General features: G+C 49.1%; 50 protein-coding genes (1 of these 50 running past the window's edge). 18 read left to right on the top strand and 32 right to left on the bottom strand.

Annotated elements, in window-relative coordinates; genetic code table 11:
* Positions 1-2,861, bottom strand: partial view of a bifunctional proline dehydrogenase/L-glutamate gamma-semialdehyde dehydrogenase PutA gene (gene putA, locus C6Y40_RS17670; protein WP_105935723.1) — the 5' portion only. The gene continues 940 nt to the left of window position 1, outside the view; the window shows 2,861 of its 3,801 coding nt (coding positions 1-2,861); it begins with the start codon at positions 2,859-2,861; the stop codon falls past the left edge of the window.
* 329 nt (positions 2,862-3,190) lie between these two features.
* Between putA and C6Y40_RS17665 the strand changes: the two genes are divergently transcribed.
* From C6Y40_RS17665 to rpoS, 10 genes are all read left to right on the top strand, one after another.
* A complete protein-coding gene (locus C6Y40_RS17665) occupies positions 3,191-4,903 on the top strand; it encodes a TIGR03545 family protein (RefSeq protein ID WP_170308528.1) in 1,713 nt (570 codons plus the stop codon).
* Positions 4,904-4,952: 49 nt separating this feature from the next.
* Positions 4,953-5,243, top strand: coding sequence for a cell division protein FtsB (gene ftsB / locus C6Y40_RS17660; RefSeq protein ID WP_170308527.1), 291 nt, complete (start codon positions 4,953-4,955; stop codon positions 5,241-5,243).
* Positions 5,244-5,283: 40 nt separating this feature from the next.
* Positions 5,284-6,024, top strand: coding sequence for a 2-C-methyl-D-erythritol 4-phosphate cytidylyltransferase (ispD, locus tag C6Y40_RS17655; RefSeq protein WP_105935721.1), 741 nt, complete (start codon positions 5,284-5,286; stop codon positions 6,022-6,024).
* Between the two features lie 9 nt (positions 6,025-6,033).
* The gene (gene ispF / locus C6Y40_RS17650; protein ID WP_105935720.1) at positions 6,034-6,504 is read left to right on the top strand and encodes a 2-C-methyl-D-erythritol 2,4-cyclodiphosphate synthase; all 471 of its coding nucleotides are present in this window, start codon (positions 6,034-6,036) and stop codon (positions 6,502-6,504) included.
* Positions 6,505-6,509: 5 nt separating this feature from the next.
* Entirely contained in the window at positions 6,510-7,568 is a 1,059-nt protein-coding gene (gene truD / locus C6Y40_RS17645) for a tRNA pseudouridine(13) synthase TruD (RefSeq protein WP_105935719.1), read from the top strand.
* A 45-nt stretch (positions 7,569-7,613) separates the two neighbouring features.
* A complete protein-coding gene (surE, locus tag C6Y40_RS17640; protein WP_105935718.1) occupies positions 7,614-8,357 on the top strand; it encodes a 5'/3'-nucleotidase SurE in 744 nt (247 codons plus the stop codon).
* 41 nt (positions 8,358-8,398) lie between these two features.
* Positions 8,399-9,034: a protein-L-isoaspartate(D-aspartate) O-methyltransferase gene (locus tag C6Y40_RS17635; protein ID WP_105935717.1), complete on the top strand. Its 636-nt coding sequence runs from the start codon at positions 8,399-8,401 to the stop codon at positions 9,032-9,034.
* Complete coding sequence (locus tag C6Y40_RS17630) at positions 9,031-9,609, top strand: YqaA family protein (protein ID WP_105935716.1); 579 nt, start codon at positions 9,031-9,033, stop codon at positions 9,607-9,609. The genes C6Y40_RS17635 and C6Y40_RS17630 overlap by 4 nt, the downstream gene beginning before the upstream one ends.
* Positions 9,610-9,701: 92 nt before the next feature.
* Complete coding sequence (locus C6Y40_RS17625) at positions 9,702-10,445, top strand: peptidoglycan DD-metalloendopeptidase family protein (protein ID WP_240622004.1); 744 nt, start codon at positions 9,702-9,704, stop codon at positions 10,443-10,445.
* A 76-nt stretch (positions 10,446-10,521) separates the two neighbouring features.
* A complete protein-coding gene (rpoS, locus tag C6Y40_RS17620; RefSeq protein ID WP_105935715.1) occupies positions 10,522-11,514 on the top strand; it encodes an RNA polymerase sigma factor RpoS in 993 nt (330 codons plus the stop codon).
* 41 nt (positions 11,515-11,555) lie between these two features.
* Here rpoS and folA read toward each other — a convergent pair whose 3' ends face one another.
* The 4 genes from folA to rplU form a co-directional block, all read right to left on the bottom strand.
* Positions 11,556-12,050: a type 3 dihydrofolate reductase gene (gene folA, locus C6Y40_RS17615; protein WP_240622003.1), complete on the bottom strand. Its 495-nt coding sequence runs from the start codon at positions 12,048-12,050 to the stop codon at positions 11,556-11,558.
* A 30-nt stretch (positions 12,051-12,080) separates the two neighbouring features.
* Positions 12,081-13,235 carry an Obg family GTPase CgtA gene (gene cgtA, locus C6Y40_RS17610; protein WP_105935714.1) on the bottom strand — a complete coding sequence of 385 codons (1,155 nt, stop codon included), beginning with the start codon at positions 13,233-13,235 and terminating at the stop codon, positions 12,081-12,083.
* A 163-nt stretch (positions 13,236-13,398) separates the two neighbouring features.
* The gene (gene rpmA, locus C6Y40_RS17605) at positions 13,399-13,656 is read right to left on the bottom strand and encodes a 50S ribosomal protein L27 (RefSeq protein ID WP_105935713.1); all 258 of its coding nucleotides are present in this window, start codon (positions 13,654-13,656) and stop codon (positions 13,399-13,401) included.
* 15 nt (positions 13,657-13,671) lie between these two features.
* Positions 13,672-13,983, bottom strand: a complete 312-nt coding sequence (rplU, locus tag C6Y40_RS17600) for a 50S ribosomal protein L21 (RefSeq protein WP_105935712.1) — start codon at positions 13,981-13,983, stop codon at positions 13,672-13,674.
* Between the two features lie 688 nt (positions 13,984-14,671).
* Here rplU and ispB point away from each other — a divergent pair.
* On the top strand, positions 14,672-15,643 hold the full coding sequence (gene ispB / locus C6Y40_RS17595) for an octaprenyl diphosphate synthase (protein ID WP_105935711.1): 972 nt from the start codon (positions 14,672-14,674) through the stop codon (positions 15,641-15,643).
* Here the strand turns inward: ispB and C6Y40_RS17590 are convergent.
* The 3 genes from C6Y40_RS17590 to C6Y40_RS17580 are packed head-to-tail and all read right to left on the bottom strand — an operon-like array spanning position 15,640 to position 19,747.
* On the bottom strand, positions 15,640-16,350 hold the full coding sequence (locus tag C6Y40_RS17590) for a ZIP family metal transporter (RefSeq protein WP_420836942.1): 711 nt from the start codon (positions 16,348-16,350) through the stop codon (positions 15,640-15,642). The genes ispB and C6Y40_RS17590 overlap by 4 nt on opposite strands.
* 52 nt (positions 16,351-16,402) lie before the next feature.
* Positions 16,403-17,737, bottom strand: coding sequence for a Xaa-Pro dipeptidase (gene pepQ, locus C6Y40_RS17585; protein WP_105935749.1), 1,335 nt, complete (start codon positions 17,735-17,737; stop codon positions 16,403-16,405).
* Positions 17,738-17,794: 57 nt separating this feature from the next.
* Complete coding sequence (locus C6Y40_RS17580) at positions 17,795-19,747, bottom strand: transglycosylase SLT domain-containing protein (RefSeq protein ID WP_105935710.1); 1,953 nt, start codon at positions 19,745-19,747, stop codon at positions 17,795-17,797.
* A 415-nt stretch (positions 19,748-20,162) separates the two neighbouring features.
* Here C6Y40_RS17580 and fadB point away from each other — a divergent pair, with 415 nt between their 5' ends.
* The 3 genes from fadB to C6Y40_RS17565 all read left to right on the top strand — a co-directional run bounded on the left by fadB (position 20,163) and on the right by C6Y40_RS17565 (position 24,072).
* Positions 20,163-22,313 (top strand): fatty acid oxidation complex subunit alpha FadB, encoded by a 2,151-nt coding sequence (gene fadB, locus C6Y40_RS17575; protein WP_105935709.1) that lies wholly within the window; start codon positions 20,163-20,165, stop codon positions 22,311-22,313.
* Between the two features lie 20 nt (positions 22,314-22,333).
* Complete coding sequence (gene fadA / locus C6Y40_RS17570) at positions 22,334-23,497, top strand: acetyl-CoA C-acyltransferase FadA (RefSeq protein WP_105935708.1); 1,164 nt, start codon at positions 22,334-22,336, stop codon at positions 23,495-23,497.
* A gap of 272 nt (positions 23,498-23,769) precedes the next feature.
* The gene (locus tag C6Y40_RS17565; protein WP_146129602.1) at positions 23,770-24,072 is read left to right on the top strand and encodes an MBL fold metallo-hydrolase; all 303 of its coding nucleotides are present in this window, start codon (positions 23,770-23,772) and stop codon (positions 24,070-24,072) included.
* Here C6Y40_RS17565 and gmhB read toward each other — a convergent pair.
* From gmhB to C6Y40_RS17550, 3 genes are all read right to left on the bottom strand, one after another.
* A complete protein-coding gene (gene gmhB, locus C6Y40_RS17560; RefSeq protein WP_240622002.1) occupies positions 24,066-24,623 on the bottom strand; it encodes a D-glycero-beta-D-manno-heptose 1,7-bisphosphate 7-phosphatase in 558 nt (185 codons plus the stop codon). The genes C6Y40_RS17565 and gmhB overlap by 7 nt on opposite strands.
* A gap of 35 nt (positions 24,624-24,658) precedes the next feature.
* Positions 24,659-25,747, bottom strand: coding sequence for a hypothetical protein (locus C6Y40_RS17555; protein ID WP_146129601.1), 1,089 nt, complete (start codon positions 25,745-25,747; stop codon positions 24,659-24,661).
* Between the two features lie 188 nt (positions 25,748-25,935).
* Entirely contained in the window at positions 25,936-27,234 is a 1,299-nt protein-coding gene (locus C6Y40_RS17550) for a beta-galactosidase (protein ID WP_105935705.1), read from the bottom strand.
* Between the two features lie 569 nt (positions 27,235-27,803).
* Between C6Y40_RS17550 and C6Y40_RS17545 the strand changes: the two genes are divergently transcribed.
* Complete coding sequence (locus C6Y40_RS17545; RefSeq protein ID WP_105935704.1) at positions 27,804-28,379, top strand: D-sedoheptulose 7-phosphate isomerase; 576 nt, start codon at positions 27,804-27,806, stop codon at positions 28,377-28,379.
* A gap of 69 nt (positions 28,380-28,448) precedes the next feature.
* Here the strand turns inward: C6Y40_RS17545 and C6Y40_RS17540 are convergent, their stop codons facing one another.
* The 21 genes from C6Y40_RS17540 to C6Y40_RS17440 form a co-directional block, all read right to left on the bottom strand.
* The gene (locus tag C6Y40_RS17540) at positions 28,449-29,804 is read right to left on the bottom strand and encodes a cytochrome-c peroxidase (protein ID WP_105935703.1); all 1,356 of its coding nucleotides are present in this window, start codon (positions 29,802-29,804) and stop codon (positions 28,449-28,451) included.
* Positions 29,805-29,952: 148 nt separating this feature from the next.
* Positions 29,953-33,810 (bottom strand): thrombospondin type 3 repeat-containing protein, encoded by a 3,858-nt coding sequence (locus tag C6Y40_RS17535; protein WP_105935702.1) that lies wholly within the window; start codon positions 33,808-33,810, stop codon positions 29,953-29,955.
* 43 nt (positions 33,811-33,853) lie between these two features.
* On the bottom strand, positions 33,854-36,850 hold the full coding sequence (locus C6Y40_RS17530; protein WP_170308526.1) for a glycosyltransferase family 39 protein: 2,997 nt from the start codon (positions 36,848-36,850) through the stop codon (positions 33,854-33,856).
* Between the two features lie 9 nt (positions 36,851-36,859).
* Entirely contained in the window at positions 36,860-38,197 is a 1,338-nt protein-coding gene (locus tag C6Y40_RS17525) for a tetratricopeptide repeat protein (protein WP_105935700.1), read from the bottom strand.
* A complete protein-coding gene (locus C6Y40_RS17520; RefSeq protein ID WP_105935699.1) occupies positions 38,198-39,685 on the bottom strand; it encodes a flippase in 1,488 nt (495 codons plus the stop codon). It abuts the gene before it with no gap.
* Positions 39,686-39,693: 8 nt separating this feature from the next.
* The gene (locus tag C6Y40_RS17515) at positions 39,694-41,037 is read right to left on the bottom strand and encodes a TolC family protein (RefSeq protein ID WP_170308525.1); all 1,344 of its coding nucleotides are present in this window, start codon (positions 41,035-41,037) and stop codon (positions 39,694-39,696) included.
* Positions 41,027-42,184: an efflux RND transporter periplasmic adaptor subunit gene (locus tag C6Y40_RS17510; protein ID WP_105935697.1), complete on the bottom strand. Its 1,158-nt coding sequence runs from the start codon at positions 42,182-42,184 to the stop codon at positions 41,027-41,029. Before C6Y40_RS17510 ends, C6Y40_RS17515 begins: the two co-directional genes overlap by 11 nt.
* A 12-nt stretch (positions 42,185-42,196) precedes the next feature.
* A complete protein-coding gene (locus tag C6Y40_RS17505) occupies positions 42,197-42,805 on the bottom strand; it encodes a metal-dependent hydrolase (RefSeq protein WP_105935696.1) in 609 nt (202 codons plus the stop codon).
* Positions 42,806-42,815: 10 nt separating this feature from the next.
* Positions 42,816-43,967 (bottom strand): beta-galactosidase, encoded by a 1,152-nt coding sequence (locus C6Y40_RS17500; RefSeq protein WP_105935695.1) that lies wholly within the window; start codon positions 43,965-43,967, stop codon positions 42,816-42,818.
* Positions 43,964-44,707: a nucleotidyltransferase family protein gene (locus tag C6Y40_RS17495; protein ID WP_105935694.1), complete on the bottom strand. Its 744-nt coding sequence runs from the start codon at positions 44,705-44,707 to the stop codon at positions 43,964-43,966. The genes C6Y40_RS17500 and C6Y40_RS17495 overlap by 4 nt, the downstream gene beginning before the upstream one ends.
* Positions 44,708-44,722: 15 nt before the next feature.
* Positions 44,723-45,310: a serine O-acetyltransferase gene (locus C6Y40_RS17490; protein WP_170308524.1), complete on the bottom strand. Its 588-nt coding sequence runs from the start codon at positions 45,308-45,310 to the stop codon at positions 44,723-44,725.
* Positions 45,300-46,691: a glycosyltransferase family 4 protein gene (locus C6Y40_RS17485; protein WP_205664795.1), complete on the bottom strand. Its 1,392-nt coding sequence runs from the start codon at positions 46,689-46,691 to the stop codon at positions 45,300-45,302. Before C6Y40_RS17485 ends, C6Y40_RS17490 begins: the two co-directional genes overlap by 11 nt.
* The gene (locus C6Y40_RS17480; protein WP_105935693.1) at positions 46,684-47,361 is read right to left on the bottom strand and encodes a hypothetical protein; all 678 of its coding nucleotides are present in this window, start codon (positions 47,359-47,361) and stop codon (positions 46,684-46,686) included. The genes C6Y40_RS17485 and C6Y40_RS17480 overlap by 8 nt, the downstream gene beginning before the upstream one ends.
* Positions 47,349-48,197 (bottom strand): sulfotransferase domain-containing protein, encoded by an 849-nt coding sequence (locus C6Y40_RS17475; RefSeq protein WP_105935692.1) that lies wholly within the window; start codon positions 48,195-48,197, stop codon positions 47,349-47,351. The genes C6Y40_RS17480 and C6Y40_RS17475 overlap by 13 nt, the downstream gene beginning before the upstream one ends.
* Positions 48,198-48,746: an LbetaH domain-containing protein gene (locus C6Y40_RS17470; protein WP_105935691.1), complete on the bottom strand. Its 549-nt coding sequence runs from the start codon at positions 48,744-48,746 to the stop codon at positions 48,198-48,200.
* A gap of 39 nt (positions 48,747-48,785) precedes the next feature.
* Positions 48,786-49,367, bottom strand: a complete 582-nt coding sequence (locus tag C6Y40_RS17465; RefSeq protein WP_105935690.1) for a serine O-acetyltransferase — start codon at positions 49,365-49,367, stop codon at positions 48,786-48,788.
* Complete coding sequence (locus C6Y40_RS17460) at positions 49,360-49,608, bottom strand: acyl carrier protein (RefSeq protein WP_105935689.1); 249 nt, start codon at positions 49,606-49,608, stop codon at positions 49,360-49,362. Before C6Y40_RS17460 ends, C6Y40_RS17465 begins: the two co-directional genes overlap by 8 nt.
* Before the next feature lie 12 nt (positions 49,609-49,620).
* Positions 49,621-50,208, bottom strand: a complete 588-nt coding sequence (locus C6Y40_RS17455; RefSeq protein WP_105935688.1) for a chorismate--pyruvate lyase family protein — start codon at positions 50,206-50,208, stop codon at positions 49,621-49,623.
* Between the two features lie 12 nt (positions 50,209-50,220).
* On the bottom strand, positions 50,221-51,654 hold the full coding sequence (locus tag C6Y40_RS17450) for a class I adenylate-forming enzyme family protein (RefSeq protein ID WP_105935687.1): 1,434 nt from the start codon (positions 51,652-51,654) through the stop codon (positions 50,221-50,223).
* Between the two features lie 19 nt (positions 51,655-51,673).
* Positions 51,674-52,453, bottom strand: coding sequence for a glycosyltransferase family 2 protein (locus C6Y40_RS17445; RefSeq protein ID WP_105935686.1), 780 nt, complete (start codon positions 52,451-52,453; stop codon positions 51,674-51,676).
* 15 nt (positions 52,454-52,468) lie between these two features.
* Positions 52,469-53,524: a GHMP family kinase ATP-binding protein gene (locus C6Y40_RS17440; RefSeq protein WP_105935685.1), complete on the bottom strand. Its 1,056-nt coding sequence runs from the start codon at positions 53,522-53,524 to the stop codon at positions 52,469-52,471.
* A 665-nt stretch (positions 53,525-54,189) separates the two neighbouring features.
* Here C6Y40_RS17440 and C6Y40_RS17435 point away from each other — a divergent pair.
* From C6Y40_RS17435 to C6Y40_RS17425, 3 genes are all read left to right on the top strand, one after another.
* Positions 54,190-55,219 (top strand): IS630 family transposase gene (locus tag C6Y40_RS17435; protein WP_420836944.1). Its coding sequence is split into 2 segments (ribosomal slippage): positions 54,190-54,639 and positions 54,641-55,219, totalling 1,029 coding nucleotides; the frame shifts between segments, so codons are not numbered across the junction.
* Positions 55,220-55,348: 129 nt separating this feature from the next.
* Positions 55,349-56,392 (top strand): IS110 family RNA-guided transposase, encoded by a 1,044-nt coding sequence (locus C6Y40_RS17430; protein WP_105935684.1) that lies wholly within the window; start codon positions 55,349-55,351, stop codon positions 56,390-56,392.
* A 253-nt stretch (positions 56,393-56,645) separates the two neighbouring features.
* Positions 56,646-57,663 (top strand): IS630 family transposase gene (locus C6Y40_RS17425; protein WP_105932858.1). Its coding sequence is split into 2 segments (ribosomal slippage): positions 56,646-57,089 and positions 57,091-57,663, totalling 1,017 coding nucleotides; the frame shifts between segments, so codons are not numbered across the junction.
* Positions 57,664-57,671 lie beyond the last annotated feature (8 nt).

Raw genomic sequence — 57,671 nt, 5'->3', positions numbered from 1 at the left:
CGCTCTTCTATACGTGAATGGATACCCATGGTCAGGCCATAACCGGTATCATTAATTTGCTTCAGCACTTTATCGAGCTCTTTACCTTTAAAGCGCACCACGTGTACAACCGGACCAAACACCTCACGTTTTAATACGCTCAGATCACTGATCTCGTAAAGAGTTGGCGGGAAGAAAGTACCGTCTTTAGCGCTTTGAGGCAGCTCTGACTGATACAGCAACTTGCCGTTTTCTTTCATGTATTCGGCATGTTCCTGTAGCGAAGACAGGGCTTTCTGATCAATCACCGGGCCCACATCGGTGCTCAACCACGACGGATCGTCGATGGTCAGCTCTTTCACCGCACCGGTGAGCATTTTGATCAGGTTATCAGCAATGTCTTCCTGAACAAACAAGACCCGCAATGCAGAGCAGCGCTGACCGGCACTCTGGAAGCCGGAATGGATAACATCATCCACCACCTGCTCAGGCAAAGCGGTTGAATCGACAATCATACAGTTCTGACCGCCGGTTTCGGCAATCAGTGGTACCTGTTCACCACCACGCTGGGCCAGTGTCTTGGAAATCAGCGTACCGGTTTGGGTTGAACCGGTAAAAATAACCGCCTTGATACGCTCATCCGGCAGCAGTACGTTACCCACATCCGGGCCTTTGGCGATAACCAGTTGCAGAGCATTGTCCGGTAAGCCCACCGAGCGCATCATCTGCACTGCGCGCAGGGCAATCATGCTGGTTTGCTCAGCAGGTTTGGCCACCACAGTATTACCGGTTGCCAGCGCGGCAACCACCTGACCAAGGAAAATAGCCAGCGGGAAGTTCCACGGGCTGATACAAAGCACCACGCCACGGGGGACCAGACGCTCATCCTGGCTAAGCTCCACAGCTCTGGCAGCGTAATAACGACAGAAATCCACGGCTTCTCGTACTTCGTCGATAGAATCCTGGGTTACCTTGCCGGCCTCGCGAATACAGATCGCAATCAGCTCGTCCATATGCCGTTCCAGGGAATCCGCTACCTGATTCAGCAGCATTGCCCGTTCACTGGCAGAGCGCTGTGACCACTCCTGAAAACCATTTTCTGCGTTATCCAGGGCCTTTTTGATAGCCGCTTCATCGGCATAATGATGATAACCCACAACGTCGTTAAGGTTGGCCGGGTTCTTCACCGGCACCGCACCTTCCGGCACATCCTCTGACTGCACAACGTACTGACGTGCATAACGGCCTACGTTGTACTTGAGAGTATTAACGGTATTCAGATCGGTCAGATCCATGCCTTTGGAATTGACCCGCTCCGGAGCAAACATTTCTGAAGCTTTGTTGATTTGCTTGTTATAGCGGTACGTCAGGCGCTGAGTCAGCTCCACCGGATCCTCAAGCAGCGCCTCTACCGGCTTGCTGTCATCCACAATGGCGTTAACAAACGAAGAGTTGGCGCCGTTTTCCAGTAAGCGTCGAACCAGGTAAGCCAGCAGGTCTTCATGAATACCAACCGGCGCATATACACGACACTGAATTTGTTCTTCAGTAACAACCTGATCGTACAGGGTATCGCCCATACCGTGCAGACACTGAAACTCAAAACCTTGTTTGTCATCACCGGCCAGCTCGACAATCACTGCAGCGGTATAGGCGTTATGAGTAGCAAACTGCGGGTAAATTGTATCCCGGTATTCCAGCAGCTGATTAGCACAGGCATGATAAGACACGTCGGTAGACGATTTACGGGTAAATACCGGAAACGCATCCACACCCGCCGTTTGGGTGAGTTTAATTTCAGTATCCCAGTACGCCCCTTTCACCAGGCGCACCATCATTTTACGGCCTACATCCAAAGTCAGCTCGCGCAACCACTCAATAACATGGATGGCACGTTTCTGATAAGCCTGCACGGCCAGACCAAACCCTTCCCAGCCCTCAAGATCCGGGTCGCGGAATACCTTCTCGATAATATCCAGCGAAGTCTCAAGTCGGTCTGCTTCTTCAGCATCCACCGTGAGGCCAATATCGTATTCCTTGGCCATCATACACAGTGATTTAAGTCTTTCTGGCAGTTCTTCCATCACCCGCTCGTAGTGAGAAAATTCATAGCGTGGATGGATTGCCGATAGTTTTACCGAGATACCTGGCGACTTGCGCGGTCCTTTGCCGGCAGCGGCTTTACCAATCACCTTTATGGCTTTTACATAGGCATCGTAATAACGGTCTGCATCGGCAAAGGTGCGAGCCCCTTCACCAAGCATATCGTAAGAATATACATACCCTTTCTTTTCTTTTTCCTCAGCGCGCTCTACCGCATCTTCGATGCTTTCGCCCATGACAAACTGACGACCCATTACGCGCATGGCAATATTCATGGCCCGGCGGATCACCGGCTCACCGAGGCGACCAAGGGTCTTTTTCAACAGGCCAAACTGCTCACTCTTACGTTTGTCGGCGTAATTGACCATGTTACCGGTAAACAATAAGCCCCAGGATGAAGCGTTAACGAACAGGGATTCACTGTTGCCAAGGTGCGGGGTCCACTGACCTTTAGAAAGTTTGTCGCGGATCAGTTCGTCCTGAGTGTCTTTGTCCGGCACCCGCAATAACGCTTCAGCCAGACACATTAATACCACGCCTTCCGAAGTAGACAGAGAATATTCATTCAGCAGAGCGTCAACGCCACCATGGCCCTCCTGATCACGCCGAATTTTAAGCACCATGCGTCTGGCGCGTTCCCATGCCCGACTGCGGGCACGGGGGTTGACTTCGGCAATCGGCAGGATCTGATCGACCGCGTCAGTTTCGGGGATGCGATAATAATCGCGGATCAACTGTCGGATCGGGCTGGTAGTCGTAAACGTGCTTTTAGTTAACATTGAACCCCTTGTGTACTTTCTGTCGTATAAAAATTAAAATTGTCACCGTTTTTTAACGCGGCAGTTTGAATACAGATCACTGTTTTATTTGTAGAAGCGCTTATTGATGCGCTCTGTTAACAAAGGTTATGTATTCTAACCAAGACGACTGCGCCGGGGTATTCCCCCTGACCTGCCCGTGACGAGAAAGCCGGTGAACTAACGTAAGATTTTGTTGCCACATTAACCGGCCAGTTTTTGCGCGTCAAGGCAGAGCCGGTGCACTGCGTCGCTGTGCGATATCTAACAGCCTGACGGAAATGGCGTGTATCACAGTAAAGGAGCAAGTTATGCAGAGTCGAGCCACTAAGTTTACCGTCTGGATAGCAGGGATAATTCTCACCCCGGTTATCATCTACTGGCTGTTTGCCGACATGCTGATCAAATCAGTGCTGGAAGCCCAGCTAACCCAGGCTCATGGCGCAGAAGTGAACATTGGCGGTTTTGAGCACAGTTTATTTCCAGTGGAAGTTGAAGTGACTGAGATAGGCTTTACCGATCCGGCCCAGCCACAAAACAATCAGCTGGTTGTAGGGCGTCTGGCAGGCGATGTGGAACTGATGCCGTTATTGTCTGACCAACTGATTATGAATCAGGTGGATATACTGGATGTTGCTTTTAATCAGCCCCGTCCTGCGCCGGGCAAAGTACTGCGCCAACCTGAGGGACAAAGCTTCGATGAACTCTTAACCGAAGCGAAGGAAGCTCTGCCAACGGTAGATGAATTGCTGGAACGCTCACCACTGAAAACCACCGCAGCAGTGGAAGAAGCCAGCACCACCTACAACACTTATGCCGCCGAGCTTAAAACTGACTATCAGGCGCTGCCAGACAAATCCCGCCTTGAGTATTACAAAGCCGAAATTCAGAAACTTCGCGACACCGACTTTAAAAATCCGGCAGAAGTAGTGAAAGCCAAAGCGGCATTTGATGAATTAAAGCAACAAATTCGCACCGATAAAGAAAAAATCACCACTTTCAGAGCAAAAGCCAGTGAGGCCAGAACCGCAATGAGCGGCGCTTTGAAAACCTTAAAATCGGCACCACAGCAAGATTACGAATTGCTCAAAGGTGTTTACGCTGGCGACCAGGCCGCCCTGTCACAATTAACCGAAGCGGTATTCGGCGATAAAGCGGCTCAGTATAACCGTTATTTATTCAGCGCTTTTGATTTGCTGGTGCCCTTACTCAAGGGCGGCGAAGCGCCACAAGCAGATGAACAGTACGGTACGCCACTGCAGGTGTTAGTCAGGCAGGCCAACCTATCCGTTAACTGGCAGGATACACTGCTAACCGGTGACTGGAAAAATATCACCAACCAACACTCAGTATTTGGCAACCCTACTACCTTCATATTAAATGCCGCTGCCCAAGGTGCACAAAAGTTTGCCACGCAGGGGCAGTTTTTTATGGATTCTGACGGATTGGATGCGTCGCAGACCTGGCAAATTGCCGGCTTATTATTAGACAGCGTCTCGCTGAGTGATAATCCGCGCCTTGATGCCTCTATCAAACAGGCCTTACTGGCGGCCAGTGGCTCGCTTAAAATCACCGATAATATGCTGGATGGCTCAGGCACTGTGGATCTGACTAAGCTGACCATGGCAGCAACGGGCAGCGACAGCCTGACCAACGCCATTGCCAGCCTGCTCGACAGCCTGCAACAGCTTGATATGACCATGAACATTGGCGGCAGCTTAAGTGCACCAAATTTTGGTTTTTCATCTGACCTCGACCGCCAGCTGGCCAACGCGGCACTTTCCAGCCTCAGCACCTCACAGCAGGATAAACTCAACGAGCTGAACAATAAATTACAGGATATGGTAGGCAGTCAGGATGATAATCTGGCCAGCGAGCTGGGCAATATCTCAACCTGGATGAGTGCCACTCAGGGCGATGAAGCCGCGCTGCAGGAGTTACTTCAGGCGACCTTCAAAAACGCGGTAGAGCAACACAAAGACAAGCTGCTGAACAAACTGTTCGATAAACTGGATGGACGTTGAGCATCCGGCGCGGCATAATAACTTCGACTAATTCGAACAGGTGTTCATTGTGTGGCGAGATCGGGCAATCCTTTTTATTCTGCTGGCGCTGTTAGGCGCGCTGCAGTATCGCCTGTGGTTCGGGAAAAACAGTATTCCTGATTATCTGGCCAAACAACAGGAAGTGCAAAAACAGCATCAGCAAAACGCTAATCTGGTGCAGCGTAATGCGCTGCTAAAGGCTGATATCAGCGACCTCACTATTGGCCTGGAGGCGGTAGAAGAAAGAGCCAGAAACGAGCTTGGCCTGATCAAACGGGGTGAAACCTTTTACCGTATACTGCCCAGCGAAGATGACTAAGTGGCGCAGTTAGCGTTGGTTTCCTTAATCCACTCCAACAATGACCATCAAAAAAACAACAAAGAGAATCAAACCTTTGAGCAAAGCTAATACATCTATTGTTGCCGTGGTACCCGCGGCGGGTATTGGTTCACGGATGCAGGCCGACCGCCCCAAGCAATATCTCACCATTGGCTCGCAAACGATTCTGGAACACACCTTATTAAAACTGGCGGCCCATCCCGCCATATCCAGGGTGGTAGTTGCCCTGAGTCCCATTGATCAATACTTTAGCCAGTTGTCGCTGCAGAATGCGCCATGGCTAACTATAGTAGACGGCGGGGAAAGTCGCGCTGAGTCGGTAAACAACGCACTGGTTGAGTTAGCCGGCAACGAGTGGGCGCTGGTGCATGACGCCGCGCGCCCCTGCGTAAACAGCAGCGACATTAGCCGCTTAATTGAACGTACTGAGGCAGACGACTTTGGCGGCGGCATCCTTGCCACGCCGGTTCGCGACACCATGAAACGGGCCAGCGCAGATGCTGCCAACCCGGTGGTGCTTAAAACGGAAAAGCGGGATAACCTCTGGCATGCGCTGACTCCTCAGTTATTCAGGGCGGACAAGTTGCGTGAAGCGCTGGCGTCAGCGCTCAGGGCTGGTGCCGTAGTGACCGATGAAGCCTCAGCCATGGAATTTGCCGGATACACCGTTGAGTTAATCGACAGCGATCCGGCCAACATAAAGATTACACGCCCGGCAGATTTGCCGCTGGCGCAATTTTATTTACAACAAAGCAGGTAAGTGACACATATGCGGATCGGACACGGTTACGACGTTCACAAATTCGGCGGCGAAGGCCCGATTACTATTGGTGGTGTATCCATTGACTATGAACAGGGTCTGCTCGCCCACTCTGACGGCGATGTACTTATCCATGCCCTCTGCGACGCACTGTTAGGTGCGGCCGCACTGGGCGATATCGGTAAGCACTTCCCGGATACCGACAACGCCTATGCCGGTGCCGATAGTCGCGGATTATTACGTGATGTAATAGCCCGGTTACATAACCTGGGCTATAAGCTGGTCAATGCAGATATGACTATCGTTGCCCAGGCACCCAAAATGGCGCCGCATATCACTACCATGCAGCGCTTACTGGCAGAAGACTGCGCAGTCGACACCGATCAAATCAATGTAAAGGCCACGACCACCGAAAAGCTCGGCTTTGCCGGGCGTAAAGAGGGCATTGCGGCACACGCAGTTGTGCTGATTACTAAGTGAATAGCATGCAATTAAACACGCAACACTGGCAGTACCTCAACGATAAGCCTGTCGCCAGCGGGCTGCTGAAGCAACAGGTTGAAGACTTTAAAGTAACCGAAGAGCTTGGTTATACGCTTTCCGGAGAGGGAGAGCATATCTATATCGAGCTTGAGAAAACCCAGCTCAATACCGCCTTTGTGGCAGAACAGCTGGCCAGTTTCTGCGGTTTGCCACTCCGGCAGGTCACCTATGCTGGCCGCAAAGATAAATATGCCGTTACCCGGCAGTGGTTCGGTTTGCATGTGCCAGGCAAAGCAGAGTTTAACTGGGACGAATTTACCCTCGAAGGCACACGTATTCTTCAGGTAAAGCGCCACAATAAAAAGTTACGCACCGGGCAGTTAAAAGGCAATACCTTTGAAATTACCCTGCGTGACGTAAGCGAGCCGAAAGCGGTCACCGACCGGCTCCATCAGGCTGCCCAACAAGGCGTACCCAATTATTATGGCAGTCAACGCTTTGGCATCCAGCGTATCAGTGAAAGCGGCGAGGTTAACCGTGGCGGCAATTTGCTAATGGCAGAGCGCATGCTAAATGGTGAGGTCATTAAAAATCGCAATAAGCGGTCTATGGCTTTGTCGGCACTGCGCAGCTGGCTGTTTAATGAAATGCTATCGGCCCGCATTGCCGAGGGCCGTCTGAAGGCCATTTTGCCCGGTGATGTTATTAATCTCACCGGTTCTAACAGCATATTTGTTGCCGATGAAGAAACGGAAGTCCTGATCGAGCGATTAGACCGGCAGGATTTATCCACCACTGTCCCCCTGTGGGGTAAGGGCGATATCGGCTCAGCCGGTGCAGCCAAAACAGCTGAGCTGAAAACTGCCGCCGGTTATCCGGAGGTAACCGCGTTTTTGGCCGGCCAGAAACTCAGCATGGAACGCCGCGCTGCGATTATTTGGCCCCAACGGCTTGAATGCAATCAGCAAGGTGATACATTAATCATACGATTTTTCCTGCCCTCAGGCTGTTTTGCTACCACGGTTTTAAGAGAATGTCTGCTTACCACCGAATTAGCCTGATGGAACACATTTCCTGTAGATACAACCGGTATACGTTAACTGCTTATGAAAATACTACTCAGTAATGACGACAGCGTTTTTGCCAAAGGTATTGCCACCATGCATGCCGCGCTGGCAAAACAGCATGATGTCACTGTCATTGCCCCCGACCGCAACTGCAGCGGCGCGAGTAATGCCTTGTCATTGCATCAGCCATTGCGCATTCAGAAAATGGACAGCGGCTTTTTCGCCGTCAACGGTACGCCTTCTGACTGTGTCCATCTGGGCGTTAACAGTTTTCTGGAAGAGGATCCTGAACTGGTGGTCTCGGGCATTAATCATGGCGCGAATCTGGGTGATGACGTTATTTACTCCGGTACTGTAGCCGCCGCCACAGAAGGGCGTTACATGGGGTTGCCAGCCATTGCGGTATCGCTGTGTAACTATGACGGCGGACATTTTGAAACCGCAGCCCGGGTAGTAGTAGAAGTGATTGAAAAATTAATCACCCACCCGCTGCCTGCTAATCAGATCCTGAATATTAACGTGCCTGATCTCCCTTATGAAGAATTAGCAGGTGTGAAGGTTACCCGTCAGGGGCGACGCCATCGCGCCGAGTCCATGGTAAAAGCCAAAGACGCTTTTGGACGGCCAATTTACTGGTACGGACCGGCCGGCGCAGAGCAGGATGCCGGACCGGGAACGGATTTTCACGCTATCGCTCATGGCTATTGTTCTGTCACGCCTTTAAGTGTGGATATGACAGCTCGCGATAGTATTGCAGAAATGGAAAAATGGCTTGAAATGTAAGCCCGATAAGAAAAATAACCCGTAACAAGAATTAATGACACATGAGAACAACAAGAAAAGGCGATGCACTGGCACAATTGTTGTGCGACGAAGGGATTTCGAATCAAAAGGTGCTCAATGCAATAGCCAGTGTTCCCCGCGAACGCTTTTTACCGGATGCATTGCAGCATAAAGCCTATCAGAATACGGCTTTACCCATTGGTCAGGGACAAACCATCTCGCAACCTTATATTGTTGCCAAAATGAGTGAGCTGCTGCTGGCAGCCCCCAATTCCGCCAGTTCAGTACTGGAAATTGGTACCGGCTCAGGTTACCAGACTGCTATTCTGGCGCTGCTGTTCCCCCAGGTATTCTCGGTTGAGCGCATCAAAGCCCTGCAATTTCAGGCTAAACGGCGCATGAATCAACTGGATTTACATAACATAAAAATGAAACACGGCGACGGCTGGCAAGGCTGGAGCAGTAAAGCGCCTTATGATTGTATTATTGTTACTGCAGCTGCCAGCAGCGTGCCCGAAGCTCTTACCGATCAGCTTAATGAAGGCGGCCGGCTGGTGATCCCGGTGGGCGATGATCAACAACAATTGTTGTGCATCGATAAAATTGAGGGCGAGCTGCACAGCACCACAGTGGAAGCGGTTCGTTTTGTGCCCCTGGTGGCCGGAGACCTCCTTTGAAATTATTCCAACCTTGTTACGACCTGGCCTTACGCTGGTCTAAACACCCGGCCGCCAGTCGTTATCTGGCATTGCTGAGTTTTGCCGAATCGGTGATTTTTCCTATTCCGCCTGATGTCATGCTGGCGCCTATGTCACTTTCACAACCCTCCCGGGCCTGGCATTTTGCCCTGATCACCACGCTGGCTTCTATTGTAGGTGGTGTAGCCGGTTACCTGTTGGGCTTTTTTGCTTTCGATACGTTACTCCAGCCATTCATTGAAGCATCGGGATATGCGCATAAACTGGAAACTGCCATTGGCTGGTTCGAAACCTATGGCGTCTGGGTGGTCTTTCTGGCCGGTTTCTCGCCTATTCCCTATAAAGTCTTTACTATCAGTGCCGGTTTCTTACAGATGGCTTTTCTGCCCTTTTTAATCGCCTCAGCGATAGGTCGGGGTGCGAGATTCTTTTTAGTTGCATCACTAATGAAGTGGGGCGGCGCAAGAATGGAAGAGCAATTGCGTAAGTACGTAGAAGTGCTCGGTTGGGCAGTGGTTGGACTGGCGATTGTCGCTTATCTGATGCTACGATGAAATTTAACGGTACTAGCGTAATGCGCGTTGTCATTAGCCTGATTGCCAGCATAACGTTAGTCAGCTGCGCTGGTCCGGAGCGTCCGGCACCGGTGGTAGTGCTCAATAGTCAGCATTATCCTGAAGCCGAGGAAAAGCTAACCAATTATACGGTAAAGGCCGGCGACACACTCTATGCGATTGCCTGGTACACAGGGAATGATTACCGGGATATAGCGAAATGGAATTCGTTGTCTGAACCCTACAACATTTATCCCGGTCAAACACTGAATTTACAGCAACCGCGAAGAGTGTCAAAAAAATCACACACTGTCAATAATGTGACTGGTCAAACCAGCAAGCAAAACCCAAAAATGTCTATTGACCAAAAAGATAGCCAGGCGTATTGTGATTGTAAATCAGATGTTAACAACACAAAAGGAGTTGTGAGTAAACCCAAGATAAATGGTTTCCCACAACGTGTTGAAAGATGGATTTGGCCTGCGCAAGGTCGAATCGAATTATCAAACAGTAACGGTCAGACTACTCAAACAGGGGTCGACATTTACTCAAATCAGGGCAGCGAAGTCGTTGCTGCTGCCTCAGGGAAAGTTGTATACGCTGGTAACGCGCTGCGCGGATACGGGAACCTAATAATAATAAAACATACCGAATCGTTTTTAAGTGCTTACGCCCACAATGACCGGATACTGGTTAGTGAGCGGGAATGGGTTAGCGCGGGTCAGGAAATTGCGAAAATGGGCGATACTGGTACAACAAAAGTAAAGCTCCATTTTGAAATACGCTATCGGGGAAAAGCTGTTGAACCGATGAAATATTTACCAATCAAACAATAACAATAAATAATAATAATAATAATAATTAAGAAATCAGGAGAACGTCGTAAGGTAAAACAACGCAGGAGATACAGTTGTGGGTCAACAAAATATCGCTGTCATCGACGCAACACCCCAAGACGAAGTAGACAACATCGAAGTTAATGAGAATATCAAAGACGACGAGTTGTTAGAAGAAAATGAAAAAACCAAGGCCGAAACCTGGTCAAATCAGGAAGAGGTCTCTAAAACACTGGATGCAACACAGTTATATCTGAGTGAAATTGGCTATTCACCTCTGCTCACCGCAGAAGAGGAAGTACATTTTGCACGCAGAGCACTGAAAGGCTGTGAAGCATCCCGTAAACGAATGATCGTTAGCAACCTCAGGTTGGTAGTGAAAATTGCCCGTCGTTACAATAATAGAGGCCTGGCACTGCTGGATCTTATTGAGGAGGGCAATCTTGGATTGATTCGGGCGGTGGAAAAGTTTGATCCGGAACGAGGATTCAGATTTTCAACTTACGCGACATGGTGGATTCGTCAGACGATTGAACGAGCCATTATGAACCAGACCCGGACTATTCGGTTACCAATTCATGTGGTGAAAGAATTGAACGTTTATCTGCGTGCGGCGCGTGAACTGGCTCAGGAGCTTGATCACGAACCAACGGCAGAAGACATTGCTCTGCATCTCGATAAACCTATTGATGAAGTCAGCAAGATGTTGCGTCTTAACGAACGTATCAGCTCCGTTGATACTCCCATCGGTGGCGAAAACGACAAAGCACTGCTGGATATTCTGGCCGATGATAACGAATCCAGTCCGGAAGACGAACTTCAGGATAGCAATATTAAACAAAATATTGTGTCCTGGTTACAGGAGCTTAACGCCAAGCAACGTGAAGTTCTGGCACGGCGGTTTGGTCTGATGGGTTACGAACCATCTACGCTGGAAGACGTAGGCGCTGAGATTGGCCTGACCCGGGAAAGGGTACGTCAGATTCAGGTAGAAGGCTTGCGTCGTCTCAAAGACATGCTCAGCAGCCAGGGGCTGGATTTAGAAAGCGTCTTTAGTCGCCTGAGTTAAACTGATAAACAAACGCCCCTCAAAGAGGGGCGTTTTTGTGTTTACTGTCTGTCCAGAGTGACAAAGCGGTAAGGATACGGGTTTTTCTCGTCTGGCTCACATGCCTGTTCTTCAACCAGCAACCAGTCGCCGTCGGCCTGATAATCCGGAAAATGGGTATCACCGTCGGTGTCTAAATCTATGAGTGTAAGATACAGGCGGTCGGCTTTGCCAAGCAGGCTGCTGTAAATTTTACCACCACCAATAATCATCACCTCTTCAGGCGCCTGCTGTTGCGCCTGATTAAGAGCATCTTCGATAGAATTAACCACTACAGCATCTGCCAGTTGATAGCTGCTATCAGCAGTGATGACTATGTTCAGCCGTCCCGGTAAGGCTCTGCCAATCGACTCGTAGGTCTTGCGCCCCATAATGACAGGCTTGCCAAGCGTGGTGCGTTTAAAATGGGCCAAATCGGCCGGCATATGCCAGGGCATCTGGTTATCTTTGCCAATCACCCGGTTGTTCGCCGTTGCGGCAATCATCGCTATTTTCATATTTACTGCCACCTTACTGCTAAAGCCGGATTACTTACGGTAGATCACTTCAACGTCGTAGTCGTCGTCATCATCATCGTCCCAGTCGTCATCATCGTCATCCGCTTCAGGCTCCGGGTTATAAGTATCCCACTTAAACTCAACTTCACGCTTTTCCTGCTCATCTTCGAGTTCGTCCGGCAGATTCTCAATAAAGTTCATAATCTCAAGACACAGCGGCTCCAGACCGATGCGCTGGAATGCAGAGATATAAAATACCGGACCGTCCCATTCAAGCTTATCGACAATTTGCTGGCACAATTCTTCGGCTTCTTCCTCGAGTAACAGATCGATTTTATTAAATACCAGCCAGCGCGGTTTGCCGGCCAGCTTAGGGCTGTACTTCTCGAGTTCATTAATGATCGTAATGGCATTTTCAGCCGGATCAGACTGATCGGCAGGCATCAGGTCAACCAGATGCAACAGTACCCGGCAGCGCTCCAGGTGTTTAAGGAAGCGAATACCTAAACCCGCACCCTCGGATGCGCCTTCGATTAACCCAGGAATATCCGCAATAACGAAGCTGCGTTGTGCATCCTGCCTGACTACGCCTAAGTTAGGTACCAGGGTAGTAAAGGGATAATCCGCTACCTTTGGCTTGGCCGCCGATACCGAACGAATAAAGGTGGATTTACCGGCATTCGGTAAGCCTAACAGACCAACGTCAGCCAACAACATCAGTTCCAGCTTAAGGTTGCGAATTTCTCCCGGGGTGCCGTTGGTTTTTTGCCGTGGAGCCCGGTTTGTACTGCTTTTAAAACGAGCATTACCAAGACCATGGAAACCGCCCTGCGCTACTTTTAAACGCTGACCATGACGGGTTAAATCGCCCAGAACTTCCTGCGTATCGGCGTCGGTTGCACGGGTACCGATGGGTACCATCACGGTAAGATCTTCACCGGCCTTCCCCGTACAGTTACCACCCATACCGTTCTGGCCACGCTCCGCGCGGTGGAAACGCTCAAAACGATAATCGATAAGGGTGTTGAGGTTCTCGTCCGCTTGTAAGTACACACTACCGCCGTCGCCACCGTCACCACCGTCCGGGCCACCCTTGGGGACATATTTTTCGCGACGAAATCCAATGGTACCGTTGCCGCCATCACCTGCTTCAACTCGAATTTCAGCTTCATCTACAAATTTCATGTTTACCCCGGACCGAACCCTAAACTTTTAAGTGTAACTCACTTTATCGAAGAGGATAGCCACCAGGGCCGTTTCTTCACTCCGATAATTATAAACTGCTATGTTACCTGCAATAAAAAACCCCGCAAGCGCGGGGTTTTTTGAATCAGTAAACGATTGCGCTTTATTCAGCAACAATGCTCACAAACTTACGGTTGTTAGGTCCTTTAACTTCGAACTTAACTTTACCGTCAGCTAATGCGAACAGGGTGTGATCTTTACCGATACCCATGTTGTTGCCAGCGTGGAAACGAGTGCCGCGCTGTCTAACAATGATGTTACCGGCCAGCACAGACTCACCACCAAAACGCTTAACACCTAAGCGTTTACTTTCTGAGTCGCGACCGTTTTTGGTACTACCACCAGCTTTTTTGTGTGCCATGTGTCTATGCTCCTATTATGCGTTAATACCAGTGATTTTCACTTCAGTGAACCACTGACGGTGACCCGCTTGCTTACGCGAGTGCTTACGACGACGGAACTTAACGATTTTTACTTTATCGCCACGACCGTGTGTAACAACTTCAGCAGTCACTTTACCACCGGCAACATATGGTGTGCCGATTTTAACGTCGTCACCATTGCTAACCATTAATACGTTATCAAACTCTACACTGTCGCCTGGAGCGACTTCGATCTTCTCGAGACGAACGGTTTGACCTTCGGCCACACGGTGTTGTTTACCACCACTTTGGAAAACCGCGTACATAACTTTCTCCGCTCTGCGCCAAATTTATTGCGCTTTCAATTCTAAAACAGGGCGCGAATTGTACGTGAATCAATTTTCGATCACAACCCCATAATGCGAAAAAAGTTTATTTTTCGAGCGAAGTTATCGATCCCCGGCCAGAGCAACCATTTTAACAGGTTTAGCGGCTAACCAAAACGCCTGTTTTTATTGATATTTATCAACAATTTCAAGCTCATGCGGTTGGCATCCGTTACTATACTGTAGATTGTGTTTGTCTTATAGTCGCAGGGATCGCCACATCCCGATCCCAGGATCCCGTGTTGTTTATCCCGGTAGGGCTGTGATACCAATCCGCATAGGAGTTTGCCCACTCAGCAAGACTGGCAGGCTTTCTGGCTAGGCTTGGTTGCACAGGTTTGGTGGTTCCAAATCAAGCAAGCGTAACAACGCCAGAAAGCCTGCCAGCCTTGCCCGAAGGGAGTGGCCAAAACGACTTACATCTGTGTTGCGCCCTCTGGACATAGAATGACTATGCCACAGAGAACGCGTCGTGATCTAAGTCGTTTTGACTCACTCTGAGAGGGTAAACTCCTATGCGGATTGGTATTATTTATGGCGAAATTAATCTAATTCACTGGATAGACGGTAATATTTATGTACAATCTGCTGCCAGTCAGCTTACACGTACCGGACACTACGAGACGCTATGAATATTGATCAAATAAAAGCATTGGCCGAATCCGACATGCAGGCAGTTAACCAACTGATCCAGCAGCAGGTTGATTCGGATGTTGCCCTGATCAATCAACTCGGCTTTTACATAGTTAATAGTGGCGGCAAGCGCCTGCGTCCGTTGTTAACCGTGTTGGCAGCCAGAGCACTGCAAATCGAATCCGGCCAGCACCACACACTGGCCGCAATCATTGAGTTTATCCATACTGCCACGCTGTTACACGATGACGTTGTAGATGAATCAACCATGCGCCGGGGCCGCGAAACGGCCAATGCACTGTTCGGTAACCAGGCCAGCGTACTGGTGGGTGATTTCCTTTACACCCGCAGCTTCCAGATGATGGTGGAGTTGCAAAGTATGCGGGTGATGGAAATACTGTCTGACTCCACTAACCGCATTGCTCAGGGCGAAGTGCAGCAGTTAATGAACTGCAACGACCCGGATACAACTGAAGCCAGCTATTTTGACGTTATCTACGGTAAAACCGCCCGTCTGTTTGAAGCGGCAACCCAGTTAGCGGCGGTAATCACCGGCCAGTCGGATGAGATTGAACAGGCTATGCAGGCCTATGGCCGTCACTTAGGTACTGCTTTCCAACTGGCCGATGATATTCTTGATTACGAATCAGACAGCGATGCCATGGGTAAGAACGCCGGTGACGATCTGGCCGAAGGTAAGCCTACCCTGCCTTTGCTTTACGCCATGTGGCATGCCGGTGATGAAGATGCAGCACTGATCCGCGAGGCCATCGAAAAAGCCAACGGTTTACCGCATTTACAGCGTATTGTAACGGTGATGAACGACACCGGTGCACTGAACTACACCCGTCGGAAAGCCTTTGAAGAGGCTGATATGGCAATATCAGCCCTTAACGTATTGCCAGAAAGTGATTACAAGCAGGCGCTTATTGCTTTGGCGCACATCGCTGTAGACCGTAATAGCTAAAGACTAAATCCGAGCATTCCTATCATAAAGCCGAGGATCCCGCCCAGAGGTGGTGCCCAGCTGTTTTCCATGCGTACCTGAGGCGCGATATCCTGTAGTACTGAATACAGGATACCGCCGGCGGCGAATAACATAATGGCAGAAACAATTACCGTATACTGTGCCAGCAAATAATAGCCTATCAATGCCATGACTGGTCCAAGCAACGCCATAAATAAAAACATCACCAGGATCCGACGGGCGCTATAGTGTCCGGCCGCTTTCAGCTCCCGGTAGGCATTAAACCCTTCTGGAAAGTTCTGCACTGCAACCAACAAGCCCAGTAAAACACTGCCTCCGCCTAATGCGGCGGTAGTGCCAAGGGCGATAGATTCGGGAATAAAATCAGATAACATAGACGCCAGCTGGCTGGCAGGTAAATCATTGCGGGCCAGCCAGATATCCAGCCCCATAAAAGCAAAAGCACCAAGTAAAAAGCTAACACAGGACGCCGTGGTACCGAGGTCTTTCATGCCTTCTGGCACCAGTACCAGCGCCACAGCCGACAACAGAGCCCCCGCCCCCATCGCCAGAATGCTGTGACGCAGCTCTTCATCCAGCCAGGCCGGGAACACGCCTTCAACCTTGGCCAATAAGCCACCGGCGGGCATAGCTAACCCCGCCACCAGTGCAACGATCACTACATATACTACCGACGGGTCTGCCACGCGCTTGCCTCTGTAAAATGTACGTCCAACATGTTATTTCGCGAGCTCTTAGTTAGTTTTTTTGTTCGGCAATCCGTTCGGCAATCCTGGTCATATTTTCGTTGTTGTCACGATGCACGATAATGTTATCTTCAATACGGATACCACCGTAGGGGCGATAAGTACCGACCACATCCCAGTTGATGTATTTGGAAGACTCGCTGCTTTTGAGGTCGGCCAGCAGAGACTCAATAAAATACAAGCCCGGTTCGATAGTAAAGACCTGACGGGCTTCCACCGTGCGGGTACAGCGTAAAAACGGGTGATCGTCAGGCGCAGGCTTGGGTGTGCCGCGATCATCCATTACCAGTCCGCCCACATCATGAACCTGTAACCCCAGGAAGTGGCCAATCCCGTGCGGGAAGAAAGTACGGGTAATGCCCTGTGCCAGACAGTCCTCGGCGGTCATATTGACCAGACCAGCCTGCACCAGCACATTGGCGATCCCTTCATGGGCTGCCAGGTGAATATCAGCATAATCCACACCTGGTTTTAACCGCTCTGCCAGTGACAGGGTGAGCTTATCAAGCTCGCGGATCAGGCCTTTAAACGGATTATCCCCTACCGAGTAAGTACGGGTAATGTCTGCTGCATAGCCATTGTAATTAGCGCCGGCATCAATCAGAAAAGAACGATGCTGGTCTGGTTTGGCTGTGTCGTAGTGCATATAGTGGAGAATCGAACAATGCTCATTGAGCGCAACGATACCAGTATAGGGCACATCATTGTCGCCCTGCTGGGTAGCGGCATTGTAAGCCAGGTTAATATAAAACTCGCTTTCGCCGGCAAAGAAGGCCTGCGCCGCCGCCCGATGACCAGCCACCGCAATACGGTTAGCTTCGCGCATGCAGGCGAGCTCATAGTCAGTTTTATAAGCGCGCTGGTAATGTAAATAATGCAGTGCACGGTCGGGGTTCACATTGTTAAAGCCCAACGCACTGGCTACTTCAATATACTCGCCCACATAGGCAAAGTTGCGTTTGTCATAAGGCAGATGCTTTTCCACCATATCCGCCTGCTTAAGCATGACGACGTCGAAACAGTCAGTCCAGTATTCGTTGGGCTCGGGCGGTACCTTGTGCCAGAAGTCGGTAGGCCGGTAAAAAATCAGCTTAGGCTTATCCAACCCGTTAACTACCAGCCAGCAGTTTGGGTTATCGATAACCGGTAACCAGGCCTTAAACTGTGGATTAACCTTAAAAGGATAATGGTTGTCGTCTAAAAACAATCGCTTGCTTTGACCTGAGTGAATAACCAACCCTTCCAGTCCTTCACGTTCCACGGCTTCGCGAGTACGTTGCTGAAGGGTTTCAATATGCGCTGCATACAGGTCGTGATGCTCTGTCATAGTGCCTCTGTCGTTATCTTTTATGCTTATATTATGGCGCATAACACTACCACGCGCCTAAGGTAAAGTCAGGCTGTCTGCCGAGAGTTTCATGCGACTCAAAGTATCAAACAGATGTGACGGCTGGCCAAGTTGTACCTGGTAGATATAACGGTAAGCCATCACCGCTTTGACATAATGGCGGGTTTCCCGGTAAGGGATGTTTTCAATCCACACATCCAGCGACTGCTCCCCGCTGGTTGGCAACCACTCCATTACCCGTTGCCAGCCAGCATTATAGGATGCCGACACCAGCACCGGATTGTGGTTGAGCTTGTCGTTAAGGTATTTCAGATACTGAATTCCAAATTCCAGGTTTTGCTCAGGCTGAAGCAGAGTGCTATAACCCACCCGCTGCTTACTGATGTAATTCACGGTGCCCGGCATCAGTTGCATCAGGCCCCGGGCACCAGCCGGTGACACGGCATCAACCATAAACGAGCTCTCCCGCCGGGCAATCGCCATAGCCAGCGCCGGGTCAACCTCGTGCTGGGACGCTTGCTGCTGAAACTCTTCGGCAAATGCCATGGGAAAGCGGCGGCGCACATCATTGAAATAACCGGTTTGAGCAAAGCCAATAATCGCCTGATCGTGCCACCCCCAATCACTGGCAAGCAGCGTTACCGCGCGCTTTTCTTCGTTGGTCAGGCGCCGGTTCAGGTAATACCACTCACGCCGGGCTTCCACATAGCGGCCCAGTTTAAATAACTCATAGGCCCGCTGAACTGCCGGCACCGTGCTCATTCTGGCCAGAGTGTAGTCGCTCATTTCAAGGGGCTGATCGGCCAGTTCCGGGGGCTGTTGCAAACGAGCGCTGGCCAGAAAACCATAATAATGGCGTTCTTTGGCCAGTTCACCGTAAAGTTGTTGGGGAACTTGTTCAGCACTAAGCTCTGAGAGTCCACGTGCCCGCCAGTAACGAAAAGCGTCCTGGCGCTGTTCTTCTGCCGGTGCGGTCTGAATCACTTGCAAAGCCTGCTGCCAGTCATTTTGCCGCAGCATATAGGCAAGATGCCAGTGTCTGACGTCTTCTTCGGCATCAGGGACATTTGCCTTCGCCAGCCACTCACTGGCATTATCGTCACCCTCAATCACCAGACTAATAGCAATGGCGCGATAAATTTGTCTGATTTGTGCTTCACTGAATGCGATTTTGCCCTGCCAGTACTGAAAGGCTTTTATTGCTTTAGCTGGCGCCTGCCAAGCCAGCCGGATCAGGCCATAATAAAGTACGGCCTTTTCCTGCTCCGGATACTTACGCGGGAACAAGCTGTATTTCAGTACCGTAGACGATGAGCGACGGGTCTGCCGCCATAAATCCACCAAATAATGATGCGAGGCAGGCAGCCTGCGCTGCAGATAACCCAACAAATTACGATCGCCGCCTCTGACCACTTTCTCGATGCGACCTAACACCCTGTCTGTGGTCATATGGCCAGCCTGTTGCCACTGTTTGAATACCGGATCGCACTCATCCGGACGCGACTGTCCGGACAACCATAGCGTATCGACCTGCTCAAACCAGTAGTCCGGGTTGTCGGACTGCTGTAGCTGATAGTGCAGATAGCGGCAGGTATATATAGTGCCAAGCCCCGGCTGATAGGCTTCAATGAAAGCCGCTTTTCTTTGCTGGTCGCTGAGTAAGTCCAGCCAGCGCTTGCGCAAATGAGTCGCCAGAGGCGTACCTGCATAGCGGGCGAGAAATTCATTCACGGTAGTGTCGGACAGGCTCCCCAGGGTGCGCTCGGCAAGTCGTAGTTTTAAATACGGCACCAGCGGGTAGTTTGCCAGATCCTCAATGTCTTTATGAATAGCGGGAAGTTTTGATACCGGCAGTGTGTTGAGTTGTTTTTCCAGGCTTAAAAATTGTTCGCGTTGCTGTTCACGCAGTTTGCCGTCTTCGGCCACCGCATACGGCGAAGCAAACCAATTCAGTAACGTGATCAGCAGTACTAACCGCAATGCCTGCACAACATCTCCTTTTTTGCCCGGGCTATATCAGAGTCTCGTAGTGTAGAGACTCCGCGTCCGGGATAACAGCGATATTCGATGACTCGCTTTTGTACGAGTTTCAGGGCAAAAAGTAACCAACAGTGCTAACATCAACAACAGCATTGCCGGAATCGCCCGCCCGTATTTCTAATTTAGCAAAATTGGCAACAAATGGCAGCGACACCGAATGGCTATACACAACTATAAATAAATTAAATATGCGTTAAAGGGCTTGAAAACGTTACCTTAGACACCATTGATTCAACATAATTGAAACACCTGTTTGAATTTTTGTTGATATTTTTCTCTGCATTGGAAAGAATCAGGGTTGTAAAGACAACGCGCCTCCCTACAATTTTATTAATTTCACGCATAACGCTGAAAGGAGACAACAATGATCTACGAAGGCCAAAATCTAACGGTATCACTGTTGGATAACGGTTTTGCTGAACTGGTATTTGATGCCAAGGGTTCAGTAAATAAATTCGACCGCCAGACAATCAGTGACCTGGACGAAGCTACCCAGGCCATCGCCGCTAACAGCGACGTAAAAGGTGTGGTAGTTCGCAGCGCCAAGCCGGCTTTTATCGTTGGAGCTGATATCACAGAATTTACCGACATGTTTGCCCAGCCTGAAGAAGAAATTCTGGCCTGGGTTGCCAAAACGTCAAAAGTGTTTGACCGCTTCGAAGATCTGCCGGTCCCCACAGTGGCTGCTGTGAATGGTTTTGCACTGGGTGGCGGTTGTGAGATGGCATTGGCCTGTGATCTTCGCGTTGTGGATACCACGGCTTCTATCGGTCTGCCAGAAGTGAAATTAGGTCTGATGCCAGGCTTTGGTGGTACGGTACGCCTGCCACGTCTCATTGGTTCGGATAACGCCCTTGAGTGGATGACCACGGGCAAAGACAGAAAAGGCCAGCAGGCACTTAATGAAGGCGCCGTTGATGCCGTTGTCGCGCCTGAAAAGCTAGCTGAAGCCGCTCTTAGCATGGTGACGGACGCCGCCGCTGGCAAAATTGACTGGCAGGCTCGCCGGGCCAGCAAAAAAGCGCCACTTAAATTAAACAGCAACGAAGCGATGATGAGCTTCTCTACCGCCCAGGCTTTCGTTGCTGCCAAAGCAGGTAAACACTACCCTGCTCCGCACATGATGGTAGAAACGGTTAAGAATGCTTCTTCACTGGATCGTGATGGTGCGCTGGCGCTGGAAAACCAGGGCTTTGTCAAACTGGCTAAAACCGACGCGGCGAAAGCACAGATTGGCATTTTTATGGCCGACCAGTTGGTGAAAGGCAAAGGTAAGAAGTTAGCCAAATCAGCCAGCAAAGCAGTCAAGATGAATGCGGTACTGGGTGCCGGTATCATGGGTGGCGGCATTGCTTACCAGAGCGCCGTGAAAGGCTTGCCAGTAGTAATGAAAGACATTAACCAGCCTGCTCTGGACCTCGGCCTGTCTGAAGCCGCTAAGATCCTTAACAAGGGCATGCAGCTGGGTAAAGTTACGCCCGAAAAAATGGCTAAAACCCTCAACGCCATTACGCCTTCACTGGAATACAGCGCCATTAAGGACGTTGATCTGGTCATTGAAGCGGTGGTTGAAAATCCGAAGGTTAAGAGCATCGTTCTGAAAGAAACCGAACAGAATGTGGATGACGATACAATCCTGTGTTCAAACACCTCTACTATTTCGATTAACCAACTGGCAGAAAGTCTGGAAAAACCAGAGCGTTTCTGCGGTATGCACTTCTTTAACCCGGTGCACCGCATGCCACTGGTCGAAATCATCCGCGGCGAGAAAACCTCAGACGACACGATTGCTGCGGTAGTGGCTACCACGCTGCAAATGGGCAAAACGCCGATTGTAGTGAATGACTGCCCGGGCTTTTTGGTAAACCGCGTATTATTCCCTTACTTTGCTGGTTTCTCGAAACTGGTACTCGATGGTGCCGACTTTGTTGCCGTTGATAAAGTGATGGAAAAACAGTTTGGCTGGCCAATGGGCCCGGCTTACCTGCTCGACGTGGTAGGAATGGACACGGCAGACCATGCCGCCTCGGTTATGGCAGAAGGTATTCCTGAGCGTATGGCAAAAGTCGAAAATGATCCGGTAACGCTGTTGTTCAAAGAAGAGCGTTTAGGTCAGAAGAATGCCAAAGGCTTCTACAACTTCAGTAAAGATAAGCGTGGTAAGCCGAAGAAAGATGCGGCCCCTGAAGCTTATGAGCTGATTAAGCCTCACCAGGCAGAAGCCAGTGAATTTAGCAGTGAAGAAATCATTGCCCGTCTGATGATCCCGATGGCCAACGAAGCGATTCGTTGTCTTGAGGAAGGCATCGTGGCAAGTGCTGCCGAAGCCGATATGGCCCTGATTTACGGACTTGGCTTCCCGCCGTTCCGTGGTGGTATTTTCCGTTACATCGAAACTATGGGATTAGCGAACTTTGTCGAACTTGCCGACAAATACGCCCATTTAGGTCCGATTTACCAAATTACAGACGGCGTTCGTCAAATGGCCGCTGAAGGTAAATCTTACTTCGCTTAATCACCTTAGGAGACATAATCATGAAAGATGTAGTAGTTATTGACTGTATTCGCACACCCATGGGTCGCTCCAAAGGTGGCGTATTCAGAAACGTTCGTGCCGAGAGTTTATCGGCGCACTTAATGAGTGCCCTGATTGCCAGAAACCCCAACGTGGATCCGGCAGAAATTGAAGACATTATCTGGGGCTGTGTTCAGCAAACCAAAGAGCAGGGCTTTAACGTTGCCCGTAATGCCCAGCTGTTAACCGAGATCCCACGCAGTACTTCTGCGGTAACGGTTAACCGTTTGTGTGGCTCATCCATGCAGGCGCTGCATGATGCTACCAAAGGCATCATGACCGGTCAGGGCGACGTGTACATGATTGGTGGTGTAGAGCACATGGGTCATGTGCCAATGACCTTTAACCTCGACTTCCATCCGGGGCTGGCAAAATATACCGCCAAGGCGTCTGGTAACATGGGCATGACAGCAGAACTGCTGGGCCGTCAGAACGGCATTACCCGTGAGATGCAGGATGCCTTCGCAGCCCGTTCGCACCAGAAAGCGCATCAGGCGCATCTGGAAGGCCGCTGGGCCAGCGAGATTGTGGCCACCGAAGGCCATGATGCCGACGGCGTGTTAAAGATGGTCGACTTTGACGAAGTTATCCGCCCGGAAAGTACACCAGAAACAATGGCTGCGCTGCGTCCGGTATTTGATCCGGTTAACGGTACTGTTACCGCGGGTTCTGCTTCGGCGATTTCAGACGGTGCTTCGGCAATGCTGCTGATGTCGGCTGATCGTGCCAAAGAACTGGGCCTGACACCACGCGCTAAAATTCGCTCAATGGGTGTGGCTGGCTGTGACGCGGCGATCATGGGTTACGGCCCGGTGCCTGCTACCCAAAAAGCCCTCAAGCGTGCGGGCTTAACCATGGACGATATTGAGATTGCTGAGTTTAACGAAGCCTTTGCGGCTCAGGCACTGAGCTGTATTAAGCAACTTGGCTGGCTGGATAAGTACGACGAATGCGTTAACTTAAACGGCGGTGCCATTGCGCTTGGTCACCCTCTGGGTTGCTCTGGTTCACGTATTAGCACCACTTTGATTAACCTGATGGAAGCCAATGACAAGTCTATCGGCCTGGCGACCATGTGTATTGGTTTAGGCCAGGGTATCGCTACCGTATTTGAACGCGTGTAAGACTGTACAACGTTATTGAAAGGGCACCTTAGCGGTGCCCTTTTTTGTTGTAGCCAGAAAATCTGAGCTTTACCGGCATGCCTGGCATAGCAAGCATATTATGACTTGTTTCTGCCAGAGAGGTTTTATCGAAGAAAATTCGTCGTTAGGTATTTGCCACCACGCAACAGGGCATTATTGTTACCTACGGCTCAACTCAGGCGCAACTGGCATACCTTGGTGAGAATAATGGCAAAGGCTCGGTAAGCTACCTTATTCAACCCGCCGGAGTATTGCATGTTGTAGACTGGATAGTGGTGGGTCGCTTACCCTATAAAGATCTGCCCGGTTATGACATACAAGGCATGATCAGCTCCACCAAAGCGGTACTTAATCGCTCTGACTTTGAAGTATTTGTAGGCGGCCATGCCGATATCGGTACCCGTGCGGATATTGAACATTATCAGGCGTACCTGGAAGCGCTTTACAGTGCAGTAAGAGACGGCATGCTGGCCGACAATATTAAGGGCGTGTACCAGTCACTGGTGGATGACTCCTATTTTAACTTTCGGGCCGACCTTGATACGGCTTACTGACCGTTAAAGTACTGCGTTACTGCATCAAACAGGCTGGTACAGCGTTGGTAGCCAGAGGCCACACCATCGCTTTCGTACTCCGAATCCACCAGGTACAAGTGTTGTATTCCGGCACTTTGCCCCGCCTGTATGTCTGACATTTTATCGCCAATCATCACTGAGCTTGTCAGGTCAATCCGATGTTCTGTGGCGGCAGCGTTAACCATACCCGGATTGGGCTTACGGAAATCACAATCTTTTAGATATTCGCCCTGTCCGTGGGTAGCGTGATGGGGGCAATACCGTACATCGGTTATGGCGACCCCATGCTGGGAAAACTGCTCACACATCCATTCAGTCAGTACAGCAAACTGCTCCTCGGTGTAATACCCTCGCCCGATTCCGGCCTGGTTAGTGACAACAATAATGGCGTAACCTTCATCCACTATACGTTTACAGGCCTCAAAAACACCAGATACAAACTCAAAACTCTCGGGCTCACATACATAGCCGTGATCAATATTAATTACGCCATCCCTGTCGAGAAAAAACGCTTTGCGAGGTAACGTCATGTTGATTCCGCTTTTAATCGCCAACTTTCGCCGGCCTAGTTTTCGATGTTTGCCAGATATTCAGCGTTAAGGATATCCGTAAGGGTGTCATTTTGAATATCGCTGGTCCAGAATTCAAAGTTTTTAAACCCGGCACCAACAAAAAATTCCAGCTCATTTCTAAATGCTTGTTCGGACGATATTCCTTCCTCAAACCTTTCCGGTTGGTCAGTGAAGCTGGCAATCGTCTGGCAGATCGCAAAAGAGTTATTCGCAGCTTGCTGTGCCACGGGAAATACCGGATATTCCTTTTCCCTTGGATCTGTTGCCATCCGCGATGCGCACCACCAAATGGCTACACCACAGCGCTCACCTATTGTGTCAAAACAATAGTCGTAAGCAGTTTGCGCCAGGGCCGAACTGTCAAATACGGTATGCACTTCCAGAATAACCGGAGTCGTTGGAAAGTATGTCATGTACATGTCCAATACCGCGTTGTACGCATCACTTAGCTTTGAAAAAGTGTAGCCTGCATCGCTAAAACTTTGCTCGTCCACATACCAGTGCATTTCCACGCCGTTAGTCATCGCCGCATAGGTAACGTAAATACCAGCCAGAGACTCATTACTGTCAAACTGATTGCCCAGTTCACTAATGAGTGCTTGCTTGTAGCTCTGATAAGTTGAGTCCCAGGGTAAACAAGTGACTTCAGGGTCTCCCCTGAACGTATAATTAAATGTCGTGCACTCATCTAATAACCACTGCGGCATTTCTTTGCTATCCACGATCGCCAGACTAACCCGGTCTCCCAGTTCCTCAGCTTCCTGCAGTTCTCGTTCTATCACCGAAAAGTCGTATTCTGCGGGAGCCGGGTTTATATCAGACCATCTTAATCTTATGAGAGTGCCGGAAACATGAGACAAGTCATTAATATGTTCAGAGACAAAAGACCCGGTATTATTGGTATTTAAGCTGCCTGCACTGTTGAAGATCCCCTGTGGTGGGGCCTTAAAATCACCGGCTGGCGGTGGGTTACTCACCGGAGGCAGCGGGGTTGGCGTTGGCGAAGACGTTGTGGAGTTCCCGCCTCCGCAAGCCGTAATAAAGAATAACAAACAGGTCAATAAGCCGGAAAGTCGAAACAAAAGAGATTACCTCGTTAGTTTGCACAGCATAGTCGTTTACAGAGCAGCCCGGTTACTGCCTGCGGGCATTTTGCTTGTGAACCAAAGTATGCTGGTAATCCTTGCCATTCTCAACCGGGAAATGACATTAGCGACAAGCAGATACACAACAGGCCCCTGATGGGGCCTGTATCGTTATTTTAAAATGCTTATTTCAACAGCGGAGCATATTCAGTTTCCAGAATAGTCACCAGACTCTCATCTTTTAAGTCAGCAGACCAAATCTCGAAGTTCTTAAAGCCTTCGCCGATAAAGAAATCCATTTCGTTACGTAAGGCTTCTTCGGGTGTCCAGCCCTGACCTGAATCGAAGCGGTCTGGTTGAGAACTGAAATTACCAATAGTCTGACATACCGCAAATGACAATTCAGTAGCCTGTTGTGCCACATGATAAACCGGATACTCAGCCTGGCGAGGGTCAGTTGCCATCCGTGAAGCACACCACCAGATTGCCACACCACAACGATTTCCCAGCGTATCATAACAATGGTTGAAGGCGTTTTCGGCCAGGTGGGACTCGTCGAATACGGTGTGGATTTCCATCAGAATTGGCGTGGTAGCAAATGCGTCAGCGTACATATCCATGACATCGTTATAGGATTGCTCTAAACGATCCGGGGTATAACCAGCCGCCGTAAACTCGTTTTCATCCACTCTCCAGTGCATCTCGATACCGTTGGACATGGCGGCGTAGCTCATATAAACCCCACGCAGATTCGGATGCGAGTCAAACTGTGCCCCCAAACGACTTACCAGCTCAGCTTTAAATTGCTGATAGTGACTGTCCCATGGCAAACAAGTAGTCTCAGCCTCACCACGGAAGGTGTAATCAAAGGTTTCACACTGATCCTTTACATATTGAGGCATTTCTTTGCTGTCGAGTATGGCCAGACTAATACTGGCATCCAACTCAGCAGCTGCCGCCAGCTCTTTTTCCAGTGGCGTAAAGTCAAACACACCCTCAGATGGATTAATAGTCTTCCAGCTAACTCTTACCAGACTGCCTGTTACATGCTCTTCGCCGTTGATATCATCACGAACAATGGTGGCACGCTGATTAGTTGAACTAATAATCCCAGCGCTGTGAAACAACCCCTGAGGTGCACTCTTAGTCTCTGGCTCAGGTGTTGGTTCTGGTGTAGGCTCAGGAGTTGGTTCTGGTGTAGGCTCAGGAGTTGGTTCTGGCGTAGGCTCAGGAGTTGGTTCTGGCGTAGGCTCTGGCGTCGGTGAAGGTGAAGGCCGTCTAAAGATCGGACGCCAGAATCCACGCGCGGGAGAAATCGCAGCCGTGCTACCAGAGCGAGAAAAGTTAACTTGGTTCGATCCATCGAGGTTATTGGTTTCCATACCTTTGCGGGTGAAGTCATTGTTATTCAGGCTGGCAGCACCTGCAGAGAAAGTTGCAGAGACTACAGCTGTAGCAATAACACTTTTAATAAAACCAGTCATTTCTATTTACCTCAAAAAAACTAAAACACGGTTGCTAAGAACGGGATGCATTAAAGTCTTTTTCGGTTTAAATAAAAATCACCAACACCATACGAGGGTATATAAAATGCGACCTGAAGCGATTATCACGGGTTACGAGCATTCTTTAACGACCACTACCTTACACGATTTAACCTCAAGGTATATCCGCTAACTCTATGACTCAAAGAAGCTTTAGGTTTTATCATGTCGCTCTGGCTAAGCGACAGGGAAAAGGACATATCCCAACCATATTACTTCACGCAATCAGGTATATAAAAAAATAACCAATTGCGTGAAAGAAAGTTTGAAAACGCCGTCACGAAAACGCTGGAAGTCTAAAAAGTACTATAAAACAATAGGATCTAATGAAAAATGATGACTTCACTTTTTCTACCCACAACATTTTTACTATTTTTGCCCACAGGCGCGCATTGTGGCCTAAAAAGAAGTGTTTTTCGCAGGGGTCTATGGCACGATAAATATCTCTCATTAATAACGATACCTTGCGCACTAAACACCGCAGCATCCCTACACGACAGGAGTAACACATGAGCCCGGATATTCAGGATGAAATAAAAGCATCCATTGCCGTTAAGGAAGCCACATTAAAGGATGAACACCTGCTATCTCAACTTAGCGACCTCATCGATGCCTGCCTTTCTTCGCTTCAGCAAGGGGGCAAAATCATTTTCTGTGGTAACGGCGGCAGTTTCGCTGATGCACAGCATTTATCAGCCGAGTTTACCTCTCGCTTCTTGTTTGATAGGGCGCCACTGCCGTCGCTGGCACTGGGTACCAATAACTCAGCGATTAGCGCTATTGGCAACGACTACGGTTATGAGTTTGTTTTTTCCCGTGAATTGCAAAGCATTGCCACCGAAAAGGACGTATTTGTAGGCATTTCCACTAGCGGAAACAGTCCTAATGTTATTGCTGCAGTAGAAGTGGCTAAACAAATGAACGTCAAAACCTATGTGTTAACCGGTCAGACCGGTGGTAAATTAAAAGCTCTCTGCAATTGCCTATGCATTCCATCGCCCGACACAGCGCGTATACAGGAATGCCATATCTTGCTTGGCCATATATTGTGCGGGCAGGTAGAAAAGCGATATTTTAAGGGGTAAGTAACTTCTTTATTGCCAAAAAAAGCACCGAATGGTGCTTTTTTTTTGGGTTTTCAGGCTACTCTGCCATTAATCTAAAACAGGCAGGCCGCTGGGCACTTCAGCTGGTATCATCCCACTCTTTTCAAAACTGTTCCAATCTGTGAGTGCTTTCAGGAACGCCATAATGTCATCAACCTGCTCTGCATTTAGGGCCACTGGCTGTAAATCATTCGCATCAATAATGTCCTGACGTAAAACCAGGTCGTTATAGCTATCAAGATCAGTTAAATCGAACTCCGCATGTTGAGCGACCACAATCTGACTACCATCATAGTTTTCCAATGCTGTTAACGGATCCAGATGATGTTCAATAACACCTCGTAAAGTTGCGTAAGCACCATCATGTCCATATGGCGCTGTTAGCCAGACATTTCGCAACGACGGTGTTTTAAATTTAGCCCAGTCTTCCTCCCTGCCAGTACGTTCTGCACGTCCGCGGTCCTGTAACGGAAACCGGAACTCTGCTCCGGGCCCCACCTGAGGCATAGCAATTCCATGAAACCCATGATCAGTCTGGAATTTGCCACTGTGACAACTCGAACAGCCAGACTCGCCATAAAACAAATTCATACCGCGGACTTGCTGTGCGGTCATCGCATCGGTGTTGCCACGCAGATAGTCATCAAAAGGGCTGTTATCACTTCTGAAGGCGACGGCTTGAAATGCTCCAACAGCATTAGCATAGTGTTGAATCTGCATGTCCTGAGCACTGAGTATTTCGCCCGGGTAGGCGTCCATAAACAGTTGAACATAGGACGGGATGGCTCTTAAACGCTGCATGTAAGCGTCCCAGATTAGCGGAAAGTTTGCCGGACCGGTGCGAGGCCTGACGACAGACGAAACTTCATTATCACCAATTTCTCCCATCATTTCTGCCAGGTTAGCAATTGGAAATAATGACTGGCCGGCAAGCACGTTTTCGATGTTGCGCGGTGTAGCACGATTTGATGGTAGGTCTAACCTACCGTTACTCATTTGATGAATACCATTCCAGTTCATGCGAATGAACTCTTTGGCGCCAAGGTTAAACAGATGTGGCGCATGCCGACCAATGCGGGTAGAAATAGCTTCTGCTCCCTCACCGGTGGTTCGATAGCGACCAAGGCCCCGGCCACCTTCACCAACTCCCAGCGACAGGCCATCGCCACTACCTAGCAGCGGATTGTGACATGTGGCACAGGAAATGTTTCGGTTACCGCTCATGATCTTATCAAAAAACAGCATGTTTCCCAATTTAACTTTAGCCTCGGGAGGCGCGCCATTATCATAATAATCGGTATCGGTTACTGGTTCAGGAAGTTCCTGAGCCTGCGCGCTGGTGAGCGCTGCAGAGATTCCCAGAGACACAGCTATCAGTTTCAGTTTATTGGTATATCTGACCATCAGGTCTTCTCCTTGTTTGCCAACTCAATGCACCGACTGCTGTGCACCCAGAGTATTGCTGGTTTTTGTATTTTTGAAATACAACATGGAGACTTGCCACCTGCCTGAACAGGAAATCAGCAGATTAGTGCTGTCCTACCAAGTAGCTCTACTCCAGAATCTGAATATCCCGAATAAAGGGGTACTCACCGGCCGGGTTAGCGCCGAAATCCCGGCACCATATTCGTAACGTGTATGTCCCTGCAGGCAATTGTGTACCGTTGGCTGTTGTACCATCCCACTCGTAATACACATCCTGCGCCCCTTCAACGCCGTCGTAACCACCGCCGAGCTGGGTTCTGACCAACTCATTTACCGTGGTAAAACCTTCCTGATCATAAATATATATCGTTACTACCGCGCTTTCGGTAATAGAAAAAGCGATACTTCCCGGGGTGCCGTCGGTAAGATTCACATCCGTTATTTCGAGGTTTTGTACTTCTACCGGCACGGTATCAATCAACACATCTACCGAATCGGAAATGGATGCGCCATCGTCACTCTCGGCAAATAAGTTAAAGGTGTAGAGTCCATCCGGGTAATGAATAGGATGGCCTTCACTATCAATATACTCAATGCCATCCCAAATTACCGTACCGGTACGAGAATATCCCCCTTCGGTCAGGATCAGGTTGTTTTCACTGTCAGAGAGCGAGAGTTCCCAGGTGAGCCGCTGGTTAAACTCAACGTCTGCAATACCCACATCCGTTCGACCATCGCCATTTGGCGAGAAGGCTTCCCTGGCAGGTTCAAAATAGTCGATGGCAGGTAAACGTTCTGTTGAGCCTTCTTCATATACCCGAATCTCACCGCTCCTTACAATGGGTTGCCTGTCCGAGGTATAAGCCGTAATCCGATACTGGTATCTGCCATCCTCCACATATTCTCCGGCCTGATTGGTGCCATCCCATTCAAAGTTATGGCTTGCCCCGAGACTGCTGGAGCGGAATATCCCGCCGCCGTTCTCTGTCAGAATATCGATATCGGAAATAAGCGACTCTGAAAATACAGCCCCTACCTGAATGTAGCTGTCCCGGTATTTATCATAAAATTCAGGTAGCTCTGTGGTATCGACCACCAGCGGTAAGCCCTCAGTACCATAGGCCAGGGCAATCTCAAACGAGTCGTAGCGGTTATCATCCCAACCGACAATATAATTGTTATTATCGTCCACAGCGGTATCGACCACCAAAGAGCCATAATCACTGGCAGAAATAACCAGGGGATCACTAAAGGTGACGCCATTGTCTTTTGATACCGAATACACCGTTTCATAGTTCCCGGTGGTTGTATCAGACCAGGCGAGCAGCAAATCGCCAGTGGGCCCTAAGGCCATAGATGCATAAATGGAAATACCGTCATTATTGGACATGTTTTGTGGTGAAGAGAATGTTGCACCACCGTCTTGTGATTTTACCATCCACAGCTCAGCATCCAGCAGTTTGCCACTCACCGGGTTAATGGTTTTTTCCTCATCCCAAATGAGGTAAATCGTATCGCCGTCACTTTGTATGTCTGGTCGCTGTACCGTGTTGTCGGACGAATAGACGGAGCGAGGGGTGGAAAATGTCTCACCATTATCACTGGATGAGCTATAAAACACATCATTGAAGGTCGACCAGGTAAGCTCAATTTTACCTACCCGGCTAATACTAATGGCTGGTTCAACAATGGTATTGACTGCCAGTTGAACCGGGTCTGTAAAGGTTTCTCCATTATCTACCGAGCGGATAATATTTAACTCGGTGGCCGACGACCAGACAACAAATATTGTGCCCTCTTCATCAATGGCAATAGAAGGTTCATTGCTGGGCTTCTCACTATTAGACAGGTTAGTTTCGGGATTAATACCCGTTGCACCATTATTACGGGATTCACTGATGCCAAACTCACCGAGCTCTTCGTTGTAGTCCAGAATTAAATAGTAAATGTCAGAAAATACCTCTTTGGCTTCCTGCCATACTACATGGAGACTACCATCCGGAGCTGCGGCAATATCCGCGCGCTGGCCTAGCCCGATTAGGTCGGTCTGGCTGTTGGAAATCTGCTGGATCGCTTGTTTTTCAAACCCTTCAATTTTTACTGCGGAGTAATAAATCTCGGTACCACTGTTACTGCCGGTGTTATCGTCCCACACCACGTGGTAATAGCCATTATTGTCAAAGGTAATGGCCGGGCGTAAGGTTAGTCCAGGTGTTTCCGATATATTAATAGGATTGAAAAAGGCCACCGACGGAGCAATAAAACCGGTGTCACAGGCATCGCCAACTCCATTTTCATCCTCATCTACTTGCTCCGGGTTTGAGACTGTCGGGCAGTTATCATTTCGATCCACAATACTGTCGTTATCAACATCGCATACATCACCAATACCGTCACCATTACTGTCGGCCTGATCAGGATTGCTGATAAAGGGGCAATTGTCGATATCGGCTGACAGAGAGTCGCCATCGCGATCACAGAAATCCCCCACCCCATCACCGTTACTATCAAGCTGGTCAGGGTTAGCAAAAAACTGGCAGTTATCAAAGTTATCCAGGATACCGTCTTCATCGGAATCCTGACAGGCATCCCCCTGGAAGGTGTCGTCTGAGTTTTCCTGCAACGGGTTGGCAATTGATGGACAGTTGTCTGCAACATCTTCAACGCCGTCTCTGTCTATATCGCACGCATCTCCCACACCATCGGCATTGTCGTCAAGTTGTTCAGGGTTATAGGTGGATGGGCAGTTATCAAATAAACTATTAACACCATCCCCATCATCTTCACACAGGTCACCTAACCCATCACCATTGCTATCCAGCTGTTCCGGGTCATACACCCCCGGGCAAACATCCAACTCGTTTGATATGCCGTCTGAGTCGGTATCACAGACATCGCCGACCCCATCGAGGTTAGTATCAGTTTGATTGGGGTTGCTGAGGATCGGACAGTTATCAATAATATCAATCACGCCATCATCATCGATATCCTGGCAGGCATCGCCGCGGCGATTATTATCAGCATCAGCCTGGCTGGGGTTGGCAACATCCGGGCAATTATCCAAATCGCCATCAATGCCATCCCCGTCCACATCGCAAGCATCCCCAACGCCGTCAAAATTTGAGTCGAATTGGTCGCTGTTAGCGACCGTTGGGCAGTTATCCTGGATGGCAGGCACGCCATCTTCATCATCATCACAGGCGTCGCCTGCGCCATCATTATTGCTATCCGTCTGCTCGGTATTCGCGATCCCTGGACAATTATCGACAGAGTTATCTATCCCATCCTGATCGGCGTCACACATATCACCAACACCATCATTGTTGCTATCAATCTGGTCTGGGTTTTGAATAAAATCACAGTTATCTATCGTGTCTAAAATACCGTCATCATCAGTATCCTGACATGCATCACCACGCCGGTTGTTATCTGTATCCAACTGATCCGGATTGGCGACATCAGCGCAATTGTCAATGAAAGCATCAATCCCGTCACCATCTGCATCACAGGCATCACCAACCCCATCACTGTTACTGTCATACTGGTCTAAGTTGGTTACTGCCGGGCAGTTATCATCAATACTGCGAATGCCATCGCTGTCTTCGTCACAGGCGTCGCCGATAGCATCGCCATTGCCATCGAGTTGTTCCGGATTGAAGGTGGCCGGGCAGTTATCCTCGGTACTTTCAATACCGTCACCATCTGCATCACACGCATCGCCGAGTCCGTCGCCATTCGTGTCCATCTGATCGGTATTGGCTAGCAGCGGGCAATTATCGACCTCGTCGTCGATAGTATCGTTATCATTATCGGTGTCACACTGATTGATAATGCCATCACCATCCTGATCGCCTGCATTTGGATTTACCAGCGCGGAGCAGCGATTCTCTTCAGTATCCTCAACCGAGTTGCCTTCTCCACAGCCGGCAAGAAAGCCGGTGCAAATAACAAGCATGAGCAAAACACTAAACACTTTCACTGACATTTACTCCCTGATATAGCACTGCTGTACTGCCCTGGCATGCTGGTTAACGCTCCCAAAGATACAGTCGGCTGTCGTAGCTCTCGGCGACAACCCGCATATTCTGATTAATGAAATCCAGCGTCTCGGCATCGATAATTCGGGTTAAGCCGTCTACCGGTGCGGCAACAAAAAACACCCGGTCATGTCGACTCAGCACATCCTGAAGTTCCTGTTTAGTTCGCAGCACCGGGTTACCAACAAACTTATCCACGTAATAAGGCCGCTGCTTAACCGTGTCGTACACCACCTTGCGATCGGTAATGGTTTGCACAAAGTAGTCACCTTTATTATCAACATAGTGCTCGGTAAGCAGTGGTATCGAAGTGATTAAAACGTCTGATTTGCGCCAATACTGTGAAAGCGCTAGTGACACTGAGCGACCGTCCATGCCAGCCAGATTGGGACGGTAATCCACCCGCATTGCATCAATATTGCCGCTCATTAACCTATACAGGTGTAGGCCTCCAGCGCCAGCAGGAACCATCAGCACTGCCATGATAAGCACTGCAGTAAGTGCGCCCTGAGCACGAAAAACCCGCCCTCGCACCTGGCCAATCTGACGCTGGATCAGCATTAGCAATTTTACAAAAACCGCGGCAACCGCGAGCAAAAAGACCGGTAGTACAAAGTAAAAATAGTGTGCGTTGTAGTAGCCAAGCAAATTGGTTAATGACAAATAAGCCATCACTACAAACAACACCACAAAACTCAGCTTGCGGTCATAAAACATGAAGATCAGTCCAAGCAGGAAGAACAAGCTAAGCCCGATGTGAGTTTCGGTGAAGAAGAAATTGTTAATGTAATACCAGGGCTCATAAGACGGCTGAGTGAATGTCAGTTTCGGTGTCGCCAGGTCGCTTTTGCCAAACCCAACCATGATAAAGGGTTCCTGCAATAAGGAGCGGCGAATGCCCTGAGCGGCCACCACTAATATAATCAACACCGCCGCAATCCACAGGTTCGGCTGAAAAAACCAGCGCCAGTCCTGCCAGCGAATAACGATTGCCACAAAGGCCATAATGGGCAACACAAGCCCGGAGCCTTCCCAGCTCAGATAACTGAAAGCAAAGGCCAGAGCAGATAAGCAGGCGAGCCTGAGGGAAATCCGGTCACTGGCAAGGAGCCTGTAAAAAGCAATAAGCGCCAGTAGGTTGAAGAACTGAATTTGTGACGGATGGAAGCAGTTCTTACCCCAGTATATCGCCCAGGGCGAAATCGCATAGAGCACGCCGGCGATGAGGCCGGTTAACCGTCCAAACCAGGCCGAGCCACAATAGATAATTAACAGGCAGGTGCTGGTACCAAACAGTACTGCCGGAATGCGCAGGGCAAAGTCGCTGTAACCAAAGGTCTTTACCGAGGCGGCCAGAAAATAGGGCACCAGCTCATAGGTCGCCAGCTCAACTTCCATGCCACCAACCATTAAGTAGGGGTAACCACGTTCCACTACCCCTCTGGCAAATCCTGCAATCGTTGCCTCATCAACCGTAAGCGCCTGTTGGTCTATATTGTGTAGTCGCAATAGCAAGGCTGCCAGCGCCACAACGGCGCTGACAACATAAAAGGCAGTGTTCCCCAGTCTGAATTGATTACCGTGGTTCCATTCGCGAGGCGACCGATTACTAACTGGTTTGATAGTCGTTGCAGCCTGTTCAGCAAGCACCACAATGACCATCAGCATCCACATAATCAGCATCAATTGCAGGGCATTTACCGAAAAGATTTGGCGCGCGTCGAATCGCACATCCTGAGCCATAAACCCCGCGACAACTAAACATAAGATAGCAATAGCATTAGCAAAACATGTGCTGGTGAGCTGTTTTTGCAGACTCACTCCCAATAACTTGAAGAGCGGCACAACCAACAAAATAAACAGCACTACCATACCGCCTTGCAACCAAGGGCCGGCTTGCGCTACCGCAGGTGGAGTAAAGTTATCATTTACGATATACGCATAGGTTAGTGGCACCGCAGGAGCAGCGATTCTTACCTGCGTTAAATTGCTACCCGCACGAATATCTTCCAGTGCAGAATGGCCACTGCCACCACCGCCATGAATTTGCCAATCAGGTGAAATAAACGTTGTGGTTATCTGATAATCATTCTGCCGGATAAGACCACCAGCTACCACCGGATCTACACCATTATTCATCAGGTTGATTTCTATACTGTTTTCACCGGCTTTCAGGCGCGGCAACACCGAGTTAAGGTGTAACTGCGAATCGGAGGGTGAAAAGATTCCGCCACTGATGCCATTGATAATCGCTTCATAAGGTACATCCGATGCTATCGCCAGCCATACCTGCTCTTCAGCCTCCGGCGCATAGTTAAAGGTAGTGAAGAGTGAAACCGACCAATGTTGTGAAGCATCCAGTACATATGAAGGTGGGCTGGGTAGAGCCAGTAATAACTCCGGAGGCGTGGTCACCTGCGCCATACGGTTGTCACCGACAACCTGCACCGAACTGGTCCAGAATGCGTCATCGTACCCTGTGTCGAACCATTTATGCCGGCTGGTAGTTTGCGGATATAACGCCTGGCTTTTCACCATAGCATCAGAAATAAAGGTCTGCCGCTGGCCCAGCGCATCGATAACGGTTAACTCGTATCGCAACGCGACCGTTGCCGGAAATGAAGAACGATGCAGCTCAAAAGCCAGAACATTGCTGCCAGTTTGTAAATGGCGACTCAGATCCAGTACAGCAGTGGCCTGCAAAGAGCGATTTTCCACAGATTTAACAGACTTACCGTTGGCATAAATCTGCAGGTTGTCTGTGCCTGACACTTGCAGTACTGCTCGCTGCGGCGCATTGTCCAGCTCTATGGCATGACGGAAGTAACCGTTAGCGCCAGCTGATTCAGTGCTAATCCACTGGCTTTGTGACCAGTTAAGTAGCGAACGAGGATTCGCAGTATCCACTGACTGCAAATAGCCAAAGATCACTGCACAAACAATCAGGATAATAAGTGTAAGGCTGCTCCACCAATGCTCTGCTTTCATAATCATCCCCTACGTCCCGCTCAGACCTTTGACCGCCCGGTAATTCTTATCGCTATCCAGAGCAATAGACTGCTGATAGGCCTCTCGGGCTTCAGCAGGGCGGCCAAGCTGACTGAGACAATCACCTTTAGATGAGAAAACATCGGCCGACACGGAGCGGTTATGGGTGCGCTGCAACAATAATTCAGCAGTGATGACACAAGCCTCAAACTGGCGGGTCTGCTCGTAAATGCGTAACAAAGCCGTTTGCCCGACGGGGTTGCCATGAATCGCCAGCGAGGATTTAAAGTGACTCTCTGCCAATCCCCAGTCGTTGCGCCACAGGTGCAGTAGTCCCAGGCGATTATAAGCATCCATAGTGATCCGCTGCTCAGTGCGAATGTGCGCATCAACCAATTCTTTCCTGATGCTGAGCTGCTGCTCCCCAGCGTTTAACACCGCGGCACTTGCCGACAGGGCATTGGTATCGATAACTTCAGTAAACCGGCTGGCACTGAAACGCTGTTCAAGTTGATAAGCTTTTGCCAGCGGCGTCGCCGGCCCATAAATAGAAAAATACAGGTAAGAATGTAGCAGTGTAAATCCTGGCGAATAGGTCAGCACCGGATCGAGCGTCACCGCTTCATTGAGAATGCCAATGGCCACCGCAGGTTCGCCGTTATTAATCGCCCGTACGCCCTGGTTAACCTTCAGGTACGCCAGCGACACACTTCCCAGCCCGGCAGCAAAAAAGGTGGTCAGAGCAAAAATCAGCGCCAGTACCAAGGCTATCAGTTTGCGCTGGCTGCTAACAATACAGTAGAGGGACACTGCACAGCCGATAAGGAAACTTAATTTGGCTCCCCAGCCCAGTATTCCGAGTGCCGCCCTGATGCGATCAGTAAAGTGATAAGCATCAAAAGCCAGCGCAGTTTCCACAGAGCGACCAGCATTAGGGATCGCGTTTAATGCCAGTATATGCTGTATATCGCGAAATGCCTGACTCTCAGTGATATAAAGCTGTATACGTTCGCCATCGAGCATGCTTACAGACAAGGCAATACAAAACATCAGCGCGGTTAAGCCAAAGCATATCAATAAACGCAGCGTATACATGCGCATGGCCGTAGTTAAAAAGATCAGCGCTGTCAGCCCCAGCACTACCAGCTTAAACTGGCCGTTTTGGCCTGCTGCCTGCAGGTCGGCTAAACGATATTCTCCGGTCAGAGGCATCACCACCCAGGTACCGCCACTGCCCACCAGCATTAACAATGCTGCCAGTAATAATACAGGGTGTTGTTCGATAAAACGCCAGGGCCTGGTTGCCGTGTGCAATCCGGTTTGCAGGAGACTAAGAGCTCGCATCATCTAGCTCCCCGATGCCGAGTTGTCGGCCAGCCCGGCGCGGCTTTGGCGTTCTGTTAGCAATGCCAAAGCCCGTTTAATGTCTGCCGGTTTAAACACCCTTAACACAAACAACCCGGCAATGTAGCTCACTCCATAAGCCAGCGAAAAAAGCACCTGTTCTGTGACGCCTTGCGGGGGAGAAAGGTAAGCCACCCAACTGATCAATAAACATAACAAAACCGGGCGAGAAAGTTGGGCCAACCAGGCATAGGCCAGTTGCACGCGGGATAAGAAAACGATACACAGCAGGAAGTAACTCAGCTCGCCCAGCAAGGTACCCCATGCTGCGCCGGTGGCGCCCATACGAGGTATTAGCAGCACATCTACCAGAGTGTTAACGGCCAGACAACTCATTGCGGCCAGCAGGTAAAACCGTTGTTTACCCAGTGCCATAAAGACATAGCTAAGCAACATGTTGACAAACAGGCCAATAATGGCAAAAGCAAGGATCCGCAAAGCCGGTATTGCGCTGACATAAGTCGGCCCGTAAAAGAGCTCTATCAGGTTGCCGGCAGAAACAAATACATACCCGCACAAAGGGATGGAAACAATTAAAAAACCGGTCAGGGTTAACGAGAAGAATGCCGGCAGTTTATCCGGCTCGTTGCTGGCCATTCGTGACATAGCCGGAAACAAGGGCAGACAGATAGCAAATGGGATCATGTCGACCACCTGAACCACTTTGTAGGCGGCGCTGAATAAGCCAACGGCACTGGCTGTTGCCAGTACGCCCAGTAATAAAGTGTCGACCTGCAACGTTAACCGGCGGATCACCATGGAAGCCCCGATTGGCACGGCATCTTTTAACAACTGCCAGGCAAAGGCAAAATCACGACCAAAACCAAAGCGAATAAACCGGGTTCTGACCACGACAACAAAATAAACATACTGACAAAGGTTTGCCACTAAATACGCCATGCAAATAGCCAGCAGCGAAGAAGAAAACAACGACAAGTGATAAAACAGGTAGATAAGTGCCAGCAGAATAACCTTGTGCACTACAAAGCTGATGGCGTTGTAACTCATTTGTTCAAAGGCCCGGCACACCGAGGAATAAACCACAGAGTGATAGGTGGCCAGCACCGCCACGCCCATTATGATGGCAGCGCTTTGCTGCCGGGCGGTATCCAGGCTAAACAAGGCTATAAGAGCAACCAGGGTTAAGATCACCATCGACAGTACCCATGCCAGAGACAGCACATTACTCATAATGTATTGCGCCCGGCTGGTATCCCTGGCAACTTCCCGAACGATCAGGTTGGTCAGCCCGAAATCGGCCACCAACTGGCAAACACTGGTAATGGCTAGGATGTAGGAAAACACACCAAACTGCTCTACTCCCAGCAACCGGGCAGCCATCAGCACGATAATAAAACTCAGCAGTCCGCCAACGCCTTCGCTGGCAAAGACCATAATCAGGTTTTTTAAAACGCGCCCGTTGCCTGCCATTACTTATCTCACTCAGACTGACAGATTTGGTTACTGAACAATGACGCCTCAGCATATTGCATCCAGGCCTGATTGTAGGCGGCCAGCAAATTAAGTTGCGCGGTGATTTTGTCATCTTCAGCCTGGACCAGTTCATCAAGCCCTGATAAGCCGTTTTCAACCCTTTCATTCTCACTACTGAGCATTTGTTCACGGCGGGTCAGTTCAAGGCGGGCAACCTCAATCTTACTTTTGGAACTGGCCAGATCGCCGGCGATATTCGCCGCTTGCAGGCGCTTTATCTTGCGCAGGTAATCGAGCTCCGAATCAATCGCGGTAACCGTTTTGCGCAACGCTTTCGACTCGCCGTAGTTACTCGCCACTGCACCCAATGGGTACTCAATCGTCAGACCTATTTCGCTGTAGTCTTTGCGCAGTGCATTACCAAAGTTATCTCCGGTACGTAATTTTACGTAAAGGCCAAGTGAAGGTTTGAGTTTGCCGTACTGGGCATCGAGCTTGTCTTTTTCCAGTGCCAGCTTAGACTCCAGCAGAGTGATATCAGGGTGCGCAGAGACCAGGCGGTCAAGATCATTCATCTGCAGACGCCGCTCGGTAATGGCGGCTAATTCTTTAAAGCTCTGTTGCGGTTGCGCGTTCAATAACTCGACATCGCGTTGTAGCATCAACAGCAGAAACTGATAATTAACTTCCCGCTGGCGAACGGCGTCGTCGAGCTGGTCTTTCAGACTGGCGTAGGCCGCACTGGCGGTGAAGAGGTCGTCGGTAGTACTGACTCCGGCCTCCACCTTAGTCTTCATATCATCCAGTTGCTGCTGACGTTTCACGACCAGGGGCTGCAAAACGTCACGCTGAGCACTGTACATCATAATGTTAAAGTAGTACTGGCTCACCAGGGTAAGTGCCTCACGATGAGCGGTGCTGAGCTGCGATTTGGCAACCGACAGTTGGGACTCCGCCTCGGAGTTTGCCAGAGCTGACTCGCCTAACCACTTGCCGTCTTCGTACAGCCCCCAGTTCATATCCACCTTCCCCTGCCAGGCTTCACCTTTAGAGTAAAAGTTAGGTTGTTCGGGATCCTGAACCGCGCCTTCCTGAACCGCGAAAAAACTGGTGGGCTGCCCTTTAGCCGCATACACATCAAGTCCAACGGTCACTTCCGGCATCCATTTATTGAGATCGGCATTTTCGACCCGTTGTTTAGCCGCATCCAGTTGCAACCGCACGTTAGCCGTCATATCGTGGGCTTTACATGACATATCGATAAGCTGCTCATAACTGTTTACCGGCACCGCACTGTGCGCCTGCAACGACAAACAACTGATAAGTAATAAAAGGTATTTAGCTCGCATTGCCCATCTCCACACGATCTCCATCCTTAAGCGCCTGCTGGCCTACCACTACAATTCTGTCGCGTGGACTCAATCCTGAACGAATACCCACGTACCCTTGCTCATAACCAATAATGGATACTTCTTTAAGGTGTGCCTTTTCGGCTTCGTCGATAACAAAAACAAACCCACTACGACCATTACTACCAAGCAAGGCAATAGCCGGGATCCGCAGGGTGTCAGCAGAGCCTCCCGCCAGTTCAATGGTGGCAATACCGCCCATACCAGGACGTAAAATCAGGTCCGGGTTATCCACCTTAGCGTAAACAGACACCGTGTCGCTGATCCGATCCACTTCATACCCCAGACGCAGGATTTCAGCGGTAATAGTGCGTTCGGGAAATGCATCCAGCGACACACTCACAGGCTGCCCCAGAGACAGTTCTCCAAAGTATCGCTGAGCCACTTTGGCTTCTACATAAATAGGATTGGTCACACTCAGGGTGATTATCGGCATGGTCATGCGCACCTGGGTGTTTTCAAAGGCGGATACAGCTGTTACCACGCCCCCCACAGGCGCTTTGAGTTCTACCTGTGAGTATTCAAACTCAGCTTTCTGCACTTCGTATTGATTATTGATAAGCTTCGACTTGGCCTGTTTTTCGGCCAGAGTGGCTTTGGTGAATTCGTCTTTACCAACCAGATTCTTGGCAAACAGTGATTCCACGCGGGTAAAGTTTCGCTGCGCTTCCTCGTATTCTTCCTCGGCAATCTCGGCCACTGACTTGGCCAGCTCTACTTTGGCTTTGAGCTGATCTTCATAAAAACTCACCAGCACATCGCCTTTCTTAACCAGATCGCCAACCTGCACACGCACCTCACTGACCATGGCATTAGAGCCCGGATAGATGGGTAATTCCTGGTTTTCAACCAGAGTCGCCTGAGTGACCAGCGTGGCTTTTACCGGGGCGGCTTCCACTTCGATGACTTTTACCGGTATGGGTTTGTCGTTTTCTCTGGCATAGCTGGCATTAGTAGTACTAAGGTGTGCAGAAATGATATTTAATGCCCAGTTACCCAGTATTATTAAGGCGACTATCAAAACCACCAGTAAGGTGACAGACAAGCGTTTTTCCATTTTCTGGTTAGAGCTGTTATTTGCTGTCATGATTCATCTCACTCACTTGAATCTGGCCGGTACCAGATTGATTAAAAAGCTGTTTATCTGCTGTCTTAAGGTTGGCGAAAAGTACCAGAGCGCAAGCGCGAAGCCGCCAAAGATAAGTGTTTCCCTGGTCATGACCCACACGTTATGCAGTGACAGTAACTCTGTCATCGATGCGTGGTTAGGGCCGAGGAAAAGGGTTAAGGGAGCATGAATACGCTCCATGTTAAATGGCCACAGGATTACGATACCGAAACTGGGGTTGATGCCAGGGTTGGGGCCGGTAAACCAATCAACAAACACATGACTGAGCAGCGTGGCGGCTACCATGGTTGCCAAAACCCGCCCTTTTCGCTCTTCCACGCCGGTAAACCGCGCCACCAACCAGAATGTCAGGCCGCACAACAGCGCAAACATTATTGAGTGAGTTAACTGCCCATGCAGATAGTGGTGATGCTTACCCAGTAAGGGGCCGACCAGCAAATCCAGATCCGGCGCGTTGGCTAAAAACACGGCCGCAAAAACGGAGCCGATACTGAGCGGACTCACCAGTTTCGGACTTACCAGACGACCTACCAATAAACAATCAATGCCACATAATGCGTGACCAAGTGTACTCGCCATAACTTCTCTTCTAATCCTGTTGTAAGGTGCTACTAAAAGTGGCTATTTCGCCTTGCAGCGCGTTGTTAGCTAAATCTGCACTCCAGACCTCGAAATACCGTGCGCCGAGCTTTTCAGCTGCCTGCATTGCACTTAGCAGACTGCCGTTAAGCAACCGTTCGGGCTGTCTGGTCTGATTGCCTATCATCTGAATATTGCAAAACGAGAATTCACAGGCACTTTCTAAAAGCGGATACAGGGCCTGGTTCCAGCGTTGTGATTTACCACTCCACCACGCCGAAAACAGGCCAAATCGTTTGCCGTACCGAGCTTTTCCAAATTCATAAACCTGGCGTGCGGGCTCCACGGAATCCAGAACCGGATGAATCTCAATATCCAGCGGAGTACTGGGGAATGCATCAGCAAAATAAGTGATCACCTGCTGGATAGCCTTAATGTGTTTTTCCTGGGTATAGCCGGCATCATGCCATGGACCCGATTCCGGCGTTTCCGGGCGCCCCGCAATCCGCTCTTCAGGCAGTTGCATTTCAAAGCCATTCTTGGAGGAATGAGTGATATGCACCAGCGCAACCGTCGGATTACCAGCATAACGTTTACCTAACTCAGCGATCAGCTTGCGCCAGTAAGACAGATAGGTTGCGTCCCAGGGTAAAGGAATGGCTTCCTGGCGATTGCCGCGACCTGAATAACGGGTTTTAAATTCGTAGCTAAATGGCTGGGCCCCCTGTTCGTAAACCCAGGCAGGCGTTCGCGGCCCATTCAGCACGCTGAGCGTTACCTTCTTATTATGCTGACGGGCCTGAGCTATCAACGTATCGATGGCAGAGAAATCGTAACTAGCCGGCGCGGACTGGAGTTGATCCCAACCTACCCGAATCAGATTACCGGCAACGTGTGGCTGCCCCAGTACCCGATCACTCACTGTCGGTCCGGAGCTGACAAAAATGCCTGCAGGAGCCATGGCCGTTGACTCTGCCTTATTGTTAACCTCTGGACTCTTGGGTAAGGGCTGGCCAACGCCGCTTTCACTTCCAGATACTGGTTTTGTCGATTGTGGGTATTGCATGTTATTGCCGTGACAAGCAGTTACCAGCAGCACTAAAACGCTAAGGCACACCGGGATACGACGACAAAGGGTGAAAGGCCACAACCGCAATTTCATGATTGAGTATCCGCAATAGCTGCCGGCCACTCTGGCCGCGTGGGAAAATAATAATCCGGCTGCGAAGCTAACCGCTGATAGTCTTCCGGTATACCCATATCGATAAACGGCCCCGCCGCTGCAACCGTGGCAACACCCTGAGCCAATAGGCCAGGCATGATGGCTTGCTCAAAGGAAAAGCTCTCCGGGCCTTGAAAGCCCGCAAAAATATCGCCCGGCAGACAATACACGCCAGCGTTGATCAGACCGGCCCGGGCAACGGGCTGTTTTTCATGAAAAGCTTCAACACAGCCGTTCTCACGTAATGTGACCTCACCGTAGCGACTAATGTTATTTACCTTTGCTACCACCATGGCCATGTTGTGCTGTGAGGAGGCCTCCAGTAGTTTGGCAAGCGGAAAATCACAGTAACTGTCACCATTGAATATCAGGTAACGTTCGGCCGGGTGGCTGGTAAAACAAAACTTCAGAGCCCCACCGGTTCCAAGAGGTTCTGATTCGACAACCAGCTCAAGGCTTAAATCGGGCAGCAGTGACTTTTGTGTGGCAATAAACTGTTCGAAGTGGGCGGACTTATACCCTACGGATAAAATGAACTCCCGCAGCCCTTTGGCATACAGCGCGTTTAGCATGTAGGCCAGATAGGGTATATGGCGGATAGGCGCTAAGGGTTTAGGCACGTCGCTAACAACACTGCGTAACCTTGTGCCGAGTCCCCCGGCAAGAATGATCACTTTCATATCGCCCCCTGCCGGTTATTCAACATCAAAGTTAAGGTAATCACTGGTGACTCCCCGCGATACTATTTTGGCTGGGATCCCAACCACTGAGCAGTTATCAGGAATCGATGACATCACAACTGAATTGGCTGCGATCACCACATTGTTACCAATTTCAATGTCACCCAGAATCTTAGCGCCGGCCCCCACAAACACATTATTACCAAGTACCGGTTTTCCCCGTTTGTAATAATCGGCGCCAATGCAAACGTTTTGATTAACCGTAAGGTTGGTGCCAGCGCGGCGGGGATCGAGCTCGATGCCGGCAAAGTTATGCAACACCAGGCCCTTATCTATCTCTGACTGAGGGTTAATCCGGCAATCTGTAGCCAGTTTTACCGGTGTGGAAAGAAGCCGGAACAGAGCAAGTAAAAGAAAGCTCAGAACAGGAATATCCAGCTTGCTAATCTGCTGCTCACAGCGATAAACCATCACTGCCAGGGAGCCCCACTGTAGTGTCATCTTTATGTATTTATTAACGAAATTGTCGATGCGCGTGTAGTGGCGACGCTTACGCCGCAAGTCTATTCTTAACGCATCAAACCCCGACAGACTATTCTGCATCGATCACTCTCCGCCGCTCGATAAAGTCGATGCGCAGATGTTGCTTGCGTCGCTCCCCTTTACGGCGTTCCAGAATATCTTCCGGGACGGGCGTTTTTTGCTCCTGGCGTTTATCCCAGAACTTCGGTTGATAACTATCCCTGATGTACTGTTTAAGTAAGGGTTTGCGGGTTTCAAAATCGCGCTCTATCAGCATGTCATAAATAACCGCGATGCCCTTTGCCAGTACTTTCCACTCATAAAGCTCACCCAGAGTTTGCCGGGCCTGTTCTGCCACATATTGCGCTTTATCCTTCTCATCCAGCAGCATAGCAATGGATTTGGCAAACTCTTCAACGTTGTGATCTTCAGCAAGCACGGCAGTTTTCATGTGATGTAATCCCTTTGCCGCACCGGTAAACCCAGCGATAGGAATATTGCCGCACATGTAATTAAGAATTTTAACCGGATGGCCGGGGCAGTCAGTTCTGGGTAGCGTTGCCACGTCAGATAAAGCGAGATAATCGGGCAGTTTTTCTAGCTCAAGCCCTTTTACGATATCCACTACATCTGCAATATCCAATCTCTGTATTTGCGCCTCAATGGTATCTAGGTCTTTTTGATTGGCGATATTCGACGCCAGAATCACTTTAAGTTCCGGATACTGTGGCTTAAGCAGATGAGTGGCATCGAGCAGGTAATCGATGCGCTGAAACTTGTCGAGACTACCCGTGTAAATGACTATTTGTTGCCCCTCGCGATAGCCGTACTTTTCTCGCAGAGCCTGTTTATCCCGGGCAGAGAACATACTGGCATTCACACCGGCGGGTAACACCTGGATTTTATCGGCTCTGACGCCAATTTTAACCAGATAAGCTTTTAAAGAATCTGATACCGCGGTGACATAGTCGCCCATAAAAGGAATGGTTTTATCCAGTAAACCGGCCAGTTTAAGGGCAAACTTTTTAGACCAGATAAAGTCGTAGGTGACCAGTTCGTCGACCATATTATTCACCGCGTTATAGAGCATCGGCCGGCGAGTGACCAGCTTTGCCAGCCAGCCAATCAGTGCGCCCTCGTAGTTGTGCGCGTGAATCACATCAATTTTATATCGCCAAATCATCCAGATAAGGCGGAATACCATTAGCGGATCGTAGATAAATTTTTCCAGCGTGGGGCCAACCGTAACTTTATCCTTGTTGAGGAAGGGGAAGGACACGCGATGGATTTTGGGCCCGACAACCGGGATATTTTCTTTAATCGGATAGGTAAGAATATGTACCTCATGGCCCAGCTCTACCAGTGCTTCCGACATTTCTCTGATAGATGCCGGCGAACCATGGTTAGCGGGAAATGGGCATGCTGCTACCATCACAACTTTATGTTTACGGGATTCATCCATGACTGACTGCTACTTCCTTGTTAACCACAGGATGTGGCTCAACCACTGTGATCGCAGGCATTGCGTTCACACGTTCGTTGAAACCACCGTACATTTTTTCTAGTCCTGCCACGATGGCCGCAGGCTGATCGCGCCAGGAGGATTTGCGGGTTCGTACCTCGAAAGGCTTATCACAATCGAAAAATGCCAGTACCTCATCAATAGAGGTGGCTAGCTCCTCGTATTTGATAAGAATAATCGGGTGTCTGGTCAGCTCAGGGTTCAGCCAGTTATCCAACTGCCGCTCAAGACGAAACTCATCAACTCCACGCTCCAGATAGGCCTGGATAGACATATTTTTCAGATCAGCGGCGGGTGTATCACTGTTGGCATTCATCGCCTTGGCGTGCATAGACTGATAGCCACGACGAAAAACAGAGAGCACACTGTTATAGGGATTGCCAAACACGTAACCAAGCTTGATTTGAGTTTCGTCGTTGTAGACCGCCGGTGAATAAGCATGTTCACGCACGGTTTTATCGGCAATTGAGCCGATATGACGGGCCAACGCCGTTGAGCCCACGCCGCCCATTGAACAAAGGGCGACAGAGGGGCCGCGAAAGATCATTCTGCGTAATGCAGGTACGCGGTTTAGTAGCGATACCACGCCGTCGAGTTTTAACGATTCCATATTTGCGTATCCCTGCCTAGTAGTTGAGCTAATCGGGTTTGCTCCTCAGCATAGTAATCAACTAATTGCTGCCGACTTGCAGAGTCCATCTCTGGTAGCGGTTCTGATTTGGCGTTGATTTTTCTGACCAGCTGCGCCAGTCCAGACCGTTTGAGTCGCTCGGCAAACCCGGTGAGACCGCGCTTCACCATAAAGCGATAGGTTCTGACCAGCACATTCTCGAGTTTTAAGAAACGGTAATTAACCCCCTGATTGCGTTTTTCCTCAACGCCCTCGGGTAAAAAGCTGGTTTCTTTTACACCAATGAATTCAAAGATTTGTTTATAGCAGGCGGCCAAATCGTGTTGCATTTCCTCGAGCACGAGTACCAGAATATTTTCTTTGGGGAAGTGTTCGTAAAAAGGGGCGAGATAGTCGGTGTAATAGCCAAACTTCAACTTTTCCTGGTCGCGGATATATTCCGAAAAGGGGTAATCGCGACTGACGTCCCCCTTGCGAATAAAATGCTGATAATCTGAGTAAGTACGCTCAACCGGATCGCGCACCATGGCGATAATTTTGGCATCGGGGAAGTGCTTGTATATGCGCTCAGCCGCCTGAGGGTGGTACATATAGCTAATGGAAAACTCGCCTTTGATCTTACCCTCTGAGCCGGCGAATAAATCTTTGTACCAGTTAAAATCCTGCTGTTCGTAGAGATCCCCAAAATAGTGAATTTCTTTGGGGTTGCCATCAAACACTTCGGGGTGCTGGATAACATTTTCATACAACCAGGTAGAACCACATTTGCCAGATCCTACGCCAATAAAGTCTACTTTAAACTGTTCCTGAGACATCTAACTCTCCGACTCATCTGGTTTACGTTTTATCCGCGCGGGATTGCCCACCGCCATGGTGTTGTCCGGAATATCCGTTAGCACCAGGCTATTTGCTCTGATCAGCACGTTATCGCCGATCGTTACTTCACCTAGTATTTTGGCGCCGGGTTCGATGCATACATTATTGCCGATGACCGGCAGGTTTTTACTGCCTCGCACATTGCCGACGGTAACGCCCGAGCCCACTACGAAGTTTTCACCAATGGTTTCAGCCAGGATAAACAACCCTCCGGTACCATTGAGTACCAATCCGGGTTGGATTTTGCAGTGTGCCTGAACGCTGATCCCCGTTACGCCCTGAGTGATGAAAAACAGTGGGTAATAAAGTACTTTGCACACCACTTTCAGTGGTTTGATATCAATTTCGTTGGCATAACGTCCAAACCGGTACACACAGGTTGCTAACCATGTGCGACTTAACAGGTGGCCTGCGCCGTTGCCATTCAAACCACCATCGACAGCCCAGATACGCCGCTGCTCAGCATCAACTTTTAATTTTTTAAACATCCCTTTGAACCTTATTTGCGGGTCCGACCGAGTCCTGCGTTAATAGTTGTCGTCTTTACCAGCGAGCTTTTCTGACATCCAGTTAGTCTCACGGGAAATAATCCGTGCCGGGTTTCCCATTACGGTGCAATTGTCCGGCACATCGTTAATCACCACGGAATTTGCACCGATAACCACATTGTTACCAATCGTGACGCTGCCAAGTACCTTGGCGCCGGCAGCTATCAATACATTGTTGCCAATTTTCGGCGGCGCGGGTTGCCCGCGAAGATGACCGATAGTCACTCCCTGAAACACAATGACGTTTTCACCCATTTCCCCTTCGCTAATAAAGATCCCGGAGAAGTTGTGAATAGTGAAACCCTTGCCAATTTTGGCTTTGGACGGGATATAAATACCAAAGGCGGTAACAACCACCGCTTTTGCAAAGAAATAGGGAATTCGTACCAGAAGTCTTAATAAATTTGGACTTACCGTGCGGGTCCAGTTTCCATACCGGTATACAATCGAAGCAATTGTGCCGGGTTCCAGAAATATCCGTATATTCTTGGTAAACCAGCTTTTCTGGCTAAGGAACCAGTCTTGCTTAAACTTCAGGTCAGCCGTAATTAAATCAAACACTTTCGTTCACCAACCCTTCAATGTAACCAGCCAGTGAATTAAGTGTGTCGAATACCTCGGGATCCAGACCGTCTGAATCAATTTCAATATCATAAACCCACTCCAGTTCAACGATCAGCGAGATACGATTGATAGAATCAAGATTGAGCGATTCATCTGCATCAACCTGACTGAAATCCTTTTTCACAACTTTGGTAAGGGTTTCGCGTAACGACTCAATGATTTGCGCTTTACTGCTCATAATTCTTCCTGATTAAATGGCTTTTTTCTGAAATAAGCGGATAGGGAATCGCTCTGTAATTTGAATTGCCGGATTACCGCCAATATTAATGACATAGGTTCTGTAGATAGCCTCCACATACTCTGGCTCGCCATCCTCCTTGATGCTGGCATTAAAAACTTCGCGTCCGAAATCAACAATTTCGCGGTAGGTTTCAAGGCCAATCTCTCGTAACAGCTCGCCAATACCTATCTTTCCACCAAGCATTTGCTGCTTAACTTCTTCATCCAGCAATCCTGTTAGCAGATAAGACGTAGCGTAGGCATAGATATCTGAGGTTTTGGCGCCTTTTAAAATAACGTCCCGCTTCAGGGCATGATCACCTGTTTTGGCATTGATGAAGGGCAGATCCTGGGTAAGCCAGCATTGCTCCTGCATGCGCATCTCTACTTTGATGTTTTCCCAAAAGAAAGCTTCCAGACTTTTGGTTACCGTGCCATCCGTTACTAACAGGGTGCGCAGGAATGGAGGGAGAGCCTCCATGTCCATCGCCGTCTTTTCGCAATTGTGGACAATGCCCCCTTCTATGAAACCGCGACTTCTAAAGTGCTCTTTCAACATAATTGCTTTCCTTTATAAATACTTTCGTAAGATTTTTCCGAGCGGGCTTTTCGGAATTTCATTTCTGAACTCAATGATTTTTGGCCATTTATATTCTGCCAGGTGCGCTTTGCAATGCTCTATTACATCTCTTTCGGAAGCCGCCTCGAGCGGCACGATTACGGCTTTGACCTTTTCCCCGTAGTCACCGTCTTTCTTGCCCAGCACAACCACCTCGCTAACGCCCTCCATAGCGAGAATGGCAGACTCCACCTCAGCCGGATCTACTTTTAAGCCAGCAACGTTAATCATTTTCTTACGGCGGCCCGTTACGTATAAGTCGCCGTTTTCATCAAAGCGTCCAAGGTCACCGGTATAATAACGCCCTTCGCGGAAGGTTTTTGCTGATTGTTCAGGCATACCGACGTACAACTTTGCTGATGCAGCGCTAATCACCACTATTTCACCTTCTTCACCTTGTGGCAGCGTTTTATCCTGTTCATCAACAATCAGAATTTCGACATTGGCCATCGGTTTGCCAACACTATTAGTAGGCGCATTCAGTTTGTTTACTGCTGCCGCACCGGTTTCGGTTGAACCATAAAGCTGTCGGGGCGTTACGCCAAAGGTCGAAGAGAAGGAAGATATAACGTCGGCATCAAGTGGAGCACCAGCTGTGTAGACAATCTTAAGCCGGCTTAAATCCGGTTGCTGACGCAAACGCATGACAGATAACATTTTGACCATAAATGTGGCTGACGGGTAAATGGTAACCTGATGAGTATCGAGCGCTTTAATCACACTCCGGGGATTAAATTCACCAGGAGTAACTACTATTTTTGCGCCACTTAATATTCCCGCTAACAATACGTTACCAAAGCCATGGGTATGATGTAGCGGCACGGTACACAAAATGGTGTCGTTAGGCGTGATTTCGAAGGTTTCGACCTCGGATTTCCACTCAGCAAGTAAAGCCGAGTAAGTTCTCATTACCTGTTTTGACCCGCCCGTAGAGCCAGAAGAAAACATAATCAGGGCTGGTTGATCTGCCTCGCATACAGCTATTGGGGGAACAGATACAGACTCCGTAGGATTAGTATCAACGAAACTGGCAACTAAGCCCAAAGACTCGATTCGCGATTGCTGGTTTTCAGCATCGCCAACTACCACCTGAGCCGCTGACTTATCGATGTACTGAAAAAGCTCTGAATCTGTGTAGTTTACATTGAGCGGTACCAAGGTAGCACCAAGGCGGAACGTTGCCAGTGTTGCAACAAAGAACTCAGCGCTATTCGGGATGAGCGTTGCCACGGCGCTACCAACGGTTACGCCACTCGATGCCAGGGCAGCTGCTAGTTGTTCTGCACGAGCATTGAGCTGGAGATAAGACATAGTTATCTCACCAGCACAAATGGCAACATTGTCGCCGTGAGCGTCAACGATATTTAAAAACTGTTGATAAACCATAATTCAACAACCACCCAATCTAAGAAATCTTTGCGTAGAGCTTAAATAATTCGACAAATGCTCTGATAATTACCAGCGGATTTGCCCCGGTTTGCTCGCCAAGCTGTCTTGGATAATGCGACACCGGCACATTAGTCATACTGAAACCGCGCTTTCTTGCCAGGGCTAATAGTTCGGTATTGACCATCGCGCCACCGGCCTGAAGGTTAATTTCGTTAAAAATATCACGACGGAATAGCTTAAAGGCGCAATCGATATCTTTTACTTTTACACGAAATAACAGACGTACCAAACCACCCCATGCCCAGGCATTTAACTTTCTGTGCAAAGGATCAGCACGATGGGCCCGGTAACCTAGTACCATATCGAAGCTGTCTATGTGCTCCAGCAATAAGGTAATTTCTTCTAAATCAAACTGACCGTCTGAATCCGAGAAAAAGATAAAATCGTTTTCGGCAGCACTAAATCCACTACGTAGCGCCGCACCATAGCCTTTATTCACCTCATGGTGGACTGGCTTAATCCGCTCATCCTTTGCTGCCATATTATCGATGATCTCACCTGTCGCATCATGACCACCGTCGTCCACAGGTATTACCGTTACTTCATGGAAATACTTACTGAATGCCTTAATCGCATTGTTTATCGAATTGGCGATATTCTCTTCTTCGTTATAAGCAGGGAAGATAATTGAGACACTGCTTAACTTTTCCGACAACTCAAAAGCCTTACTAACGGCGACGCTTTCGCTCGTGCTGTTGTCCAGATCCAAAGGGACTGTGGTAGCTTCACTGTTCATAATGGTATCCTTACCCTACACAGCTACGTTTAAACGCTCACGAATGAGCTGTTCTTTTCTTATATTCCGCCAGGATTCAACACCATCCAGTTCAAATTTAAAGCTCTCTACCCTTGCGCCCATGCGTTCGAGAGTTTCTACAACCTGGCGCTTCTTATTGTTTTCACAATAAAACATCATGAATCCACCGCCACCGGCACCACTAACCTTACCGCCTATTGCACCTGCACGTCTGGCGGCCTCGTAAAGTTCGTCAAGATGTTCATTAGTGATGGAGTCAGCCATGCGCTTCTTCTGCTCCCAGGCTTCATGAAGCAACTCACCAAACTCGTTGGTGCGGCCCTTAAGTAAAAGCCTTTTCATATCGTTGGCGTGTTGCTTAATTTGATGCATTGCCGCGATATTGTCAGTCTTCTTAGACTTAACATTACTGATTTGATCTTCGATGATGTTTGATGAGAGACGAGATTTTTGGGTGTACACCAGAATCATGTTGTACTCCAGTTCCCGTACTACCCAAGGGTCCATTTTTAAACGGTTTACCAGTACGCTATCGCCGTCGAACTCCATGAAATTGAAGCCACCAAATGCTGCTGCATACTGGTCTTGCATGCCACCTAATTGCTGTAATTCCTGGCGCTCTATATCGTGAGCGAGCCGGGCAATGTCATAGGGACTCATGACCAGGTTTTCCAGCTCTTTAAACGCGCTAATGATAGATACCATCATCGCTGAAGACGAACCTAAGCCCGACCCCGGAGGAGCATCATTGTGGGTAATAACTTCCATGCCTAACGGCTTACTTACCAGATGCTTATAAACTGATTTAACGAAGCAATCGTTATTGTTATCAGTTTTAAGTGTGGAGCTGCAAAACTCGGTTGTAGTATCGAAGTCATAAGAATTAACAGTGATCGATTCACTGCTATTTAATGCAATGCTCGTATAAGCATACTTATTAATGGTGGCATTAAGTACAAATCCGCCATACATCGACGCGAAAGGGTTAACGTCTGTACCACCGCCTGCAAAACTGATACGCAGGGGAGCCCTTGCTCTAAAAATTTCCATCTTCCGTCTCCAGTGTGCTTCATTGCATCCCGACGCAAAAACTCACTCAGAAATTATTGGAAAAATGATCTGATTGATGAGTTGCAGCGTTTTAAGCAAGAGAGTGGACTTACGTCACTACTACAAAATGACTACTGTAGACGTTTGTTACTCTGAATAGGCTTCTTATTATGTTTATTAAGTTTTAAAATCAGATAGCCTTTATCTGATTAAGGCAAATTGCATACCAGTACAATAAATTTGATGTTTTACCGTAAATACAGCGCTTTAGTCGCAAACTGTAAAAAATCTGAACGGTTCAAATTTATAAATTGCACCATTTATGACCAATAGAGTTCAGTCTAGGGCATTTATTGTTCAGACTCACTCAAGCATTGTCATGATTCTGAAACCGAAAAAATAGCACTTAAGTGCTAGTCTTATTCACGTCTTAAATTCCGTTTTAGATAACTATACGTAGTTTATTGGTTTTATTTTGCTGCGAGCGGTGATCTTATTAGCTCTACGAGTGGTCGATGGGGGTCCCGGTCTTCGCTGAGCGAAACCGTGATGACGGTTCTTTCTTTTATCGGCGCTCTGTACAGTGCGCGTTTTATACCAATCAGCCTTGAAGTGTGATCTAATAAACCACCTTGTTTGGCATAATGTTTTACTCCATGACTCTACTGTCTTCAGACGCTCTGCTCGGGTTATCAAAGAAAGAAAAGAACCCAAATAAACGCGTTCGATTGTTGGCTGTATCGCTATATTTTGACTGTCATAATCGAGCTCAGGTTGCACGACAACTTAAAGTCGCTCGTCGCAGTGTAAATAGTTGGGTGGGTGAGTATTTAGTTCACGGTTTAGCTGGTTTAGAGGATAAACCCCGCTATGGAAAACGCTCAGCTCTATCTGACAAACAAAAGCAGCAGCTGTCTCGATTTATCGATAACAGGTCACAAACAGATAAAGGTGGTCGCCTAACTGGAATGGATATTAGGGAGTATATCCGGGTTGAATTCGGCGTAGATTATCATCTGAGTCATATCTATAAGGTACTTGCTAAGCTTGGATATAGCTGGATAACCAGTCGTTCCAAACATCCTAAACAACAATCAGGCGTCCAGGACGCATATAAAAAAGTTCCCTCTGGAAACGATCCTTAACACCCCAGTCTATGTTCAGCACGATCACATAGATATTTGGTTCCAGGACGAAGCCCGGTTTGGTCAACAGAATACGACAACTCGCTTGTGGGCCAAAACCGGCACAAGACCAAGAGCAGTGCGCCAACAGCAATTTGAATATGCACATTTGTTTGGCGCGGTGTGTCCTGAAACCGGTGAAACCGAAGCATTACTCGCACCTTATGTTAGCAAAGACATAATGCGAAAACACCTGATACAAATATCACAAAGAACGAAACCAGGACGACATGCAATTGTAGTAATGGACGGTGCTGGGTGGCATACCAATGATATTGCAGAGGGTATCCCAAATATGACAATAATGAAGATCCCACCGTACTCACCAGAACTGAATCCGATAGAACAAGTATGGAGCTGGTTAAGACAGCACCATTTGGCAAATCGCTGTTTCAAAGGATATGACGATATTGTTGAAGCATGTAGCCATGCTTGGAACGACTTTATTAGCAATACAAAACGGGTGATAAAAATGTGCTCAAGAGACTGGGCTGTAGTGGGCAAACTTTAATGCGGATTAGTATTAACTCTACGGTTGCACGATGGGGGTCCCGGTCTTCGCCGAGCGAAACCGATGTATGGACTCCTCCCCCCCGAGGGAGGTAGATTATTTCTTGCACAAATAAACAGGAGTCCATACATGTATCAAGATAACGTAATTGCCCTGGATTTAGCAAAGAATGTTATTCAGGTTTGTATTTTAGATAAGCAAAACGAGATTAAGACCAATCGAGAGTTACGCCGTCAGCAGGTGCTTAGCTGGTTAGCCAAGCAAGCCCCTTCTGTTGTTGCCATGGAGGCCTGTGGCAGTGCCCATTACTGGGCGAAGCAGGCGCGGGCACTGGGCCATCAGCCTGTGTTGTTATCAGCCCGCTTCGTGAAAAAGTTTGTTGAGGGTCATAAAACCGATAAAAATGATGCGGTAGCGATTGGTATTGCCGTGCGACAACCTAACGTAAAACCGGTGGCCATAAAAAGTAATGACCAGTTAGCCCTGCAAGCACTCGAGAAGATGCGTCAGCACTACCAGGATATAGCGCTTGCCACCAGTAACATGGTTCGTGCTATCGTGTTTGAGTTCGGCCTTGTGATACCACAAGGAGAGAAAGCCTTCCGGGAGCGTCTCCCCGACATCCTGGAAGATGCTGAGAATGGTTTGCCGATGATGCTTAGGGCGCCACTTCATCAACAATATCAGTTCTGGATAAGTTTAAAGCAACAAGTCAGGGAGGCTGAAAAGCAGCTCCGCGCTCAACTAAAAACACATGAGCAATGTAATGAATTACAGAAGCTCGATGGCGTAGGGCCGGTCAATGCCCTGAACCTCTATCTCGCACTCGGAACCCGTGGTGAAGCCTTTAAGAATGGCCGGGAGGCAGCAGCCTGTATTGGCCTGACACCCAAACAGCACAGCAGCGGGGGGAAAGTCGTGATGCTGGGTATCAGTCAGCGCATTGCCAAAAAGCAACTCAGGGCCAACCTTATTCAGGGCGCCCTGGCGAAAATAAAAATCGTCGCCAAACGAGCGCCACGAAATACCCGCGAAGTCTGGATGAAGCAATTAATTGAACGACGAGGATTACGGCGAGCCGCCGTGGCATTAGCCAATAAAACCGTCAGGATGGCCTGGGCCATGGTGCACTACCAACAGCCCTATCAAGCCCCTGAGTCTGTAGCAATTTAACCAGGTTCTGCAATACCAGTAATGCGACGTTAATCAGGTCAGACCGTCCCCCAAGCGCCTGTTCATCCCGGCGGTTGGAAAAACCTTGAAGCCGTAAAAGGCATGGGGGAGCGAGCACATCAATGGACAAGGCTAGCTACCTGATAAGAGTCCGAATATACGCACGCATCTCATACCATTCCATCTAGATTTGTGATCTAATTGCCACATTACATTCCTGAGTCCATTTAGTTTGAAATATACATCAGAGCAATTGCTCGCCCTTTCAAAATCTGAAAAAGATAGTCGGAAGCGTATACGCTTCTTAGCCCTTTCTCATTTTCTTGACGGCAAGAGCCGCACTTATATCGCTGAAATACTCAAAGTCAGTAGGACAAGTGTGAATCTGTGGGTATCCAATTACCTTACCAATGGCCTTGAAGGTCTGGAATCCAAAAAGGCAAAAGGTCGAACTTGCTACCTCACAGAACGGCAAAAGCAAACGCTCTGTTCATACATCGAAGAGCATAGCCAGGATAAACATGAAGGAGGTAGGCTTACCGGGGAAAGTATTTTAGCCTATATTGAGCAAACATTTGGCGTTACCTACCATCATAATGCAATCTATAAGCTGTTAAAATCGTTGGGGTTTAGTTGGATAACGAGTCGTTCTCGACATCCTAAACAACAAACAGGCGTCCAGGATGCATATAAAAAACTTCCTACTGGAAACGATCCTTAACACTCCGGGGCATCTCGCCTTGGATCGCATAGATGTTTGGTTCCAGGACGAAGCTCGTTTTGGCCAGCAAAACACGACAACGCGCATTTGGGCCCCAACGGGAAGTCGCCCACGAGTTGTGAAGCAACAGCAATTTGAATATGCACATTTGTTTGGCGCGGTATGTCCAGCTACTGGCGACACCGAAGCGTTCATTTCGCCCTATGTGAGCAAAGACATCATGCGTCAACACCTGATGCAAATCTCACAGAAAACAAAACCGGGGCGCCATGCCGTGGTGGTGATGGATGGTGCTGGTTGGCATACCGATGATATAGCCGATGACTTTGAAAACCTGACAATTATGAAACTGCCACCCTATTCTCCTGAACTGAATCCCATAGAGCAGGTGTGGAGTTGGATACGGCAACATCATTTAGCGAACAGATGCTTCCAGGGATACGAAGATATCGTTGATGCATGTACCACAGCTTGGAACGATTTCGTCGATGACACTAAGCGAATCATGAATATGTGTTCGAGAGACTGGGCATTACTGACCAAATATTAAGATGGAAT

This window comes from Marisediminitalea alba (assembly GCF_002993365.1).
Classification (GTDB): domain Bacteria; phylum Pseudomonadota; class Gammaproteobacteria; order Enterobacterales; family Alteromonadaceae; genus Alteromonas; species Alteromonas alba.
The sequence above is the reverse complement of the archived record's forward strand: the minus strand, read 5'-3'. Positions and strand labels throughout refer to the sequence as shown.

Coding starts and splice junctions, on each gene's coding strand:
- C6Y40_RS17665 (WP_170308528.1), top strand. CDS start 3,191: ATGCAGAGTCGAGCCACTAAGTTTACCGTCTGGATAGCAGGGATAATT.
- ispD (WP_105935721.1), top strand. CDS start 5,284: ATGACCATCAAAAAAACAACAAAGAGAATCAAACCTTTGAGCAAAGCT.
- ispF (WP_105935720.1), top strand. CDS start 6,034: ATGCGGATCGGACACGGTTACGACGTTCACAAATTCGGCGGCGAAGGC.
- truD (WP_105935719.1), top strand. CDS start 6,510: ATGCAATTAAACACGCAACACTGGCAGTACCTCAACGATAAGCCTGTC.
- surE (WP_105935718.1), top strand. CDS start 7,614: ATGAAAATACTACTCAGTAATGACGACAGCGTTTTTGCCAAAGGTATT.
- C6Y40_RS17635 (WP_105935717.1), top strand. CDS start 8,399: ATGAGAACAACAAGAAAAGGCGATGCACTGGCACAATTGTTGTGCGAC.
- folA (WP_240622003.1), bottom strand. CDS start 12,050: ATGAAAATAGCGATGATTGCCGCAACGGCGAACAACCGGGTGATTGGC.
- cgtA (WP_105935714.1), bottom strand. CDS start 13,235: ATGAAATTTGTAGATGAAGCTGAAATTCGAGTTGAAGCAGGTGATGGC.
- rpmA (WP_105935713.1), bottom strand. CDS start 13,656: ATGGCACACAAAAAAGCTGGTGGTAGTACCAAAAACGGTCGCGACTCA.
- rplU (WP_105935712.1), bottom strand. CDS start 13,983: ATGTACGCGGTTTTCCAAAGTGGTGGTAAACAACACCGTGTGGCCGAA.
- ispB (WP_105935711.1), top strand. CDS start 14,672: ATGAATATTGATCAAATAAAAGCATTGGCCGAATCCGACATGCAGGCA.
- pepQ (WP_105935749.1), bottom strand. CDS start 17,737: ATGACAGAGCATCACGACCTGTATGCAGCGCATATTGAAACCCTTCAG.
- fadB (WP_105935709.1), top strand. CDS start 20,163: ATGATCTACGAAGGCCAAAATCTAACGGTATCACTGTTGGATAACGGT.
- fadA (WP_105935708.1), top strand. CDS start 22,334: ATGAAAGATGTAGTAGTTATTGACTGTATTCGCACACCCATGGGTCGC.
- gmhB (WP_240622002.1), bottom strand. CDS start 24,623: ATGACGTTACCTCGCAAAGCGTTTTTTCTCGACAGGGATGGCGTAATT.
- C6Y40_RS17550 (WP_105935705.1), bottom strand. CDS start 27,234: ATGACTGGTTTTATTAAAAGTGTTATTGCTACAGCTGTAGTCTCTGCA.
- C6Y40_RS17545 (WP_105935704.1), top strand. CDS start 27,804: ATGAGCCCGGATATTCAGGATGAAATAAAAGCATCCATTGCCGTTAAG.
- C6Y40_RS17540 (WP_105935703.1), bottom strand. CDS start 29,804: ATGGTCAGATATACCAATAAACTGAAACTGATAGCTGTGTCTCTGGGA.
- C6Y40_RS17535 (WP_105935702.1), bottom strand. CDS start 33,810: ATGTCAGTGAAAGTGTTTAGTGTTTTGCTCATGCTTGTTATTTGCACC.
- C6Y40_RS17530 (WP_170308526.1), bottom strand. CDS start 36,850: ATGAAAGCAGAGCATTGGTGGAGCAGCCTTACACTTATTATCCTGATT.
- C6Y40_RS17525 (WP_105935700.1), bottom strand. CDS start 38,197: ATGATGCGAGCTCTTAGTCTCCTGCAAACCGGATTGCACACGGCAACC.
- C6Y40_RS17520 (WP_105935699.1), bottom strand. CDS start 39,685: ATGGCAGGCAACGGGCGCGTTTTAAAAAACCTGATTATGGTCTTTGCC.
- C6Y40_RS17515 (WP_170308525.1), bottom strand. CDS start 41,037: ATGCGAGCTAAATACCTTTTATTACTTATCAGTTGTTTGTCGTTGCAG.
- C6Y40_RS17510 (WP_105935697.1), bottom strand. CDS start 42,184: ATGACAGCAAATAACAGCTCTAACCAGAAAATGGAAAAACGCTTGTCT.
- C6Y40_RS17505 (WP_105935696.1), bottom strand. CDS start 42,805: ATGGCGAGTACACTTGGTCACGCATTATGTGGCATTGATTGTTTATTG.
- C6Y40_RS17500 (WP_105935695.1), bottom strand. CDS start 43,967: ATGAAATTGCGGTTGTGGCCTTTCACCCTTTGTCGTCGTATCCCGGTG.
- C6Y40_RS17495 (WP_105935694.1), bottom strand. CDS start 44,707: ATGAAAGTGATCATTCTTGCCGGGGGACTCGGCACAAGGTTACGCAGT.
- C6Y40_RS17490 (WP_170308524.1), bottom strand. CDS start 45,310: ATGCAGAATAGTCTGTCGGGGTTTGATGCGTTAAGAATAGACTTGCGG.
- C6Y40_RS17485 (WP_205664795.1), bottom strand. CDS start 46,691: ATGGATGAATCCCGTAAACATAAAGTTGTGATGGTAGCAGCATGCCCA.
- C6Y40_RS17480 (WP_105935693.1), bottom strand. CDS start 47,361: ATGGAATCGTTAAAACTCGACGGCGTGGTATCGCTACTAAACCGCGTA.
- C6Y40_RS17475 (WP_105935692.1), bottom strand. CDS start 48,197: ATGTCTCAGGAACAGTTTAAAGTAGACTTTATTGGCGTAGGATCTGGC.
- C6Y40_RS17470 (WP_105935691.1), bottom strand. CDS start 48,746: ATGTTTAAAAAATTAAAAGTTGATGCTGAGCAGCGGCGTATCTGGGCT.
- C6Y40_RS17460 (WP_105935689.1), bottom strand. CDS start 49,608: ATGAGCAGTAAAGCGCAAATCATTGAGTCGTTACGCGAAACCCTTACC.
- C6Y40_RS17455 (WP_105935688.1), bottom strand. CDS start 50,208: ATGTTGAAAGAGCACTTTAGAAGTCGCGGTTTCATAGAAGGGGGCATT.
- C6Y40_RS17450 (WP_105935687.1), bottom strand. CDS start 51,654: ATGGTTTATCAACAGTTTTTAAATATCGTTGACGCTCACGGCGACAAT.
- C6Y40_RS17445 (WP_105935686.1), bottom strand. CDS start 52,453: ATGAACAGTGAAGCTACCACAGTCCCTTTGGATCTGGACAACAGCACG.
- C6Y40_RS17440 (WP_105935685.1), bottom strand. CDS start 53,524: ATGGAAATTTTTAGAGCAAGGGCTCCCCTGCGTATCAGTTTTGCAGGC.
- C6Y40_RS17430 (WP_105935684.1), top strand. CDS start 55,349: ATGTATCAAGATAACGTAATTGCCCTGGATTTAGCAAAGAATGTTATT.